Annotated in this window: 51 protein-coding genes, 1 pseudogene and 1 riboswitch (1 of these 53 running past the window's edge); of the genes and pseudogenes, 30 read left to right on the forward strand and 22 right to left on the reverse strand. The window is 71.5% G+C overall.

Translation table 11 applies throughout. The features are described 5' to 3' along the window. A protein-coding gene (locus tag ABZ806_RS16530; RefSeq protein WP_500218139.1) for a dihydrolipoamide acetyltransferase family protein crosses the window boundary here: on the forward strand, nt 1–471 show its 3' portion. The gene continues 942 nt to the left of window position 1, outside the view; 471 of the gene's 1,413 nt are visible here — the last part of the coding sequence; its start codon lies beyond the left edge, outside the window; its stop codon occupies nt 469–471. Nucleotides 472–526: 55 nt separating this feature from the next. Here ABZ806_RS16530 and ABZ806_RS16535 read toward each other — a convergent pair whose 3' ends face one another. From ABZ806_RS16535 to ABZ806_RS16550, 4 genes are all read right to left on the reverse strand, one after another. Next, nucleotides 527–838, reverse strand: a complete 312-nt coding sequence (locus ABZ806_RS16535; RefSeq protein ID WP_500218140.1) for a DUF6458 family protein — start codon at nt 836–838, stop codon at nt 527–529. Between the two features lie 12 nt (nt 839–850). Beyond that, nucleotides 851–2,377: an OmpA family protein gene (locus tag ABZ806_RS16540; RefSeq protein ID WP_500218141.1), complete on the reverse strand. Its 1,527-nt coding sequence runs from the start codon at nt 2,375–2,377 to the stop codon at nt 851–853. 183 nt (nt 2,378–2,560) lie between these two features. Beyond that, nucleotides 2,561–2,752 carry a DUF397 domain-containing protein gene (locus tag ABZ806_RS16545; RefSeq protein WP_500218142.1) on the reverse strand — a complete coding sequence of 64 codons (192 nt, stop codon included), beginning with the start codon at nt 2,750–2,752 and terminating at the stop codon, nt 2,561–2,563. Next, nucleotides 2,749–3,561 carry a helix-turn-helix domain-containing protein gene (locus tag ABZ806_RS16550; RefSeq protein ID WP_500218143.1) on the reverse strand — a complete coding sequence of 271 codons (813 nt, stop codon included), beginning with the start codon at nt 3,559–3,561 and terminating at the stop codon, nt 2,749–2,751. The genes ABZ806_RS16545 and ABZ806_RS16550 overlap by 4 nt, the downstream gene beginning before the upstream one ends. A 106-nt stretch (nt 3,562–3,667) precedes the next feature. On the opposite strand from ABZ806_RS16550, the gene ABZ806_RS16555 reads away from it, so the two are divergent. The 4 genes from ABZ806_RS16555 to ABZ806_RS16570 all read left to right on the forward strand — a co-directional run bounded on the left by ABZ806_RS16555 (nt 3,668) and on the right by ABZ806_RS16570 (nt 5,973). Beyond that, nucleotides 3,668–4,057, forward strand: coding sequence for an ATP-binding protein (locus tag ABZ806_RS16555; RefSeq protein WP_500218144.1), 390 nt, complete (start codon nt 3,668–3,670; stop codon nt 4,055–4,057). After that, on the forward strand, nt 4,054–4,413 hold the full coding sequence (locus ABZ806_RS16560; RefSeq protein WP_500218145.1) for a hypothetical protein: 360 nt from the start codon (nt 4,054–4,056) through the stop codon (nt 4,411–4,413). The genes ABZ806_RS16555 and ABZ806_RS16560 overlap by 4 nt, the downstream gene beginning before the upstream one ends. A 619-nt stretch (nt 4,414–5,032) precedes the next feature. After that, nucleotides 5,033–5,158, forward strand: a complete 126-nt coding sequence (locus tag ABZ806_RS16565; protein WP_500218146.1) for a hypothetical protein — start codon at nt 5,033–5,035, stop codon at nt 5,156–5,158. After that, nucleotides 5,155–5,973, forward strand: a complete 819-nt coding sequence (locus tag ABZ806_RS16570; protein WP_500218147.1) for a methyltransferase domain-containing protein — start codon at nt 5,155–5,157, stop codon at nt 5,971–5,973. The genes ABZ806_RS16565 and ABZ806_RS16570 overlap by 4 nt, the downstream gene beginning before the upstream one ends. Before the next feature lie 204 nt (nt 5,974–6,177). Here ABZ806_RS16570 and ABZ806_RS16575 read toward each other — a convergent pair whose 3' ends face one another. Further along, nucleotides 6,178–8,013, reverse strand: a complete 1,836-nt coding sequence (locus ABZ806_RS16575) for an acyl-CoA dehydrogenase (protein ID WP_500218148.1) — start codon at nt 8,011–8,013, stop codon at nt 6,178–6,180. A 280-nt stretch (nt 8,014–8,293) separates the two neighbouring features. Between ABZ806_RS16575 and ABZ806_RS16580 the strand changes: the two genes are divergently transcribed. From ABZ806_RS16580 to ABZ806_RS16600, 5 genes are all read left to right on the forward strand, one after another. Continuing rightward, nucleotides 8,294–9,649 (forward strand): UDP-glucose dehydrogenase family protein, encoded by a 1,356-nt coding sequence (locus ABZ806_RS16580; RefSeq protein ID WP_500218149.1) that lies wholly within the window; start codon nt 8,294–8,296, stop codon nt 9,647–9,649. 56 nt (nt 9,650–9,705) lie between these two features. After that, nucleotides 9,706–9,767, forward strand: a riboswitch (guanidine-III (ykkC-III) riboswitch). A 31-nt stretch (nt 9,768–9,798) separates the two neighbouring features. Then, nucleotides 9,799–10,125 carry a DMT family transporter gene (locus ABZ806_RS16585; RefSeq protein ID WP_500218150.1) on the forward strand — a complete coding sequence of 109 codons (327 nt, stop codon included), beginning with the start codon at nt 9,799–9,801 and terminating at the stop codon, nt 10,123–10,125. A 219-nt stretch (nt 10,126–10,344) separates the two neighbouring features. Beyond that, nucleotides 10,345–11,130, forward strand: a complete 786-nt coding sequence (locus ABZ806_RS16590) for a sporulation protein (RefSeq protein ID WP_500218151.1) — start codon at nt 10,345–10,347, stop codon at nt 11,128–11,130. Nucleotides 11,131–11,215: 85 nt separating this feature from the next. Continuing rightward, complete coding sequence (locus ABZ806_RS16595) at nt 11,216–12,673, forward strand: hypothetical protein (RefSeq protein ID WP_500218152.1); 1,458 nt, start codon at nt 11,216–11,218, stop codon at nt 12,671–12,673. A gap of 51 nt (nt 12,674–12,724) precedes the next feature. Continuing rightward, complete coding sequence (locus ABZ806_RS16600; protein WP_500218153.1) at nt 12,725–13,471, forward strand: SDR family oxidoreductase; 747 nt, start codon at nt 12,725–12,727, stop codon at nt 13,469–13,471. Nucleotides 13,472–13,532: 61 nt separating this feature from the next. Here the strand turns inward: ABZ806_RS16600 and ABZ806_RS16605 are convergent, their stop codons facing one another. Then, complete coding sequence (locus ABZ806_RS16605; RefSeq protein ID WP_500218154.1) at nt 13,533–14,120, reverse strand: rhomboid family intramembrane serine protease; 588 nt, start codon at nt 14,118–14,120, stop codon at nt 13,533–13,535. 89 nt (nt 14,121–14,209) lie between these two features. On the opposite strand from ABZ806_RS16605, the gene ABZ806_RS16610 reads away from it, so the two are divergent. Further along, nucleotides 14,210–15,139 (forward strand): NADPH:quinone oxidoreductase family protein, encoded by a 930-nt coding sequence (locus ABZ806_RS16610; protein ID WP_500218155.1) that lies wholly within the window; start codon nt 14,210–14,212, stop codon nt 15,137–15,139. Nucleotides 15,140–15,156: 17 nt separating this feature from the next. Here the strand turns inward: ABZ806_RS16610 and ABZ806_RS16615 are convergent, their stop codons facing one another. Then, nucleotides 15,157–15,558 (reverse strand): WhiB family transcriptional regulator, encoded by a 402-nt coding sequence (locus ABZ806_RS16615; RefSeq protein ID WP_500218156.1) that lies wholly within the window; start codon nt 15,556–15,558, stop codon nt 15,157–15,159. A 78-nt stretch (nt 15,559–15,636) separates the two neighbouring features. On the opposite strand from ABZ806_RS16615, the gene ABZ806_RS16620 reads away from it, so the two are divergent. Then, nucleotides 15,637–16,113, forward strand: a complete 477-nt coding sequence (locus tag ABZ806_RS16620; protein ID WP_500218157.1) for a GNAT family N-acetyltransferase — start codon at nt 15,637–15,639, stop codon at nt 16,111–16,113. Nucleotides 16,114–16,151: 38 nt separating this feature from the next. Here ABZ806_RS16620 and ABZ806_RS16625 read toward each other — a convergent pair whose 3' ends face one another. From ABZ806_RS16625 to ABZ806_RS16635, 3 genes are read right to left on the reverse strand one after another with little or no spacing between them, the layout of a single operon-like run. Further along, a complete protein-coding gene (locus ABZ806_RS16625; RefSeq protein WP_500218158.1) occupies nt 16,152–17,465 on the reverse strand; it encodes a phosphotransferase in 1,314 nt (437 codons plus the stop codon). Continuing rightward, the gene (locus ABZ806_RS16630; RefSeq protein WP_500218159.1) at nt 17,462–17,860 is read right to left on the reverse strand and encodes a nuclear transport factor 2 family protein; all 399 of its coding nucleotides are present in this window, start codon (nt 17,858–17,860) and stop codon (nt 17,462–17,464) included. Before ABZ806_RS16630 ends, ABZ806_RS16625 begins: the two co-directional genes overlap by 4 nt. A 12-nt stretch (nt 17,861–17,872) precedes the next feature. Then, the gene (locus tag ABZ806_RS16635; RefSeq protein ID WP_500218160.1) at nt 17,873–18,487 is read right to left on the reverse strand and encodes a TetR/AcrR family transcriptional regulator; all 615 of its coding nucleotides are present in this window, start codon (nt 18,485–18,487) and stop codon (nt 17,873–17,875) included. Nucleotides 18,488–18,610: 123 nt separating this feature from the next. On the opposite strand from ABZ806_RS16635, the gene ABZ806_RS16640 reads away from it, so the two are divergent. The 6 genes from ABZ806_RS16640 (at nt 18,611) to ABZ806_RS16665 (ending at nt 24,051) form a co-directional block, all read left to right on the forward strand. Next, the gene (locus ABZ806_RS16640; RefSeq protein WP_500218161.1) at nt 18,611–20,116 is read left to right on the forward strand and encodes an AMP-binding protein; all 1,506 of its coding nucleotides are present in this window, start codon (nt 18,611–18,613) and stop codon (nt 20,114–20,116) included. Then, complete coding sequence (locus ABZ806_RS16645) at nt 20,113–20,685, forward strand: VOC family protein (RefSeq protein WP_500218162.1); 573 nt, start codon at nt 20,113–20,115, stop codon at nt 20,683–20,685. Before ABZ806_RS16640 ends, ABZ806_RS16645 begins: the two co-directional genes overlap by 4 nt. Next, nucleotides 20,669–21,310 (forward strand): carboxymuconolactone decarboxylase family protein, encoded by a 642-nt coding sequence (locus ABZ806_RS16650; RefSeq protein WP_500218163.1) that lies wholly within the window; start codon nt 20,669–20,671, stop codon nt 21,308–21,310. Before ABZ806_RS16645 ends, ABZ806_RS16650 begins: the two co-directional genes overlap by 17 nt. After that, complete coding sequence (locus tag ABZ806_RS16655; protein ID WP_500218164.1) at nt 21,310–22,464, forward strand: acyl-CoA dehydrogenase family protein; 1,155 nt, start codon at nt 21,310–21,312, stop codon at nt 22,462–22,464. The genes ABZ806_RS16650 and ABZ806_RS16655 overlap by 1 nt, the downstream gene beginning before the upstream one ends. Continuing rightward, nucleotides 22,461–23,480 (forward strand): SMP-30/gluconolactonase/LRE family protein, encoded by a 1,020-nt coding sequence (locus tag ABZ806_RS16660; protein ID WP_500218165.1) that lies wholly within the window; start codon nt 22,461–22,463, stop codon nt 23,478–23,480. The genes ABZ806_RS16655 and ABZ806_RS16660 overlap by 4 nt, the downstream gene beginning before the upstream one ends. A 154-nt stretch (nt 23,481–23,634) precedes the next feature. Beyond that, the gene (locus tag ABZ806_RS16665) at nt 23,635–24,051 is read left to right on the forward strand and encodes an ATP-binding protein (protein WP_500218166.1); all 417 of its coding nucleotides are present in this window, start codon (nt 23,635–23,637) and stop codon (nt 24,049–24,051) included. 60 nt (nt 24,052–24,111) lie between these two features. On the opposite strand, the gene ABZ806_RS16670 is transcribed toward ABZ806_RS16665, so the two are convergent. The 3 genes from ABZ806_RS16670 to ABZ806_RS16680 form a co-directional block, all read right to left on the reverse strand. Then, nucleotides 24,112–24,756 carry a choice-of-anchor P family protein gene (locus tag ABZ806_RS16670; protein WP_500218167.1) on the reverse strand — a complete coding sequence of 215 codons (645 nt, stop codon included), beginning with the start codon at nt 24,754–24,756 and terminating at the stop codon, nt 24,112–24,114. Between the two features lie 30 nt (nt 24,757–24,786). Continuing rightward, nucleotides 24,787–25,611, reverse strand: coding sequence for a L,D-transpeptidase (locus ABZ806_RS16675; RefSeq protein WP_500218168.1), 825 nt, complete (start codon nt 25,609–25,611; stop codon nt 24,787–24,789). Between the two features lie 143 nt (nt 25,612–25,754). Next, on the reverse strand, nt 25,755–26,228 hold the full coding sequence (locus ABZ806_RS16680) for a MarR family winged helix-turn-helix transcriptional regulator (RefSeq protein ID WP_500218169.1): 474 nt from the start codon (nt 26,226–26,228) through the stop codon (nt 25,755–25,757). Nucleotides 26,229–26,328: 100 nt separating this feature from the next. Here ABZ806_RS16680 and ABZ806_RS16685 point away from each other — a divergent pair, with 100 nt between their 5' ends. Then, a complete protein-coding gene (locus tag ABZ806_RS16685) occupies nt 26,329–27,480 on the forward strand; it encodes a PP2C family protein-serine/threonine phosphatase (RefSeq protein WP_500218170.1) in 1,152 nt (383 codons plus the stop codon). Between the two features lie 16 nt (nt 27,481–27,496). On the opposite strand, the gene ABZ806_RS16690 is transcribed toward ABZ806_RS16685, so the two are convergent. The 4 genes from ABZ806_RS16690 to ABZ806_RS16705 form a co-directional block, all read right to left on the reverse strand. After that, complete coding sequence (locus tag ABZ806_RS16690) at nt 27,497–27,934, reverse strand: response regulator (protein ID WP_500218171.1); 438 nt, start codon at nt 27,932–27,934, stop codon at nt 27,497–27,499. Beyond that, complete coding sequence (locus ABZ806_RS16695) at nt 27,931–29,634, reverse strand: sensor histidine kinase (RefSeq protein WP_500218172.1); 1,704 nt, start codon at nt 29,632–29,634, stop codon at nt 27,931–27,933. The genes ABZ806_RS16690 and ABZ806_RS16695 overlap by 4 nt, the downstream gene beginning before the upstream one ends. Beyond that, on the reverse strand, nt 29,634–30,827 hold the full coding sequence (locus ABZ806_RS16700; protein WP_500218173.1) for a PP2C family protein-serine/threonine phosphatase: 1,194 nt from the start codon (nt 30,825–30,827) through the stop codon (nt 29,634–29,636). Before ABZ806_RS16700 ends, ABZ806_RS16695 begins: the two co-directional genes overlap by 1 nt. 133 nt (nt 30,828–30,960) lie before the next feature. Next, the gene (locus ABZ806_RS16705) at nt 30,961–31,506 is read right to left on the reverse strand and encodes a CGNR zinc finger domain-containing protein (protein WP_500218174.1); all 546 of its coding nucleotides are present in this window, start codon (nt 31,504–31,506) and stop codon (nt 30,961–30,963) included. Between the two features lie 85 nt (nt 31,507–31,591). On the opposite strand from ABZ806_RS16705, the gene ABZ806_RS16710 reads away from it, so the two are divergent. The 3 genes from ABZ806_RS16710 to ABZ806_RS16720 all read left to right on the forward strand — a co-directional run bounded on the left by ABZ806_RS16710 (nt 31,592) and on the right by ABZ806_RS16720 (nt 34,364). Next, entirely contained in the window at nt 31,592–32,479 is an 888-nt protein-coding gene (locus ABZ806_RS16710; RefSeq protein ID WP_500218175.1) for an alpha/beta fold hydrolase, read from the forward strand. Between the two features lie 119 nt (nt 32,480–32,598). Then, entirely contained in the window at nt 32,599–33,156 is a 558-nt protein-coding gene (locus tag ABZ806_RS16715) for an RNA polymerase sigma factor (protein WP_500218176.1), read from the forward strand. Further along, the gene (locus ABZ806_RS16720; protein WP_500218177.1) at nt 33,153–34,364 is read left to right on the forward strand and encodes a CU044_5270 family protein; all 1,212 of its coding nucleotides are present in this window, start codon (nt 33,153–33,155) and stop codon (nt 34,362–34,364) included. Before ABZ806_RS16715 ends, ABZ806_RS16720 begins: the two co-directional genes overlap by 4 nt. A 68-nt stretch (nt 34,365–34,432) precedes the next feature. On the opposite strand, the gene ABZ806_RS16725 is transcribed toward ABZ806_RS16720, so the two are convergent. After that, nucleotides 34,433–34,750, reverse strand: a complete 318-nt coding sequence (locus tag ABZ806_RS16725) for a hypothetical protein (RefSeq protein ID WP_500218178.1) — start codon at nt 34,748–34,750, stop codon at nt 34,433–34,435. Nucleotides 34,751–34,895: 145 nt separating this feature from the next. Here ABZ806_RS16725 and ABZ806_RS16730 point away from each other — a divergent pair, with 145 nt between their 5' ends. The 3 genes from ABZ806_RS16730 to ABZ806_RS16740 all read left to right on the forward strand — a co-directional run bounded on the left by ABZ806_RS16730 (nt 34,896) and on the right by ABZ806_RS16740 (nt 39,499). After that, on the forward strand, nt 34,896–36,362 hold the full coding sequence (locus ABZ806_RS16730; protein WP_500218179.1) for a pentapeptide repeat-containing protein: 1,467 nt from the start codon (nt 34,896–34,898) through the stop codon (nt 36,360–36,362). 184 nt (nt 36,363–36,546) lie between these two features. Beyond that, a complete protein-coding gene (locus ABZ806_RS16735) occupies nt 36,547–38,631 on the forward strand; it encodes an RNA degradosome polyphosphate kinase (protein ID WP_500218180.1) in 2,085 nt (694 codons plus the stop codon). Next, complete coding sequence (locus ABZ806_RS16740) at nt 38,624–39,499, forward strand: NUDIX domain-containing protein (RefSeq protein WP_500218181.1); 876 nt, start codon at nt 38,624–38,626, stop codon at nt 39,497–39,499. Before ABZ806_RS16735 ends, ABZ806_RS16740 begins: the two co-directional genes overlap by 8 nt. Here ABZ806_RS16740 and ABZ806_RS16745 read toward each other — a convergent pair. Next, a complete protein-coding gene (locus ABZ806_RS16745; protein ID WP_500218182.1) occupies nt 39,496–40,989 on the reverse strand; it encodes a CYTH and CHAD domain-containing protein in 1,494 nt (497 codons plus the stop codon). The genes ABZ806_RS16740 and ABZ806_RS16745 overlap by 4 nt on opposite strands. Between ABZ806_RS16745 and ABZ806_RS16750 the strand changes: the two are divergent. Beyond that, nucleotides 40,975–41,562: pseudogene (locus ABZ806_RS16750) on the forward strand (HAD family hydrolase); the annotation flags it as partial. The gene ABZ806_RS16745 and the pseudogene ABZ806_RS16750 overlap by 15 nt on opposite strands. Before the next feature lie 182 nt (nt 41,563–41,744). Here the strand turns inward: ABZ806_RS16750 and ABZ806_RS16755 are convergent. Both ABZ806_RS16755 and ABZ806_RS16760 read right to left on the reverse strand, forming a co-directional pair. Continuing rightward, nucleotides 41,745–42,905 (reverse strand): RNA-guided endonuclease InsQ/TnpB family protein, encoded by a 1,161-nt coding sequence (locus ABZ806_RS16755; RefSeq protein WP_500218183.1) that lies wholly within the window; start codon nt 42,903–42,905, stop codon nt 41,745–41,747. Nucleotides 42,906–43,067: 162 nt separating this feature from the next. Further along, entirely contained in the window at nt 43,068–43,616 is a 549-nt protein-coding gene (locus ABZ806_RS16760) for a TetR/AcrR family transcriptional regulator (RefSeq protein WP_500218184.1), read from the reverse strand. A 64-nt stretch (nt 43,617–43,680) separates the two neighbouring features. Between ABZ806_RS16760 and ABZ806_RS16765 the strand changes: the two genes are divergently transcribed. The 4 genes from ABZ806_RS16765 (at nt 43,681) to ABZ806_RS16780 (ending at nt 46,429) form a co-directional block, all read left to right on the forward strand. Beyond that, nucleotides 43,681–44,082, forward strand: a complete 402-nt coding sequence (locus ABZ806_RS16765; protein ID WP_500218185.1) for a nuclear transport factor 2 family protein — start codon at nt 43,681–43,683, stop codon at nt 44,080–44,082. A gap of 169 nt (nt 44,083–44,251) precedes the next feature. Then, the gene (locus tag ABZ806_RS16770; protein WP_500218186.1) at nt 44,252–44,560 is read left to right on the forward strand and encodes a hypothetical protein; all 309 of its coding nucleotides are present in this window, start codon (nt 44,252–44,254) and stop codon (nt 44,558–44,560) included. 64 nt (nt 44,561–44,624) lie between these two features. Next, the gene (locus ABZ806_RS16775) at nt 44,625–45,578 is read left to right on the forward strand and encodes an ATP-binding cassette domain-containing protein (protein WP_500218187.1); all 954 of its coding nucleotides are present in this window, start codon (nt 44,625–44,627) and stop codon (nt 45,576–45,578) included. Further along, complete coding sequence (locus ABZ806_RS16780; protein ID WP_500218188.1) at nt 45,575–46,429, forward strand: ABC transporter permease; 855 nt, start codon at nt 45,575–45,577, stop codon at nt 46,427–46,429. The genes ABZ806_RS16775 and ABZ806_RS16780 overlap by 4 nt, the downstream gene beginning before the upstream one ends. On the opposite strand, the gene ABZ806_RS16785 is transcribed toward ABZ806_RS16780, so the two are convergent. Continuing rightward, nucleotides 46,411–49,485: an ATP-binding protein gene (locus tag ABZ806_RS16785; protein ID WP_500218189.1), complete on the reverse strand. Its 3,075-nt coding sequence runs from the start codon at nt 49,483–49,485 to the stop codon at nt 46,411–46,413. The genes ABZ806_RS16780 and ABZ806_RS16785 overlap by 19 nt on opposite strands. Nucleotides 49,486–49,602: the final 117 nt, after the last annotated feature.

Genomic DNA, 49,602 nt, shown 5'->3' on the forward strand with positions numbered 1-49,602 from the left:
TCCACGTGGGCGGACGGTCCGAACGGCGCGGAAATCGTCGTGAAGCGCTACGTGAACCTGGGCATAGCCGCGGCCACCGAACGTGGCCTCATCGTGCCCAAGGTGAAGGACGCGCAGGACCTCGACCTGCCCGGCCTCGCGCGCGCGCTGAACGAACTGGCGACAAAGGCGCGGGCGGGGAAGGCGTCCCCGGCCGACCTCTCCGACGGGACGATTTCCATCACGAACGTCGGAGTGTTCGGCGTGGACACCGGGACACCGATCCTCACCCCCGGTGAGGCCGCGATCCTCGCGTTCGGCCAGATCCGGGACATGCCGTGGGTCCACGAGGGCGAACTGGCGATCCGCAAGGTCACGACGCTCGCCCTGTCGTTCGACCACCGGATCGTGGACGGCGAACTGGGGTCGCGCGTCCTGCGCGACGTCGGCGACATGCTGGAAGACCCCATCCGCATGCTCGCCTGGGGCTGACGTTCGGGGGCCGGCGCCGTGAACGCGGCGCCGGCCCTCCGTTCATTGTCAGTTGTCAGCGCGGCGGGTTGTCGCCGTCGTACATGCGCTCGTCCCGCCGTGGGCCGCCGGGGCCCCGACCTGGGCCGCGCTGCCCGCGAGCCATCATCAGCATCTGCAGGACGAACGTCGCTCCGCCGACGACGATGAGGATGACGCCGACGACGTGGATGTCCACGGGGTCGGTCATCGCGTCGGGCTGGATGGCGAACTTGAGGATCAGTCCGATCGTGATCAGGAAAACACTGACGCCGAAACCCATTGCCATGACCTCCGCCGGACGATCCAATGCCGTGCCCTTTACCTTTCCGCCCGGCTCGTCCGCCACACGTCGCGGCATCTATGAGACGGGGACCTTCTCGACCTTCCCGAAGGGTCCGGCGTTGAAGGTCACCGATGTGACGTTGCCGGACGGGGCGGGCAGGTAGACGAACCCACGGTCGGGCTTGCCCACGGCGGTCAGGAAGGTTGCGCGTCCAGGGTCGACGTAGATGCTCGTACCGCCCACCCTTGCCGGGCCGACACGGACGGCGCGGTAGACGTCCTTGCCGCCGGGTGTCTGGATGGAGAACGAGCCGAACACCCCTCCCGGATAGTTGGGGTCCGGGTAGGACGCGTCGGGCGGAGTGGTGCCCGGCCCCTGGTTCACGATGTCGAAGACGGCGACGATGTAGGCGCCGTCCCGGTAGAAGGGTTTGACGTCCAGGCGCCTCTTGTCCGCACCGAAGCCGACCGTGCGGGTGGCCACCGTCTTGCCGTCCTCCGGCCGGAAGGCGGCCGGTGCGGTCGTCCCGCGCGCGCTTGCCTTCAGCTTGTAGGAGATCTCGACACGGTTGTTGCGGGCGGCATCCTTGGCGACGGGCTCGGTGTTCCCCTTGCCGCTCGCCGTGTAGGTGAAGCCGTCCCCCAGGCGCGTCTTCATCTCCTTCAGGACGGCGTCGGCCCGGTCCTTGGACAGCTTCGAGTCGTTCTCGCCCGTGTGCCCCTCGAATGTCAGCGCACCTGTGGCCTTGGTCTTCATCTGCTGCGCCGCGTCGTCCAGAACGGTTTTCGCACGGCTCGACAGCTTCGCCGAGGCACCGTCGAACAGCGCATCGGCGCGCAGGCTGACGGTGACCTCCGATGGGCTGGAGGTGACGTCCCTGGTCTCGCCCTCAACGATGTCGTACAACTCCACGGGGTTGCCTCCCGTGCCAACTGGGGGAGACGTCGACGGTGAGGACGAAGGCGTCGTAGGTGCGGCGAACGGCCTGACCCGGCCGAGGGGCTCGGCACCCACCGACGGCTGGCCACCGACCGGCGGCCTGGCGGAAGGCGTCGTGGACGGCATGGTCGGCATCCCCGACCCGCTCGGGGCCACCGACGCACTCGGGCTCCCCGAGGGCGCGGAATTGGTCACCGGGATACCGGTGAACTCCCCGGCCGTCCCCGTAGTGAGCGCGGTGACCTTTTGCACGTCCGCCGGTATCGCCGGGTACTCGGCGGCCATCTCTCGTGTCGTGCCCGGAGCGAAGTCGGAGCCGCTCGTCGTCCCGGTCGGCTTGTAGAGCCTGCGTCCCACCGGATCGATCAGCGCGATCTCGAACGGCACCGACTTAGCGGACGAGTCGAGCGACGTCACGCTGTACCGCAGCACCGCCTTGCCCGCCTGCCGCTGGACGCCCCGGATGTCGACCCGCGCGTGCAGCCCGTCCGCGCCCCCGAACCAGCCCTCCTTGGAGAACGCCCCACCGCTCTGCGCCGCAGGGCTCGGAGCACCGCCCGCGGTAACGGTCGGCGGAGCGACCTTCTCGGCCCGGCTGCTGTCAGCACAACCAGCGGCAAGGAGAAGGCCGACAAGGGAGACGGCGAGGGGCGAAGCACGCATCGGCCATCCGGTCGGGGGGAAACGGGCGAGGGACGCGGCCGATCTTAGTGAACGCCACCAGCCCCCGCCATACGCGCCGGCCGACACGAAGCTAGTGGAGACGGCCGTGGGGCGGAAGTGCTTCAAGACATGCCGGAGGACGTCACCCCGGTGTCGGGAGCGGCCACCTTCGCCGGCCTGTTGTCAGGGCAGGTCGTACGCTCCGCGCTTGATATCGGCGGCCAGTCGGCGGAAGCACTCGACCGGAAGCGTGATGCGGGGGCCAGTCGGGTCCTTACTGTCACGCACGCCGACTGCCCGGGGGGAGCGTCCTAGCTCGACACAATCGGAAGTCGCGCTGCCGCCGCTGTAGCTCGACTTCTGCCAGTTCGTCATCGATAGTTCTCCAGTTCGGCCGCCAACAGTGCCCGGGACGGGCCGACCGGGGCGGCTATGTCGCTAATGCGGTCATACCTTATGGCCACCTCTTCCACATCATGAGGGTCCGTCAGGAAACGTCCCCTCGTTACCGCTTCGGTGTATGCCAGGTCGCGACCGTCGGCGCTGACGATCTTGAATGGCCCGTCCAGCCCCGGGTGTGCCCTGTCCTGTCGTTCCACGACCCGGATGCTCACGAACGATTGCTCGCTCAACTCGACGAGGCGGGCGACCTGTTCGCGCATGAGTTCCGGCGGCCCGATGGGTTGCGCCAGGACCGTCCAGTTCAGAATCGCCGTGAGATGCGGCGGGTTGGGCTTGTCTAACACGGCGGCCTGACGACTGAGCCGCCGGGTCAGGGCGGCCTGCGGGTCCGCCACCGCATTGGCAGTAAACGTGGCGAGTGCATATTCCGGCGTCTGAAACAGGCCGGGAACGTACAGCGTCTCCCACATGCGGATTCGACTCGCACGCCCCTCATACTCCGTGAGCCCGGTGAACCAGTCTCCTTCGTCGCTTGCTCCCGCGAGTGTGATCAGGGAGGTGAACATGCCCCGCGTCCGCCACTCTCGATCGATGATCTCTGCGTGCTTACGAGTGAGCTTGAGCTGTGCGGACTCATATCTGGAAACAGTGGAACGATCACAGTCCAAAATGTCCGCAAGTGCCTGTCCAGTGAGGCTGTTGGCCTCACGATATCGGCGCAGGTGGACGGCGATGAAGTGCCAGAGCGAGCGATCAGGGTTAAGTGCGTCCCGCAGGGACATTCATGATCCCTTTCGTTGCGGTTGCTTCCGGAACGTAGCGAGAGTAGCTCAATGCGAGCACGCTTACACCCGAAGTAACCGGCAACATTCCGAAGGTCGTAGCGATATGTCCGTACCTGCACCAGAAATTCCGACTCTTCTTCTCGACTCCAACAAACAAGCGCCGGCGCTGGCACGGGACTTCCTCTCCGCGCAGTTCCGTGCCCTGGGCTCCACAGACGACTTCATGGCGCGCCTGGTGGTGAGTGAGCTGGCGACCAATGCCTGGCGGCACGGCGACGGACAGATCATCCTGCGCGTCTTCCGCGACACCCGTGCCGGCTTCGCGGTGCTCGAGGTGTGGGACCAGGGGGACGGGCTGCCGGTGGTCGGCCCGGAGGACTCCGAGGCGGTCTCGGGGCGGGGCCTGCTGCTGGTGTCGCAACTCGCGCACGATTGGGGAACCCGACCGATCACGGAAGGCGGAAAGATCGTATGGGCCAGGTGCGCCCTGTGAGCGTCCAGGTTGAGCGATACGCCCTGCGGTGGCGGACGTTCCGGGGCCGCGCCACGACGATCCGGCATCTGGACCTGCTCGCTGTCGCCGTCCAGGCCAAGAGCTACCGCTTCGTCAAGCTCTACCAGGCCGACGAGTTCCCCGCCCATCCGCCTGTGCTGTGGGTGTTCGCGTTCAGCCCGGACGACCACGTCCGCGTGGCCGTGACCGTCCACGCCACACGCGGGTGCGGCTGGGCCTACTACGAGGCCGGACGCGGGCGGCACGGTTACCTCTCCCCCTGCGGCGACACCAAGCATGCCGCCGATCAGGTGGACGCCCTCCTCAAGCACCGCATGTTCCCGTCCACCTGGTGACACGGCCGGAAGTATCCCGATGACTCACGCACGCGAGACGTGGCACGGTCGGTCGGCGCGGGCCCGCTCAGTGCCCGCGCCATCGCTGTCCGCACGTCCAGCCGGACGTCTGGAATTGGATCTCGACATCGACCAAGCCCTCGATGACCTGCACCGCGCCTTTCCCGGCATCTGCGTCTGGCACGGCGAGTTCAGCGGTTCGTTCTGGGCGCTCCTCCCGGACCGGCTGGTCGAAGCCAGGACTGCCGCCGATCTGGCCCGGCAACTCCGCGCCGCTCTGCCCCTGCCCCACCCGCGTCCCCACGCCGGGCCCGATCCCCATGCACGCCGCCCTCGGCCGTCCACCCGCCGCGCGGACGGCACCTGGACGTCCGCGAGGTCCGCCCCCCGGCGACCGGTGCGACGCGGCAGGCATGGCCGTCGTGTCGTCCGCTGGCTCCTGACCACCTGCCTCCACCTGACGCCGGTGGGTCCATGCCCGTGACCGCCGACCCACGAAAAGCCCGCGCGCCGTGAAGGTCCGAGACGGTCGGGCGAGTCATTCCAGTCCGAGCTGAACGAGCCCCGAGCGGAGCCGGCACTCCGTAAAGTCACAACGTCACCCGGAAGGATCAGCCTCATGGGCAAGCACGAGAATCCGTCGAACTGCGGCATGTGCGGCGGAAGCGGAAAGGTCACGGTCAACAACGACAACAAGGAACAGGACGTTGAATGCCCCTGCTGCAAGGGTTCGGGGAAGGCGTGAGCATCGACGCCGCATTCGAGGCCGTTCCACGCGAACCGTTCATTCCCGAACTGGTCTGGGTCCGTCGTCCTGACGGCTGGGCCGTCCCGCTCCGCCGTCAGGACGACCCAGACCGCTGGCGCGCCTTGGTCCACTCTGACGACGCCATCACGACGCAGATAGATGACGGAGCGGCTGACAAAGGCGTTTGGCCCACGAGCTCGTGCTCGGCCCCGCACGTCGTCCGGCAAATGCTGGAGCTTCTGGACCTCGAGCCCGGTCACCGGGTCATGGAGATCGGCACGGGCACGGGCTGGAACGCCGCATTGATGGCGGAAATCGTCGGGCCGGAGAACGTCACCACGATCGAGATCGACCCGGCGGTGGCGGAGCAGGCAAGGGCGAACCTGGCGGAGGTCGGCTGCCCGGTCCAGGTCATCACCGGGGACGGCGAAGCCGGGAGTCCGGCGGACGGCCCGTTCGACCGGGTGATCGCCACGGCCGCGGCGGCGGAACTGCCTCATGCCTGGGTGCAACAGACGCGGCCTGGCGGGCTCATCCTCGTCCCGTGGGCTCCGACATTCCACCCCGACGGCCCGTTCGCACGTCTTACCGTGAGCGCCGCAGGGCTGGCAGAGGGCCGGTTCGTCGCTCCCTCCTGGTTCATGCCGCTGCGCGGTCAACGGATCTCCCAGCCCGTCCGGAACTCCTACAGGGAGAGGTGGGCCGACGCGGGCAGACCCGCGATCGACCGGTTCGGCATCACCGTGACGCCGGCGGGGCAGACGATCTGGCTCGACTCCCCGGACAACCCGGTCGCCCCGTCCTCAACGTGAAACGGGCCACCGCGTTGTTGATCTGCGGCGTGTTGTTGTTTTCCGGCGGCTCATAGCAACAACACGCCGCAGGTCAACGGGGCTGGTGAGGGTTGCGGCGCGCTTGGCGGGGTGATGGGAGAGTTGTTTGCCGTCTGGTGCGTGTGGTTTCGGCCTAGGCGGCAGGCCCCCGCCGGGTGTCCGGCGGGGGCCTGTCGCAGGCGCCTAGAACGCTTCTTCGGGGAGGTCCATGACGTCCAGGGTGGTCGCCTCGGTGATGGCTCGGTCGGAGGCCAGGCGCGGGAGCACCGTCTGGCAGAAGAACTGCGCGGCCGCGACCTTGCCGTTGTAGAACGCCGTGTCGGAGTCGGAGACGTCGCCGTCGCCGAGGGCGGTCAGGGCGACCTCGGCCTGGCGGAGCAGCAGCCAGCCGACGATGAGGTCGCCGAGGCCGAGCAGCAGCCGGGACGAGTTGAGCCCGATCCGGTACAGCTCCTTCGGGTTCTCCATCGAGCCGAGCGCCCACCCGACCATCGGGGTGATGATGCCCTGGACGTCCTCCAGCGCGCGGCCGAGCAGCGCCCGCTCGTTCTTCAGCCGGCCGTTCCCGGCCTCGGACTGCGCGAACGCCTGGATCTCGTCGGCGAGCACCTTCAGCGCCGCGCCGTTGTCCCGCAGGATCTTGCGGAAGAACAGGTCCTGGCCCTGGATCGCGGTGGTGCCCTCGTACAGAGTGTCGATCTTGGAGTCGCGGATGTACTGCTCGATCGGGTAGTCCTGCAGGAACCCGGACCCGCCGAGGGTCTGCAGCGACTCGGCGCCGAGCAGCGCGTACGCGCGCTCCGAGCCGAAGCCCTTCACGATCGGCAGCAGCAGGTCGTTGATCTTCTCGGCCTGCTCGTCCTTGCGGCCCTCGTACTCGGCGATCTGCACGGTGTCCTGGTAGGACGCGGTGAGCAGCACGAGCGCGCGCATGCCCTCGGCGTACGCCTTCTGGGTCATGAGGCTGCGCCGGACGTCCGGGTGGTGGGTGATCGTGACGCGCGGGGCGGTCTTGTCCGTCATCTGCGTCATGTCCGCACCCTGGACGCGCTCCTTGGCGTACTCCAGCGCGTTCAGGTAGCCGGTCGACAGGGTCGCGATGGCCTTGGTGCCGACCATCATCCGGGCGTACTCGATGACGAGGAACATCTGCTTGATGCCCTGGTGCACGTCGCCGACCAGGTAGCCGATGGCGGGGTGCTTCTCGCCGAAGGTCAGCTCGCAGGTCGTGGAGACCTTGAGGCCCATCTTCTTCTCGACGCCCGTGACGTAGGCGCCGTTGCGCTCGCCCAGCTCACCGGTCTCGACGTCCACCAGGTACTTGGGGACGAGGAACATCGACAGGCCCTTGGTGCCGGGGCCGGCGCCCTCGGGGCGGGCCAGCACCAGGTGGAAGATGTTCTCGGACATGTCGTGCTCGGCCGAGGTGATGAACCGCTTGACGCCCTCGATGTGCCAGGTGCCGTCCGGCTGCTGGACGGCCTTGGCGCGCCCGGCGCCGACGTCGGAGCCCGCGTCCGGCTCGGTCAGCACCATCGTGGCGCCCCACTGCCGCTCAAGGGCCAGCTCGGCGAACTTCTTCTGCTCGGGCGTGCCGATGTGCCACAGGATCTGGGAGAAACCGGGGCCGGAGGAGAACATGTAGACGGCCGGGTTGGCGCCCAGTACCTGCTCGGAGACCGCCCAGGTCAGGGAGCGGGGCGCGCCGGTGCCGCCCAGCTCGGGGATGAGGTCGAGCCGGAACCACTCGGCGTCCATCCACGCCTTGTAGGACTTCTTGAAGCTCTCCGGCATCTCGACGGTGCCGGCGGCGGGGTCGAACTTCGGCGGGTTGCGGTCGGCGTCCTCGAAGGACTCGGCGATCGGGCCCTCGGCCAGCCGGTTCACCTCGTCGAGGATGCTGCGCGCGGTGTCCTCGTCCAGTTCCGCGTACGGGCCGCTGCCGAGGAGGTCCTGGCGCCTGAACACCTCGAAGAGGTTGAACTCCAGGTCCCGGAGGTTGCTCTTGTAGTGCCCCATTCGAGACTCCGTCTGATCCGGCGGCGGCCGGGGGCCCCGCAGCGTACTGGTCAGTAACTCAACATCATGCTACCCGTTGGTAACCAGTGGCAACCACCTAAAGCGCCGGGATTCCGGGGACGCCGGCCACATCGGCAGCACGCCCGCGCGACCCGCGTGACGCAACTCACAAGGTAGGACAGGGTACGCGAATCGGGCGGCGGCCCCTACCGCGCGGCGGCGGAGCGTGGTGGGAAGATCGACCGGGGGCGCGAACATCGTGAGGCACGAGGAGGTGCGCATGAACCAGGAGGAGCCCCCGGCCCCGAGGCTGACCGTCATCGGGACCGGGTACCTCGGCGCCACGCACGCCATCTGCATGGCGGTGCTGGGCTTCGAGGTCCTCGGCGTGGACGTCGACCGGCACAAGATCGACCGGCTGGCGTCCGGCGAGGTCCCGATCTTCGAGCCAGGGCTGCCGGAGCTGCTCACCAAGGCGCTCGACTCCGGCCGGCTCCGGTTCACCACCTCCTTCGCGGAGGCGGGGGCGTTCGGCGATGTCCACTTCATCTGCGTGGGGACACCACAGAAGCCCGATTCGGACGCCGCCGACCTGACCTACGTCGACGAGGCCGTCCGCTCCCTCGCCCCGCACCTGCGCCGCCGCGCCCTCGTCGTCGGCAAGTCCACGGTGCCGGTCGGGACGGCCGCGCGGCTCACCGGGATCGTCCAGGAGCTGGCGCCCGCCGGCAAAGAGGTCGAGCTGGCCTGGAACCCCGAGTTCCTGCGCGAGGGCTTCGCCGTCGACGACACCCTGCGCCCGGACCGGCTGGTCTTCGGCGTCACCTCCGACTGGGCGGACGAGCGGCTGCGCGCGGCGTTCAAGCCCGTCCTCGACCTCGGGACCCCGGTCGTCCGCACCGACCTCGCCACCGCCGAGCTGGTCAAAGTCGCCGCCAACTCCTTCCTCGCCACCAAGATCTCCTACATCAACGCGATGGCGGAGGTCTGCGAGGCGGTCGGCGCCGACGTCAAAGACCTCGCCGACTCGCTCGCGCTGGACGACCGCATCGGCGGCAAGTTCCTGAAACCCGGGCTCGGCTTCGGCGGCGGCTGCCTGCCGAAGGACATCCGGGCGTTCGCGCACCGCGCCGAGGAGATCGGCGTCGGGCAGGCCGTGTCGTTCCTGCGCCAGGTGGACGACATCAACCGGCGGCGGCGTGCGCGGACGGTCGACCTCGTCCGGGAACTGCTCGGCGGCGACTTCACCGGCAAGCGCATCGCCGCGTGGGGCGCGGCGTTCAAGCCCAACTCCGACGACATCCGGGACGCGCCCGCGCTGGACGTGGCCCGCACGATGCACGGCCTCGGCGGGGACGTCCGCGTCTACGACCCGGCCGCGCTCGGCAACGCCCGCGCCGCGTTCCCCGAGCTGCGCTACGGCGAGAACGCGCTCGACGTCGCCCGGGACGCCGACGTCGTCGTCCTGCTGACCGAGTGGTCGGACTTCCGGGAGGTCGACCCGGCGGCGCTCGCCGAGGTCGTCCGGCACCGGCGGATCGTGGACGGACGGCACGCCCTCGACGCCGCGCAATGGCGCGCGGCCGGCTGGGAGTACCGCGCGCTGGGCCGCTCCTACGCACCCGGCCGCACGTAAGCCGCACGTGAGCCGCTTGTAACGGGAACATCCCGCGCGGCGGGGCCGTTGGCGGTGGTGAGGGCCCTGGTCCTCCCGGACGAGGTGCGCCGTACCCGGATTGCGAAGACGACGCGTGACCACCGTCGTCTCACTCCGGGAGTACAGCCATGGCCTGGATCCTCGTCATCGTCGCCGGCCTCGTCGAGGTCGCGATGGCCCTGTGCCTGAAGGCCAGCAAGGGCTTCACCGAGCCGCTGCCCGCCGCGGGCTTCCTCGTGTTCGCCGTGACCAGCTTCGGGCTGCTCAGCCTGGCGCTGAAGAACCTCGACGTCGGCACCGCCTACGCCGTCTGGGTCGGGATCGGCGCGGTCGGCACGGCCGCGCTCGGCATGCTCGTCATGGGCGACCAGGTCTCCACCGTCAAGATCGTCGCGCTGGCGTTCATCATCCTCGGCGTCATCGGCCTGAACCTCGCCGGAAGCGGCGGGCACTGATCGAGCGGAAACCGAGCGCGTGACCACTCACCGTGCGCGCACCTCAGAAATGCGCACGCATTGAATGCGGCCGTCCGCAAGGCCTGCGGGCGGCCGCTCACGGCCACGGAACCGGGTGGATCGCAGGTCAAAGCAGTTTCCCGGAACGTAATCTCCCGTAACAGCGTCTATGGGACGAGAAGAGCGCGGGGAGTGCTCGTACACGGGAGGGACCGAACCTTGGTCTTCAAGAAGCTGCGGCAGGCGATGGGCATCGGCGGCCCGTCCATCGAAACGATCCTGCACGACCCGAACACGACGCCCGGCGGCGTCGTCACCGGTGAGGTCACCGTCATCGGCGGCCAGTACAACTCCGACATCAAGTCGGTGAACCTCGCCCTCCGCACCAAGGTCGAGGTCGAGTCCGGCGACAACGAGTACCACTCCAACCTGGAATACGCGAAGATGCCCGTCGCGGGCGGGTTCAGCCTGCAGGAGGGCATGCGGCACAGCATCCCGTTCCAGTTCGCCATCCCGTGGGAGGCGCCGCTCACCCACATGTACGGGCACCCCCTGCACGGCACGACCGTCGGCATCGCGACCGAACTGGAGGTCGCGGGGGCGCTCGACCCGGGCGACCTCGACCCGATCGCCGTCCACCCGCTGCCCGCGCAGGAGCGCATCCTCGCCGCCTTCTCCAACCTCGGCTTCCAGTTCCGCAACGCCGACTGCGAGAAGGGACGCATCTGGGGCGTCCACCAGGAGCTGCCGTTCTACCAGGAGATCGAGTTCTATCCGCCGAGCCAGTACGCGCGCGGCGTCAAGCAGCTCGAAGTGACGTTCGTGTCGTACCCGCAGTCGATGGAGGTCGTGCTGGAGCTGGACAAGCGCGGCGGGGTCTTCACCGAGGGGCACGACGCGTTCAGCCGGTTCACGGTCGACTACGCGTCCGTCGAGCACACCGACTGGGAGCGTCAGCTCGACGGCTTCCTGCAGGACGCCGGCCGCCGCCGGGGCTTCTTCTAGGCGTTCACCCCACGATCCCCTCCGCGATGTTGATCGTGGAGGGGATCGCCGCGTAAGAAGGGTTTCCCGTGTAGAAAGAGGTTCCGTGCCCCAGCCCCCCGGACTGACCGACGCGGAACGGCGCCTCTGGGCCGCGTTCCCCACCGGCGCGACCGTCGTCCTCGGCGACGACCTCCCCGCCGGACCCGACCCCGACCGGATCGTCCGCGCCGAGATCATCACCAGACTGCTCCTCGGCGCCTGCGAGACCCGGGCGGGCGCGGTCGCGGCCGTCCGGCTGCGCGGCGCGTACGTCACCGGGCAGCTGGACGTCACCGGCGGCACCGTCGAGCACGAGCTGCGGCTGGAGCACTGCCGCCTCGTCGCGGAGCCGGACTTCTCCAACGCCGAGACCAGGCAGCTGCGGCTGTCCGGCTGCCGGATGCCGGGCTTCGACGGCGGCGGGCTCCGCGCGGACGGCTACCTCAGCCTGTCCGGGTCGCGGATCGAGGGCTCGGTGCGGCTGCCGCGGGCGCAGCTCAGCGGCGGCCTCCGGATGAACGGCACGCGCATCACGGTGTCCGATCCCGGCCAGTGGGCGGTCTTCAGCGGCGGGCTCGTCGTGGACGTCGGCGCGTTCATCCGGGACGCCGAGATCACCGGCGGTGTCCGGCTCGTCGGCGCGCGGATGAACGGCGGCCTGTTCATGGAGCGGACCGTCCTCGCCAACCCCGGCCGGATCGCCCTGGACGGGCAGAACATGGTGGTCGAGGACGCCGCCGAGCTGAGCAACGGGTTCACCGCCCTCGGCACCGTCCGGCTGCGCAGCGCCCGCTTCAACGGGATCCTGTCGTTCAGCAAGGCGCGGCTCGACTCGACCGACCCGGCGCGGATGGCGCTGCACGCCAGCCACATCCAGGCCGACGAGGTGCTGCTGTGGCCGGAGGGGAAGATCAAGGGCCGGGTGTCGCTGTCGTACTCCCGGATCGACCTGCTCATGGACCATCCGTCGGTGTGGCCGGACGAGCTGTACCTCAACGGCATGACGTACCAGACGCTGCGCGGCGCCGAGTTCAAGGACCGGCTCAGCTGGGTGTCGCGGGACAAGGAGTTCCATCTCCAGCCGTACGAGCAGCTCGCCGCCTGGTACCACAGCATCGGCTCCGACGACGTCGCACGGAAGGTGCAGCTCGCCAAGTTGCGGGCCCGCCGCCGGCGGCTGAACCCGGTCGGCAAGGCGTGGAACCACCTCCTGGACTGGACGGTCGGGTTCGGCTACCGGCCGTGGCTCGCGTTCGCGTGGTTCGCGGCGCTGCTGGCGCTCGGAACGACGGTGTTCTCGATCGAGCACCCCCGTCCGGTCAAGCCGGGCGACGAGCTGCCCGCGTTCCACTCGCTGATCTACACGCTCGACCTGCTGATCCCGCTGGACACGTTCGGGCAGCAGCTGTCGTACGACGCGGTGAACTGGTCGCGATGGGTCGCCTACACGCTCGTCACGACGGGCTGGGTGCTGGCCACGGCGCTGATCGCCGGGGTGACGCGCGTACTGCGACCGAACTAACGCACCGCCCCGGGCGTCCACCCGGGTAGGGATCGACCAGAATGGGACTTCATGGGCACGTATCTGATCACGGGGGCGACGGGCGGCATCGGCACGGCGGTCGCCGAACTACTGCGCGAGCGCGGGCACGACCTGGTCCTCACCGGCCGCTCCGCCGAACGCCTCGAACGGCTGGCGAAGGAGCTGGCGACCGGCGCGCACGCCGCGACCCAGGTCATCGACCCGGGCGCGGTGAGGTCGCCGTCGCGGAACGCGTCCGTCACGACGATCCCGCTCGACCTGACGGAGCCGCGCCGCATCGAGGCGTCCCTCGCGGCGGCCGGGCTGCCCGAGCGGCTGGACGGCGTGATCCACGCCGCCGGCATGGTGCACCTGTCGCCGGTCGCCGAACTGGAGGCCGACGAGTGGATGGAGCACCTGTCGGTCAACCTCGTCTCGGCGGCGGAGATGACGCGGCTGCTGCTGCCCGCGCTGCGCGCCGCCGAAGGCCACGTCGTCTTCGTGAACTCCACGGCCGGTCTGCGCGCGAACCCCGAATGGTCGGCGTACGCGGCGAGCAAGTTCGGGCTGCGCGCGCTGGCCGACTCGCTGCGCGCCGAGGAGGCGTCCCTGCGCGTCACGACCGTCTACCCGGGCCGGACGGCCACGGAGATGCAGCGCAGGGTCCGCGCCCAGGAGGGCAACTCCTACGCCGAGGACGACTTCGCCGCGCCCGCGACGGTCGCCCGCGTCCTGGTGGCGGCCCTGGAGACCCCGCGCGACGCGGTCGTCTCCGACGTCACCGTCCGCCCGAACTAGCCCATGGGGCCGGGAGTACCCGCATCGTCCCGGGGCACGTGCGCCCCGGGGCGGTCGCGGTTCAGCGCCGGCGCAGGAACCAGGAGGCGAGGACGCCGCCGAGCAGCCCGAACAGGTGCCCCTGCCAGGAGATGCCGGGATCACCCGGGATGATGCCGAAGATCATCGTCCCGTAGACGGCGACGACGGCGACCGCGATGCCGATGTCGGGCAGCCGCCGCTCGAAGATGCCCCGCCCGACCAGGTAGCCGAAGAACCCGAAGATCAGGATGCTGGACCCGAGCGTGTTCGCCGAGCTGAGGAACCACACCCCGAGCCCGCCGACCACGATGATGATCAGGCTGGCGACGAGGAACTTGGCGATGCCGCGCGCCGCCGCGATGAACCCGAGGATGAGGAACGGCAGCGTGTTGGCCATGAGGTGGCCGAAACCGGCGTGCATGAACGGGGCGGTGAAGATGTCCGGCAGGTCGTTCACGTCGCGCGGCTGGATCCCGAACCGGTCGAGCCACCCGTTGGTCGTGTAGTCGAACGCCTCCAGGACCCACATCACCGCGGTGATCGAACCGATCAGGATCAGCGAGGACAGCGCACGGACACCGTGCTTCGCCAGCTCGTCGGACCGCTGCCGGTCGGGGGTATAGCTCATGTCCTCCACCGTAAGTCCGAAGGTCCTTGACTCGTCAACGAGCGGACCGTCCGGAAGGTGCCACCGGGCCTTTCCGGCATAGTGGACGGATGCGCGCAGCGATCTGTGAAGAACTCGGCTCGGTCGTCGTCACCGGCACCGAGACTCCGGCCGCCGGTCCCGGCCAGGTGCTCATCACCGTGGAGGCGGCCGGGGTCAACTACGTGGACGCCCTCTTCGTCCAGGGCCGGTACCAGATCAAGCCGCCGCTCCCGTTCGTCCCGGGCAGCGAGGTCGCGGGGACGCTGCCGTCCGGGGAACGCGTCCTGGCGATGTGCGGCCTGGGCGGCTTCGCGACGCACGTGGCGGTTCCCGCGGCCTCCGCCGTCCCGATCCCGGACGAACTGGACTTCCCGCGCGCCGCGACGTTCACCCAGAGCTATTGCACGGCCCTGTTCGCCCTGCGCGACCGCGCGAACCTGCAACCGGGCGAAACCGTGCTGATCCTGGGCGCCGGCGGCGGCGTGGGCCTGGCGGCGGTCCAGATCGCGAAGGCGATGGGCGCCCGCGTCCTGGCCGCGGCGTCGACATCGTCCAAACAGGAAGCCGCCCGCAACGCAGGCGCCGACGAGACGGTGCCCACCACCGAGGACATCAAATCGGCGGCCCGTGCCTGGTCGGACGGCGGCGTCGACCTCGTCTACGACCCGGTCGGAGGGGCACTGGCCGACCCCGCCCTGCGCGCACTGCGCGAGCGGGGCCGCTACGTCGTGATCGGGTTCGCGTCCGGGGACATCCCGTCCCTCCCGCTGAACCAGGTCCTGCTGCGCAACCGCACCATCGTGGGGGTCGACTGGGGCGCCTGGTCGATGCGCAACCCGCTCGACCAGCGCGCCCTCCTGGACGAACTCCTCGCCATGGTCGCCAAGGGCGGCCTCACTCCGGTGCCGCCCCGCACGGCGCCGCTCGCCTCGGCGGCCGAGGTCCTGGACGACCTGCTGAACCGCCGCGTCGTGGGCAAGGTGGCCCTACTCCCCTAGGGCCCCCGAGCGCTCCCCTAGGCGGCCGAGGCGTGTTCCGACTCGGACGCGTCGCCGCGCACCACGATGACCGGCAGCGGCTTGCGGGCGGGGGCGTCGGCCGTCCGGCGGAGGTAGCGGCGCTCCTCCGGGGTCGTCCCGCCCCAGATGCCGTCGGGCTCACCGACCTTCAGCGCCCACGTGAGGCACTCGGCGATCACGGGGCAGTTCGCGCAGATGGCCTTGGCGGCGTCCTGCTGCTCCTGCAGCAGCTCCGCCGAGTAGCCGATCGGGAAGAAGAGGTCCGGGTCGGCCCCACGGCAGATGGCGTGGTCGGTCCAGTGCTCTTCGTTCTCGTTGTTCTCGTTGACGTGCATTGGCTTCTCCCTGCGCCGCGACGAGACCACCGTGCGGTTCTCCTCGGCGGGGGTGGTCTCCACTCAACGTAGTACTACAACCCGTAGTACTACAAGACATACGTGAACGTTGCAACTTAGCGTCCGGATAACCTGTGAGGTGTGCAGCGTGATCAAGAAGTGACCTTCCGCGAGGCAACGGTGGCCGATCTTCCGCAGATCGTCCGGCTCCTCGCCGACGATCCCCTCGGATCGACCCGCGAAACACCCGGGGAAGAGATCCCGGAGGCCTACTTCACCGCCTTCGCCGCGATCGAGAAGGACCCCAACAACGCCGTGATCGTCGCGGAGTCCGCGGGCGAGCTCGCCGGCACCCTCCAGCTCACCTACATCCCCGGCCTCACCTACACCGGCGGCGAGCGCGCCCAGATCGAGGGCGTCCGCATCGCCGCCGAGCAGCGCGGCCGCGGCGTGGGCCAGCTGATGATCACCTGGGCCATCGACCAGGCCCGCGCCCGCGGCTGCCGGGTGGTGCAACTCACCACCGACCGCCAGCGCCCCGACGCGATCCGCTTCTACCAGAAGATCGGCTTCCGCCCCTCCCACATGGGCATGAAGTACCACCTCACCGACCAGTAGCGCCCCCGCCTCCCGACCACCGGCGCGGGTGGGGGTGGTCAGGTGGTGGGGGTGGAGAGGTGGCGGGGGTTGGCGACTGTGAGTTTGTCGATGATGGAGGCTCTTACTGCTTCGGTCACCTCGTCCATGCGGGCGTCTAGGGTGCCTTCGCGGATGGCCTTGGCCAGGTCTGTGTCGGTCTCGCAGTTCAGGTTGCGGAGGCGCTTCTCGTGGGCCCGCTTGTGAGTGTCGCCTAGGAGGAGTTCTCTGCGGGCTATCGCCAGGGCCGCGGCGGCTACTCGGGCGTGGAAGCGTAGGCGGTCGTCCGGTTGGTCTGCCTGGAGGAGGAAGGCGCCTACCGCGTCCATGAGGGCTTGCGCGTTGGGGCGGTCGTGTGGGGGTGTGTCGGTCGGCTGGGCCGTCTCCAGCGGGTCTTGGACGGTGGTGGGTTCGGTCAGGCCGAGGGCTAGGAGCAGGTCGTGTTCTTGCTCGCAGACCCTGCGGCCCAGGACGGCGTACTCGATGGACGTGTCCGAACCGTTCAGATAGCGCTCGGCCTGGTGGCGGCACAGGATCGTCCAGCGGAGGGTGCCGTAGACCTCCCACCAGTGGAGTTCGTCCAGGGTGGGCGGGGTACCGCCGGCGGAGGCGTAGCCCTCCAGGAGGTCTTCGCGTGAGCCGAAGCCTCCCACGGGGTGCGGGGAGTTGAAGCGCCAGGCTTTGGTGCAGAGCCAGCCCAGGTCTTCGGCCGGGTCGCCCAGATGGGTCAGCTCCCAGTCGAGGACGCCGCGCACGCCCGTTTCGTCGATCATCAGGTTGCCGTTGCGGAAGTCGCCGTGGACGACCGTCCGGCGGGCGGAGGCAGGTGGGCGGTTGTCGTCCAGCCAGCGGAGCGCCAGTTCGACGGCGGGGCGCGGCTCGAAGTTCGCGTAGTGCTCGGTGAGGGCGTCCAGGGGGTCGAGGTCGGGGAGGTCCGGGACGGGGGCCATCGTGTGCAGGCGGGCCAGGATCGCGCCGAGGTCACGGGCCAGTCGCGGGCGGACGTCCGCGAAGCGGTCATCGCGGAGGAGGCGGCGGGGGATCGTCTCGCCGGGGAGGCGCTCCATGATCAGGAAGGGGGCGCCGGCCAGGTCGTCGCCGTGGTCGGCGAGGGCGGGGACGGGGACGCCGGCCGCGGCGGCCGAGGCGAGGAGGGCCGCCTCGCGGCCCATCGCGGTGGGGTCGGGGAAGCCGGGCGGGTCGCGGCGCAGGATCAGGGCGCGGTCGTCGGCGTCGAACGACCAGGTCTCGCGGCTGGCGCCGCCGGACAGGCGGCGCAGGCCGGTGATCTTCGCGCCCAGCCGGGCCGCGAGGGCGGCCTCCACGGCGGTCACGCGCGGGCCGCGCGCTGGGCGGCGGCGAGGTCGCGGAGCGGGTCGCTGCCCCGGGTGTCGGCGTACTCCTCGATGCGGACGATCCGGTCATCGCAGACGGTGGCGAACAGGCACGCGGCCATCTCGACCGGTGTGCCGTCGGGGAGGCTGCCGCGCAGGACGTGCCGCTGGACGTAGCCGTCCGGGAGCGGGTCGCGGCGGATCTCCTCGTAGCGGAAGTCGCGCAGGTTGCGCGACAGCCAGCGGAGCGTGCGGAGGTTGTCGTCCACGGCCTGCTCGGAGCCTCCTCCCGGGCCCCCGTTGTGCCAGATCCGCGCGTCCGGCGCGTAGATCGCGCGGAGGGCGTCGACGTCTCCGGAGGTGATGGCGGTGATGAAGCGGTCGGCGATCTCCACGGGTCTCCTTCGTCAGGACGGCAGGCCGAGGGCGCGCACGGTGAGCGCGTCGAGGGTGTCGAGCAGGCGCTCGGTGCCCTGTGGATCATCGCCCTGAACGAGCCACAGGTACAGGGAGTGGTCGACCATCGCGGCGAGCGCGCGGGCCGTCATCTCGGGGTCGAGGTCGGCGGGGACGAGCCCCTCGCGCTGCCAGCGCCCGATCGCCTTCGCCGAGCGGGCGACGGACGCGGCGCGGTGCTTGCGCCGCAGCTCCTGGAACTCCTCGTTGAACGTGGCGACCTGCTCGACGATCGCCATCATCCGCGCGTTGCGCCGGTAGCCCTCGTAGTAGGCGCGGTTGGCGCGGCGGATGCGCGCGGCCGGGGTCGGGCCGGCCAGCGGGACGAGGTTGTGGCCCGTCATGTCCCCGAACAGCCGGTCGGCGACCTCCAGGAACACCGCTTCCTTGGACGGGAAGTAGGTGTAGAAGGACCCGTAGGCCACGCCGGCGTGCCGGGTGATGTGGGCGACGCGGGTCTCGGGGAAGCCGCGCTCCTCGAACACCTCGCGGGCGGCCGTGAGCAGACGCTCCCTGGTCCGGGCGCCGCGTTCGGTGAGCGGCTGGCCGCCGGGATCGTCCCGCATCTGCGTGGTTCCCTTCGCCTCGGGGTGTTGACAACCCGATGTCAGCTGGAACAGTATCCGAGCATCGAGCAACTTGATATGACTGTCAAGTCAACTCCCGGGAGGCCGCATGGCGAGGCGTTCATGCTGATCAACGACGTCGTCGAGTACGCGGCGCGCAAGCATCCGGAGCGCGCGGCGGTCCTGTTCGAGGACCGCGAGATCACGTACGCGCAGCTCAGGGACAACGTCCGGCGGACGGCGAACGCGCTGCTGGCGATCGCCGAGCCGGGCGACCGGGTGGCCGTCCTGTCCGGGAACCGGCCCGAGTACTTCGACCTGTACTACGGCGTCCCGGCCGCCGGGATGGCGCTGACCTTCCTCAACCACCGGCTCCACGCGTCCGAGATCGCGGGGCTCGTCGACCACGCGCAGGCGTCGGTGCTCATCGTGAGCAGCGAGTACGTCGAGGCCATGGCCGCGCTCCGCGACGCGATGCCGTCCGTGAAGGTCGTCCTGAACCTGGACGACGACTACGTCGACCTGGTCGCGAAGGCGCCCGCCACCGAGCCGCCGCGCCCCGACGAGGACTCCGTCGCCTGGCTCGTCTACACCAGCGGGACGACCGGCAGGCCCAAGGGCGTCATGCTCAGCCACCGCAACCTGGTCACCGGCGTGATCAGCTCGGTCGCGCACTGGGGCATTCCGGACGCGACGCGGTTCCTGTTCTGCTTCCCGCTGTGCCATGTCGGCGGCTACACGGCCGTCGTGTTCCACATGCGCGCGGCCACGGTCGGGATCGTCGGGTCCTACGACAACGACACGTTCCTGCGGCTCGTCGCCGACTGGAGGATCACGCAGACCGGGCTCGCGCCGACGATGATCGCGTTCCTGCTGTCGCATCCGGGTATCGAGGACCACGACCTCGGCACGCTGGAGGCGATCGGGTACGGCGCGTCCGCGATCCCGGCCGAGGTGCTGCGCCGGGGGATGGACGTCCTCGGCTGCGACTTCTACCAGGGCATGGGCATGAGCGAGCTGGGCGGCAACATCCTGCACTTCGGGACCGGCGAGCACCGCCGCGCCGCCGCCGGCGAGACGCACCTGCTCGCCGCCGCCGGCCGCGTCATGGACCTCGCCGACGTCCGGATCGTGGACGAGGACTTCCGCGACGTCCCGGACGGCGAGCCCGGCGAGATGGTCGTCCGCTGCGACCAGGTGATGCGCGGGTACTGGCGCGAGCCGGAGCTGACGGCGGCCGCGTTCCGGGACGGCTGGTTCCGCACCGGCGACGTCGTCCGGCGGGACGCCGAGGGCATGGTCTACATCGTCGACCGCATCAAGGACATGATCATCACGGGCGGGGAGAACGTGGCGTCCCGCGAGGTCGAGCAGGTGCTGTACCGGCATCCGGCGATCGCGGACGCCGCCGTGTTCGGCGTCCCCGACCCGCGCTGGGGCGAGTCCGTCTGCGCGGCGGTCGTGGCGCGCGAGGAGATCGCGGCGGAGGACGTCATCGCGTTCGCCCGCGAGCACCTCGGCGGCTACAAGGTCCCGCGCCGCATCGAGTTCGTCGGCGAGCTCCCCCGCAATGTCGCCGGCAAGGTCCTGAAACGCGACCTGCGATCCCGATTCAAGGAGGTCTCATGAACACCGAGTTCGAACTGGGCGGAATCAACCACCTGGCGCTCGTGTCGTCGGACATGAAGCGCACCATCGACTTCTACTCCGGCGTCCTCGGGATGCCGCTCATCAAGACGCTGGACCTGCCCGGCGACATGGGCCAGCACTTCTTCTTCGACTGCGGCGGCGGAGACTGCGTGGCGTTCTTCTGGTTCCCGAACTCGCCGGACGGCGTCCCCGGGATCTCCGCTCCGGCCGGACGCCCGGAGGAAGGCGAACTCGTCAGCGCGGTCGGGTCGATGAACCATGTCGCGTTCCACGTCCCGCCGGAGAAGTTCGAGGAGTACCGCAAGCGGCTCAAGGAGAAGGGCGTCACGGTCAGCCCCATCCTGAACCACGACGACAGCCCGTCCACCGTCGCCCTCGAACTGCACGACGGGGTGTTCGTCCGCTCCTTCTACTTCCAGGACCCGGACGGGATCCTCCTCGAATTCGCCTGCTGGACCCGCACGTTCGACGCATCCGACGTCTCCCACGAGCCCAAGACCAACGCCGACCGCACCGCCCCGAAGGAGCACCATGCCGCGACTGCGTGAGGTACCCCGCGCCGAAGTCACCGACGAGCGCATCCTCTTCTTCTACGACCGCCTTTTCGGGCCCGACCGCGACCCTGCCGTCGACCACGGCACCGCGACCGGCTCGCCCGGCGACTGGTGGACGGTCTTCGCCCAGTCCCCCGATGTCTTCCGGCACGCGGTCAAGGGCTTCGCGCTCTACCGGAACGCCGACCTCGACCCCGTCCTGCGGGAACTGGGCCAGTGCCGGGCCGGCTGGGCGCGCGGCAGCCAGTTCGTGTTCTCCCAGCACTGCAAGCAGATGCGGGCCCTCGGAATGGACGAGGCGAAGATCGAATCCATTCCGCACTGGCAGACCGCCGACTGCTACTCGCCGGTGGAGCGGGCCGTCCTCGCCTACACCGACTGCCTCGTCCTGGACGGCGGCCGGACGCCCGACGCGGTCTTCGAGAAACTGTACGACCACCTCTCCGACAAGGAGATCCTGCAACTCACCTACATCACCTGCATGTACGACATGCACGCGACGATGTCCCGCGCCCTGCGCCTGGAATTCGACGACCGCCCCGAGCCGATCGTCGAGGTCGCGGCGCCCGAGGGCTACGGCGACCGCGACATCTCCGCCGACCTGTCCGGAGGGGCCTGATGCTGTTCCCCGTGCCCGACCGGGTCCGGGACGTCCGGGACGCCGTGCACGCCTTCATGACCGAGCGCGTCGAACCGGCCGAGCCCGCGCTCAACGCCGGCGACCGGGACACGCTCCGGCAACTCCGCGAGGAGGCGAAGGCGGCGGGCCTCTGGGCGCTCGGCCATCCCACCGAGCTGGGCGGCGGCGGCCTGCCGTTCCTCGACTACGTCTACGTCAACGAGGTGCAGGGACGCAGCGAATGGGGCCAGCTCGCCCTGGGCACGTTCACCCTCCAGGACTCGCTCATGCTGCACAAGTACGCGAGCCCCGGCTGGCGTGAGCGCTACCTGGCCCCGATGGTCGCCGGCGAGGTCTCCCCGAGCTTCGCGATGACCGAGCCCGGCATCGCCAGCTCCGACCCGACCCAGCTCCAGACCAGAGCCGTCCTGGACGGCGACCACTGGGTCATCAACGGCCGCAAGTGGTTCACCACGGGTGCCGCCGACGCCGCCTACACCACGGTCATGTGCCGCACCGAACCCGAGGGGACGGCCCCGCACCGCTCCTTCAGCATGATCGTCGTCCCGACCGACACGCCCGGATACCGGATCGTCCGGGAGACGCCCGTCCTCGGCATCGACGGCGGCCACTACGAGGTCGACTACGACAACGTCCGCGTCCCCGCCGACAACCTGCTCGGCCCGCGCGGGCACGGCTTCGTCATCGCCCAGGACCGCCTCGGCCCCGGCCGCATCTTCCACTGCATGCGCTGGCTCGGCCAGGCCCAGCGCGCGTTCGAGCTGATGTGCGCCCGCCTCGGCACCCGCGTCGCCTTCGGCGAGCCGCTGTCCGCCAAGCAGCTGATGCAGCAGCACGTCTTCGACTCCTACACCGAGATCCAGGCGTCCCGCCTGCTGACCCTGCAGGCCGCCGAGCAGATCGACGCGGGCAGCCAGGCGCGCATCGAGATCGGCGCGATCAAGGTCGTCGGAGCCCGCATGGTGCACAACGTCATCGACCGGGCCATCCAGGTGCACGGCGCCGCCGGGCTCACCGACGACACGCCCCTGTCCCGCATGTACCGGCACGCCCGCGAGGCCCGCATCTACGACGGCCCCGACGAGGTCCACATCCAGAGCACCGCGCGCCGCATCCTCAGGAAGCTCGAATGAGCCTCACCCGGAGGTCCCTGCTCGGCGGCCTCGGCGTGGCCGCCGCACTCGGCACCACCGCCGCAGGCCGCCCGCGTCCGCGAAAGGGAAGAAAGTTGAAGATCACCAAGCTGGCCGACGGCCTGATGTTCCCCGAAGGCCCGACCGTCCTGCCCAACGGGGACGTCCTGGTCGTCGAACTGCACCGCGGCACCCTCACCCGCGTCAGGCCGGACGGCACCACGTCCATCGCCGCGAAGACGGGCGGCGGCCCCAACGGCTCGGCGCTCGGCCCGGACGGACGCGTCTACATCGCCAACTCCGGCGGCCTCAACCGCTTCGAGGTCGGCGGCTTCGTGTTCGCCGGCGGCATCCCCGACGACTACGAGAGCGGCAGCATCCAGGCCGTCGACCTGTCGGACGGCTCGGTCGAGACCCTCTACTCCGACGGTCTGCGCGGCCCCAACGACCTCGTCATCGACGCCCAGGGCGGCATCTACTTCACCGACTACGGCAAGAGCGACGGTGTCACCGGCGACAAGGGCCGCCTCTTCTACGCCAAGGCGGACGGCTCGTCCATCGAGATGATCGCCGCCGGCATGGAGGGCCCGAACGGCATCGGCCTGTCCCCCGACGGCAAGCGCCTCTACGTCAGCGAGACCTACACGGCCCGCGTCTGGTGGTGGGACGTCACCGGCCCCGGCGAGATCAAGGGCGGCAAGTCGCTCGGCGGCTCGGGCGGCGGCAACTTCCTCTACACCGCCGCGGACTACACCAACTTCGACTCCCTGGGCGTCGACGGCCACGGCAACGTCTGCGTCGCGTCCATGGTCCACGCGGGCATCTCGATCATCAGCCCGAGGGGCGACCTGGTCCGCTTCGTGGACATCAACGTCGACAACGACCCGGGCATCACCAACATCACCTGGGGCGGCGAGGACATGCGCACCGCCTATGTGACCGCCTCCAGCACCGGCCACCTCCTGAAAATCGAGGACTGGCCCCACCCCGGCCTACACCTCAACCACGCCACCTGACCCGACGGGCGGCGGGCTCGCGGGGGTGGGGACGAATCGCGTGGCGTCGCCGGAGTCGGAGTGAATATGCGGGTGTCGCGGTTTTCGGGTGGTCGGAGTTTCCCGCTGTGGTGATGGGGAAATCTGGCTGCTAGAGGGAACGGAGGCGATTGGCATGGAGGTCGTTCTCGAAATGACCCTGCCGAGGAACGCCGAGAGCGCTCCGCTGGTGCGGCACACGCTCGACGCCTCTCTCCGCGGCCTCGGGGTGGGCTCCGAGGTCCGTGCCGATATCGCGCTCGCTCTGGGGGAGGCGTGCGCGAACGTCATCCAGCACGCCGCCGCCGGAATGGAGTACGAGGTCCGGGCGCGGATGGACGGGGCGAGATGTGTCGTGGAGGTCATCGACGGGGGCACGGACGACGACGCGGCGCAGGAGGGCACCGGGTGGGAGTCCCTGCAGGTGCCGCCGCTCGCCGAGCACGGCCGGGGGCTCCAGTTGATGCGGGCGTTCACGGAAGAACTTCATATCGCCGACCGGGTGCACCGGAACGGCGCGGTCGTGCATTTCGAAAAGTCGCTGGCGGGCTGACCGGGCCCGGCGGGCAAGGGCGCCCGCCGGGCCGGTGACGCGGGTCAGCCGGTGACGCGGTCAGCCGGTGACCGGAAGGTCGTGCTTCACCGGGCTCGGCGCGGGCGCCTCGGCCGGGGTGCGCACGGGGGCGCCCTTCCCGCAGGTGGCGGAGGCGACCCGGACCGCGCCCTTGCCGCCGGGCAGCGCCAGCTCCATCGCGGTGACGGCGAGCCGGCCGTCGGCGGTGCGCTGCTGCTTGTTGAGGATGAGCGAGGTGCGGCCGAGACCGTCCACGTCTACCGGGATGGTGGTGTTCGGCGGCGGGGTGGAGTCGAGCCGCTTCCCCGCGAGGACGGCGTCCGCGAGGCTCGCGCTGCCCCGGCCGTTCACGCACTTCGCGGAGACGGCGTCGGCGGCCAGCTTCGCGGTGGGGACGGCGAGCCGCGCGACCGACGAGCGCGCCCGGTCGGCGGAGGCGCTGACGTCCAGCGCGGACGCCCTGACCAGCTTGGTGTGGTTCTCCCGCAGCAGGCGCTTGCTGACCTCGCCGGTGGTGGAGGAGACGGCGGGCACCGGCGGGACGGCGATCGGCCCGGTGACCGTCAGCCCGTACGCGGAGCCCTCGCCCCCGGTGGCGAGCGCGGGGCCGGCGGCGGTGGCGACGAGGCCGCCGGCGAGCAGGCCGGCCGCGGCGAGACGTGCGAAGGCATGGCTGTGACGCATGGTCGTACTCCAGTTCGTTGAGATCGTGGGTCAGGCCGAGATGAACACCAGCGAGCCGAGCGGCACGCGCGACAGCGCCTTCAGCGCGTCCGTGGGCACCCGCACGCAGCCGTGCGTGACGGCCTTGCCGAACACGGAGGCGTCGGGCCAGCCGTGCAGGGCGACGGTGCCGGGACCGCCGCCGAAGGTGTCCAGGGTCGCCGAGTGGGCGCCGAGCGGCAGGACGATCGGGCTCTGCTTCGTGTCCGGCGGCAGGATCGAGGCCATGACGAACGTCCGGCCGGACGGCGTCGGGGTCTTCGCGCCGCCGACCGCGACCCGCCACCGGCCGGCGGCCCGCCCCGACTTGAGCAGCGTGAGCCGCCGCTTCCCGAGTTCGACCTGGACGGTGTAGGGCGTGTGCGCGGTCCGCAGCCCGGTACCGGAGATCCAGCCGCTCGCCCGGTTGGGGCGGCTCGGCAGCAGCACCCGCCGCCACTCGCCGGAGCTCTCCACCACGGGCACCCAGGTGGGGCCGCCCAGTTCGGTGGTGGGGAGCGTGGCGACGCGGCGGCCGCCCGGACGGTCCAGCACCGGCGCCGCGCTGGTCGGGTGCACGACCAGGCCGTCGGTGGCGCCGTCCGGCGCGGCGTCCTTCGGGGCGCCGGAGACGGTGCTGAACGTGGTGGCCTCGGGGACCTCGGCGGCGCCGGCCTCCGCGGCGGTCCGTCCGGCACCGCCGTGCTGCGCGGTGGAGGCCGTGCCGTGCGCGGACGAGCCGCCGCACCCGCCGAGCAGCAGCGCGGCGACGGCCGGGAGCAGCCCGGCCGCGGTGACGGCGCGGCGGGATCGCCGCGGGGCATTCGTGGTCGCCATGAGGCGCGATGTTAGTAGTGGTGAAGGCGCTCGTACGGGGAATGGCGAAAACGTGCCGCGAGTCGCCATTGCAAAGAATGATGAACGCCAATTTGGTAGGCGTTTTGCGGAGCGTCGCGATTTATCTGAATAAAGCGGGCGAGTCAGGCGAGCATGGAGAGGGAGCCGCCCTCGTCGTCCGGTTTGGAGGCCGCATCGTGGAACTCCGTGAGCCCCCACAGCAGCGCGGCGCGCGCGGACGCCGGCATCAGCGCCAGCACGCGGGTGAGGTCCTCCAGCCGCCGCACCCGGAGCCGGTCGAGCAGCGCCCGGCCGTCCTCGCTCAGCCGGACGGTGACCTCGCGGCGGTCCCGGCCGGGGTCGCGGGTGAGCAGCCCGGCGGCCTCCAGCCGGTCGCACAGCCGGCTCGCCGAGGACACCAGCGCGCCCAGCTCGCCCGCCAGGTTGCTGATGTTGACGGCGCCGCGCTCCAGCACGAACAGCGCGCGCAGCTGCGTGGACGGGACGGGCACATCGGGTGCATTGTGGGCCCGCGACCAGATGTTCATCAGGGTGGAGGCCGCGTCGTCCAGGGCCGCCGCGGAGTCCGCGGCTCCCTCACCCGACGTGTCCACCATGCCCTCCACTGTTACACACCATGTCGCCGACGGCATCCCTGGACCTGCGGTTCCACCCGGCCCCGGGATCGCTCCGGCGCCTTTCCCGGCGAGGACGGCGATGCACGGCGAACCCGCGGACGATGACGGCCCCGGCGCGCTGGAGGAGGCGCTCTGGGCCGCGCCGCCGCACGAGCTGATCGAGTCCGTGACCGGCCTGCTCGAACGGCACGCGGGCGCCACCGCCGCCGAGGTCCTCCTCATCGACTACCGGCAGGCGCACCTCGTCCGCACGGCCGGGGGCGTGCGGGACGGCGACGTGTCCGTCGACAACACCTCCCAGGGCCACGCGTTCGCCGCGCAGCGGACCGTCCCGGAGAAGGACGCCGTCCACCTGCCGCTGACCGTGAAGGGCGAGCGGCTCGGCGTGCTGACCGTGCGCGTCCCCGGCGGCGGGCCGGGCTGGCTGGAGGAGTTCGCCGCCGTCCTCGCCCGCGCCCTGAAGATCGCCGACCAGGGCACCGACCTGTACCGGCGGCTCCGCCGGCGGACGCGGCTGACGCTCGCCGCCGAGATGCAGTGGGACCTGCTGCCGGCGCCCGCCTACGACGCCGCCGAGTTCCGCTTCGCGGGCCAGCTCGAACCCGCCTACGCGGTGTGGGGCGACAACTTCGACTGGTCGGTGTCCGCCGAGACGCTCACGCTGACCGTCAGCAACGGGATGGGCTCGGGCACGGACGCCGCCGCGCTCACCCACCTCGGGATCAGCGCGCTGCGCAACGCGCGGCGGTCCGGCGCCGGCATCGCCGAGCAGGCCGCGCTCGCCGACCAGACGCTGTACGCGCGGCACCGCGGCGAGCGGCACGTGGCCACGCTGCTGATGGAGTTCGGGCTCGGCACCGGGCGGGTCCGGGTGGTGGACGCGGGCTCGCCGCGGGTCTACCGGATGCGCGGCGGCGCCACCGACGGGATCGGGTTCGACGCGCAGATGCCGCTCGGGATGTTCGGCGACACCCGCTACACGACCGAGGAGTTCACGGTCGGGCGGGGCGAGCGGCTGGTCGTCGTCAGCGACGGGGTACACGCGGCCGAGTCCCCGTCCGGCGTCCCCTACGGGCGGTCCGCGCTGGGCCAGGCGCTGCGCGCGACCCGGCTGCAGGACCCGCCGGAGGCCGTCCGCACGATGACCCGCCATTTCGTCGAGTACCACGAGGGGACGAGCCCGGTCGACGACGCCGTGATCGTCTGCATCGACTGGACCGGACGCGGCTGACCAGTGGGCCGACGGGTCAGCGGGGCAGCTTCACCACGGTGACGAAGAAGTTGTCGATCTGCCGGACGACGGAGATGAACTGCTCGAAGTCGACCGGCTTGGTGACGTAGGCGTTGGCGTGCAGGTGGTAGCTGCGCAGGATGTCCTCGTCGGCCTCGGACGTCGTCAGCACTACGACGGGGATCGGGCGCAGGTCGTCGTCCGCCTTGATCTCGCCGAGGACCTCGCGGCCGTCCTTGCGCGGCAGGTTGAGGTCGAGCAGCACCAGGTCGGGGCGGGGCGCGTTCGCGTACTCGCCCTCCCGGCGCAGGAACGCCATCGCCTGCTCGCCGTCGTTGACGACGTTCAGGGTGTTGTTGACCTTGTTGTGCTCGAACGCCTCGACGGTCAGCAGGACGTCGCCCGGGTCGTCCTCGACGAGCAGGACCTCGATGGGGCGCGGGCCTTCGTTCACGTGTCGTCTCCGTTGTCTGGGTGCGGCCGGACCGGCAGGGTCCAGTGGAAGGTGGTGCCGGGCGCGTCGCCGCGGTCGCCGGTGTCGAGCCAGATGCGGCCGCCGTGGAACTCGACGATCTTCTTGCAGAGCGCGAGCCCGATGCCCGTGCCGGTGTACTCGTCCCGCGGATGCAGCCGCTGGAAGATCAGGAAGATGCGGTCGGCGTACCGGGGCTCGACGCCGATGCCGTTGTCGGCGCAGCCGAACACCCACTCGTCGCCGTCGCGGCGGGCGTCGATGACGACCCGGGGCGGCACGCCGTCGCGGCGGAACTTGATCGCGTTGCCGATGAGGTTCTGGAAGAGCCGGATGAGCTGCGCGCGGTCGCCGGGCACGTCCGGCAGGTCGCGCAGCTCGACCTCGGCGCCGGTCTCCTCGGTCAGCGCCGCCAGGTTGTCCAGGGCCTGCCGGGCGACGGCCGCGAGGTCGATGGACTCCTCGTGCTGCGTCATCCGCCCGACCCTGGAGAAGGTCAGCAGGTCGTTGATGAGGGCCTGCATGCGCTTGGCGCCGTCGACGGCGAACGCGATGTACTGCTTCCCCCGGTCGTCGAGCTGGTCGCCGTAGCGGCGCTCGAGCATCTGGCAGAAGCTCGCGACCTTGCGCAGCGGCTCCTGCAGGTCGTGGCTGGCGACGTAGGCGAACTGCTCCAGCTCGGCGTTGGACCGGCGCAGCTCCTCGGTCTGCTCGTTGAGCTGCCGGGTCTTCTCCTCGCTGTAGCGCCACTGCCGGATGATCCGGTCGCGCATCGCGTCGATGATGACCGCCAGCTCGTTGATCTCGGCCGGTCCCGGGACGTCCAGCGGGGCCCCGAAGTCGCCCTGCGACACGGCGCGGACGCGTCCGGTCAGCGAGGACACCGGGGTCAGCACGGTCCGGCGGAGCAGGATGGCGAGGGCCAGCGCGGCCACGACGACCATGATGAGCGCGGCGATGGTCGACCACTGCGCGGCGCTCGCGCGTGACCGCAGCTTCGCGGCGGCCCGGTCGTGCAGCTCGGTGATGCCGATCTGGAGCGGCGTCATGTCGCCGCGCGCCTGGTTGAGCAGCCGCCGCGCCTCCCGGCTCTCGTCGGGGTCGACGCCCGCGCCGCCGGGACCGGCCGCGATCCTGTCGGCGAAGCCGGCCCGCCACGCCCGGGAGTCGGCGGTCGCCTTGTCGAGGAGGCGCTCGACGTCCCCGCTGCCCGCGACGTCCGACAGGAGCCGGCGCATCCGGTCCGCGCTGTCGGCCTCCTGGCGGACGGCCTGGCGGTACTGGTCGATGTGCTCGGCCCGGCCGTCCTGCGCGTAGTCGCGGATGGCCGTGTCCTGGTTGGTGACGGCGGTGGAGAGGCGGAACTGCTCCAGGGTCGCCGGGTCGACCTTGTTGATCAGGACGTCCCGCGCCTCGTTGTCCCCGTGCAGCGCGGTCCCGGCCTGCGCGAAGGCGAGCAGGAGCAGCAGGCCGAGGACGAGCGCGCCGATCTGGTAGATCCGGACGAGCCGGACGCGGCCCAGCCCGTGCCCCTCGGGAATGTCCGCCGCGGGCAGCACGACGGCCGGCCCGCTGAGCCGAAACTGCCGACCGAGCTCAGCACCACGCTCCGCCGCCTCCTCCGTGCCGTCGGCGTTCGGGGCGTTGTCGGGGGGCTGCGGGGCGGGGTGGTCCGCGGGCATCAGGCGTCGCCCCGGCTCAGCAGCAGGACGGCGAGGTCGTCGGACAGGACGTCCCCGTTCAGCCGTTCCGCCTCCGCGATGAGGCCGTCGATGAGCACGTCGCCGCGCTGCCCCTCGCCGTGCGCCCGCTTCGCCAGCTCGACCAGCCCGGACAGGTCGAGGTACCCGTCGCCGTCATGGCCCTCGATCAGCCCGTCGGTGTAGAGCAGCAGGGCCCACGACCCGCCGAGGTCGAGGTCGAGGGCGGGCCATTCGACGCCGGGGATCAGCCCGAGCGCCGGTCCGCACGGCTCGTCCGGGACGGCCGTGACGCCGCCGGGCGCGAAGAGCAGCGGCGGCGGGTGCCCGGCCCGGTACATCCGGGCGCCGCGCCGGTCCGGTGCGATCGTCAGCATGCACAGGGTCGTGAAGATCTCCTCGGCCCACCGCTCGTGCTGCAGGACGGCGTCGAGCGTGTCCAGCAGCCGCGGCCCGGTGTGCCCGGCGAGGACGAGCGTCCGCCACGCCATGCGGAGCCGCACCCCGAGGGACGCCTCGTCGGCGCCGTGCCCGCTGACGTCGCCGATCACGACGTGGACGGCGCCGTCGGCGGTCTCCACGGTGTCGTGGAAGTCGCCGCCGAGCAGCGCCCGGTCGCGGCCGGGCCGGTAGCGGGTGTGGTGCCGGAACGTGCCGTCGCGCAGGATCGGGACGGGCAGCAGGCCGCGTTCCAGCCGGGCGTTCTCCCGGCTCAGCGCGCGTGCCTCGACGAGCTGCCGCTCGGACTCGTCGGCGCGCTTGCGCTCGATGGCGTAGCTGATCGCGCGGGTGAGCAGCGCGCCGTCGACGTCCTGCTTGACGAGGTAGTCCTGGGCGCCGGCGGCGACGGCGGCGACGCCGACGTGGGCGTCGGCGAGGCCGGTCAGCACGAGGACGGCGGTGGCGGGCGCGTGGGTGCGCACCTGGTGGAGCGCGTCGAGGCCCTGCGCGTCCGGCAGCGACAGGTCGACGATGACGCACTGGATGTCGGGGCGCAGCGCGTCGAGGGCCTCCCGCAGCGTGGTCGCGACGGTGATCCGGAGGCCGGGCTGCGCCTCGGTGAGCAGCTCCTCGAACAGGAACGCGTCACCCGGATCGTCCTCGACGAGCAGGAGGTGCGGGGAGCCGGCCACGCCGAGGAGCCGCTCCGCACCGCGACTGTGCATCGCGGCCATGTCTCAGCTCCTTCGGTCCGGCGCAACCGGGTGATCAGGCGGAGGGTTTTGGTTGTCGTCGAGCAAATATTAGAGGCACGCGATCACACGAATGCACAGCAAACACCCGAAACGGCGACTCTGGCACCACAACCTACTTGCGCCGCGCGTAGTAGCGCGCGACCCGTGCCCGATTTCCGCAGCGGGCCGCGGAGCACCAGCGGCGGCGGGGGTGCGCGGGCAGGAACAGCATGACGCAGCCCGCCGCCTCGCACTCCCGGACGCGGCCGACCGCCGGGTCGGCGAGCAGGTCGGCGGCCGCCTCGGCGAGGTGCGCGGCGAGCCGGGCGCCGTAGCCGCCGCGGCGTTCGGCGAGCAGGGCGACGGCCGCGCCGTCCCAGACCGGCCGCCTGATCGCGGGGGCCCGGCGCTGCGCCTCGGCGAGACCGTCGAGGGCCTCGCCGGGCGGGCGGACGGCGCGGCGCGCGTGCCCGATCGCGACCGCCGCGTGCTCCCGGACGGCGTGCACCGGCGCGAGGTCGGCCGCGGTGAGCGGCTCGGGCGCCGGCACCCGGTCGCCTTCGAGGCCGAGCCAGGCGGCGAGCCCGTCCACGGTCGAGATGAGGTCGGCGCCGGCCGGACGGGTGTTGACGAGGTCCAGCGCCAGCGGCTCACCGGTCAGCGGCACGGGGTCGGTCATGGGCCTAATGCTACATCGGGCCGTTGACACGTTAGATCATCGTGAGCTAGGACTAATGCATCCTTGATGCCAGGAGGCATGTGAAATGACGATCCCATCCCTTGCCCGCACCGCGCACCGCCATGTCGACGTGGACGGGATCCGCGTCTTCTACCGCGAGTCGCTGCCCGCCGACGCCGATGCGCCGGTGCTGCTCCTGCTGCACGGGTTCCCGTCGGCGTCCCACCAGTTCCGGCGCCTGATCGACGTGCTCGGCGGCCGCTACCGGCTGATCGCCCCGGACTATCCGGGGTTCGGGCACAGCGACGTCCCGGAGCCCGCGTCGGCCGGCGGGACGTTCCGCTACACCTTCGACGGCCTCGCCGACGTGATGGAGGGCTTCGTCGAACGCCTCGGCCTGGACCGCTTCGCCATGTACGTCTTCGACTTCGGCGCGCCGGTCGGCTTCCGGCTGGCGCAGCGGCATCCCGAATGGATCGCGGGCCTGGTCGTCCAGAACGGCAACGCCTACGAGGAGGGCCTGTCGCCGGGCGCGCGGGACTTCATCGCGCTGCGGCCCGGCACGGCGGGTGCGGAGCAGACCGTCCGGGACCTGCTGACCCTGCCGGCCACGCGCGGCCAGTACGAGGGCGGGACGGGCGACCCCGCGCTCATCGCCCCCGACGGTTGGACGCTCGACCAGCACTTCCTCGACCTGCCCGGACGGACGAGGCCGCAGCTCGACCTCGCCTTCGACTACCACACGAACGTCGAGCGGTACCCGGCCTGGCAGGCTTGGCTGCGCGAGCACACCCCGCCCACGCTCATCGTGTGGGGACGCAACGACATGTTCTTCCCCGAACCGGGCGCCCGCGCCTACCTGCGCGACCTGCCGGACGCCGAACTCCACGTCTTCGACACCGGCCACTTCGCGCTGGAGGACCACCTCGCCGAGATCGCCCCGCTCATCGCCCGCTTCCTCGACCGGGTGTAACGGTGTGATTCGGGTGTAACAAGGTCGCTCGTCCGGCCACTACCTCGTGACATGAACACCTGGACGGACGGAGATGCGGTGTCGGACGACAGCGGCGAAGGGACGGGCGGTGACGCGGTGTGAATCCCGATGAGCAGCGCTTCACCGCGATCTACGACGCCTGCCGGCAGAACGTGTGGGCGTACGCCGCCGGCCGCGCCGGGCGGCAGGTCGCGGACGAGGTGGTCAGCGAGACGTTCGCGGTCGCGTGGCGGCGGCTCGCCGACGTCCCGGACCCGGCCCTGCCGTGGCTGCTCGGCGTCGCGCGGAACGTGCTGCGCGACGGCCACCGGGCGCGGGTGCGGCGCGAGTCGTTCACGGCGGAACTCGGGCGGTCGGCCGCCCGTCCCGCCGGCGACATCGCCGAGGACGTCGCGGAGCGGCTCGCCGTCCTGCGCGCGATGGCGACGCTGCCCGAGCAGGACCGGGAGGTCCTGATCCTGATCGCCTGGCAGGGGCTGACGCCCCGCGAGGCGGCGCAGGTCGTCCGCTGCTCACCCGCCGCGCTGCGGGTGCGGCTGCACCGCGCCCGCCGCCGCCTCCTCCGCGCCGCCGGACAGGAGCAGGAGAGGGCGGACGACCGCGAACCCGGCGGGGTGCGGCGGCAGGTGGGGATCATCAGCGAGGAGATGTCATGAGGGACGTACTGCACACCCTGCGGCAGGCCAGGCCCGCCGAACTGGACCCGGACGCCCCGGTCGACGAGGACGTCCGGCGCGCGGAACTGACCCGCGCCATGGCGAGCGCTCCGGCGGGCGCTTCGACGAGCAGTCTGGCGGGCGCTTCGGCGAGCACTCCGGCCGGCCCGCGGGTTGAGTCGGGGCGGCGGCGGGTGCGGCCGGTGTGGGGGCTGGGCCTGGCCGGGGTGGTGGCTGCGGGCGCGGTCGTCGCGGCGGCCGTCGTCACGACCGGCGGGAACCCGGCCGGACCGGCCACGCCTCCGCGGGCGGGCGGGGCCGAGCCGGTGCTGGACGCGAAGGCCGTGCTGCTCGCGGCGGCGGTCAAGGCGGACGGGCAGACCGAGACGGTGCGGGCGTACTGGCATCAGGCCACGGTCTCGTCCCACCTCTACATGGTCGGGACGGGCGCGGACCGCTACGGCGTCGTCGTCCGGGACAGGGCGGAGACCTGGACGCCGAGCCGGCCGGGCGTCCACAGCTGGACGCTCCAGCAGAACCTCGGCGCCAAGCCCGCCACCGCGGCGGACACGGCGGCGTGGCGGCGCGCCGGATCGCCGGCCGCGTTCGAGATCGAAGTGCCGAAGCCGCCCAACACCAAACCGCGCACGGGACGTTTGAAGTCGTTCACGGTGAAGACCGCTCCGGGCCGTCCCGACGTGAGCAGCGCAGCGCTGGTCGACGGGGACAAGGTGTTCTGGCTGGGCCGGAACGTGACCATGAAGGATCTGCGGTCGCTGCCGCCGGACGCGAAGCGCCTCAAGGCCGAGCTGATGCGCTGGTACGAGGGCCACGGCACCGAGTCGGACCAGCCCATGGCGTCGGACGAATGGCTCTACCAGGTGGCGCGCGGCCTGGTGATGGACATGCCGGTGAAGCCGGAGGTCCGGGCGGCCGCGTTCCGGATGCTGGCCGCACTCCCGGCGGTGAGATCGGTCGGAAAGGCCACGGACCCGCAGGGCCGGACGGGAAACGCGATCGCGGTGGACGAGAAGACGAGCCGCGGCGTCGTCCGCCACCAGATGATCATTGATCTGTCCTCGGGAACGGCGCTGGCCAGCGAGAACATCGTGCTGAAGCCGGCGGCCGGGACGGGAATCCCCGCCGGGCGGACGGTGGACTCCACCGTCATCGTCACCACGGAATGGACGGACGCCCCCCCGCGCTGACACGACTGGGCAAGGGACGGCGCCGGCCGCGGTGCCGTCCCTTCCCGGCGTTAGTGGCCGAGATGTGATCAGGCGCTTTTGGGCGTCCTGCGGGCCGCTTTCTGCGCGGCCTGGCGCTGCGCGGCGGCGGCCTTCGCGCGGTTGAGGCTTTCCCTTACCTTGGCGGCGCCGCGGGTCGCGGTCACCGTGTCCTTGGCGCGGCCGGCGTAAACGGCGAGCACCTCGGCGACGGGCGGCGGCTGCCATTCCTCCTTGGCGGCGATCGGCAGGACGGGGACGGTCACGGGCGCGGTGACGGGGTGCACGGAGTTTCCGACCACGGGGACGAGCGCGAGATGCGATTGGCAGTGCGGGCACTGCACCCCCGGATGGGTGTCTCTGCTCATAACACAAATCATTACGCAAGGGTCTGACAAAACAAGCCCCGCCTTTAAAACGCGTTCCGGCGGGCGGCCGGGTGGCGCCGGGGTCGCACGTACCTGGCCACGGGGAGACCTTCACTCGGCGCGGCGGCGTGGGTAGAACGAGACCGTGACCTCTCACGAGCCTTCCCCTCCGGCGGTGTTCTGGCCCCGATGTTCGGCCGTCCGCGGATGCAGTGGACGCGCGGCCGGGCGGTACGGCGGCTGCCCCGCCCATCTGCGGCCCCGCGAGTTCGCGGAGTTCACGGGCGCGCTGCGTCCGGGCGGTGACCTCGACCTGCGCGGCGTCACCGTCCCGGCGTGGCTGCTGGACGCCGTGCTGGACGCCGTCACCGGTCCGGACGGCCGCCCCCACCTGGGCCGGGCGCGGTTCGACGGCGCCGTGCTCCTGTCCGACGCGGTGCTGCGCGGCGTCTGCGTGGAGGGCGACAGCTCGTTCGACGGGGCCTGCTTCCTCGGCGGCGTCTCGTTCTACGACGCGCGGTTCTTCGGCAACGCCTCGTTCCGGGGCGCGCGGTTCGGCCGGAACGTGTCGTTCCACGAGGCGCGCTTCCACCGGTACGCCTCGTTCGAGGAGGCCGTGTTCACCGGCGACGCGCTGTACGGGGAGGTGCGCTGGCACGCCGACGCCTCGTTCCGCAACGCCGTGTTCATGGGCGCGGCCTGCTTCGACCGGGCTTCCTTCGGGCGGGACGCGGCGATGCAGGCGGCGTGCTTCCGCGGGCCCGTCTCGTTCAAGCGCGTCCAGGTGGCCCGGCACGCCCGGTTCGAGCGGACCCGCTTCCGGCAGGGCGCGGCGCTCGGCCCGCTGGTCGCGGGCGGCCGGATCGGGCTGTCGGACGCGACGGTGCACGGCCGGCTCCGGGTCCACGCGGCGGCCCCGCGGGTCACCGCGCGCGGCGTCGTCGTGCGCGGGGAGGCCGCGTTCCGGCTGCGGAACGCCGAACTCGACCTGGAGGACGCGGTGTTCGAGGGCCCGGCGTCCGTCCGGTCGCTGCCCCGCCCGATCCAGGGGCTCGCCCCGCCGGCCGGGCCCGCGGCCGTCCGGGTCGCGTCGCTGCGCCGGGTCGACGCGGCCGGCCTGCACCTCGCGGACGTCGACCTGAGCGGCTGCGGGTTCCTCGGCCTGCGCCGCCCGGACGCGCTGGTGATCGCGGGCGACTGCTCGTTCGCGACCGTCCCGAACCGGCGGACGCTGCGGCCCTGGGTCCGGGACGGCCGCGCGGTGCTCGCCGAGGACCTCGCCCGCGGCACCGGCGACGCCGCCGACGACGACCGGCTGCGGGCGCTCTACCTGGAGCTGGCCCGCGCGACCGCCGACTCCGGCCGGGGCGGGCTCGCCCGCGACTTCCGGTACGGCGCGCTGGAGGTGCGGCGGCACGGCGAGCGGGATCCGCTGCGCCGCCTCGGCCTGCACCTGCTGTGGATCACCTGCGGCTACGGGCTGCGCGCGGGACGCGTCGTCGCCTGGCTCGCGGTGATCGTCGCGCTGGCCTGCTTCGGCGCGTCCACCCTGCACCACGGCGACCGCGCGGACACCGCGCACATCGCGCATCTGGACGGCGGCGATACGTAGCGGCCGGGCGGGGGCGGCGCCGGGCGGCGCCGGGCCGTCCGGCGGGCCGTCCGCCGGGCCGTCCGGCGGGGCCCGGAAAATACCGCATGATCAGCGGGAACCCGGGGCATGATCGGAGTGTCTGATACTTCGGTGAATCCTCCGAGTTCGACCGCCGTTCATCTTGGTCAGGGAAAATTAGGGCATGACCGTCAATCCAGGACAGCTCCCCGTTCACTCCGAAGCGCTGCCGGACGACCGCTTCCTCGACCGGGAGGAGAGCTGGCTGAGATTCAACCAGCGTGTCCTGGAACTCGCCGAGGACCCCGGCCTGCCGCTGCTGGAGCGCGTCCGGTTCCTGGCGATCTTCGCCAGCAACCTGGACGAGTTCTTCATGGTCCGCGTCGCCGGCCTCGCGCGCCGGATGGCGACCGGGCTCGCCGTCCAGTCCGCGAGCGGCCGGCAGCCCCGCGAGGTGCTGGAACGCACCGGCGAGGTCGCGCACGAGCTGATGCTGCGGCACGCGTCCTGCTTCCGTGACGGCATCCGCCCCGCCCTCGGCGAGGAGGGCGTCGACATCCTGCGCTGGGACGAGCTGGCCGAGACCGAGCAGGAGCGGCTGCGGCGGCTGTTCCGCGACCGGATCTACCCCGTCCTCACCCCGCTCGTCGTCGACTCGGCGCACCCGTTCCCGTACATCTCGGGCCTGTCGCTGAACCTCGCGGTGATCGTCCGCGACCCGGAGACCGACGCGACGATGTTCGCCCGCGTCAAGGTGCCGCCGCTGCTGCCGCGCTTCATCGAGGCGTCCCCGGACCGGTTCACGCCGCTGGAGGACGTCATCGCCGCGCACCTCGGGCAGCTGTTCGTCGGGATGGAGGTCGTCGAGCACCACGCGTTCCGGGTCACCCGCAACCAGGACCTGGAGATCGACGACGACATCAGCGAGGGCCTGCTCCAGGCCCTCGAACGGGAGCTGCTGCGCCGCCGGTTCGGGCCGGTCGTCCGGCTGGAGGTCGAGGAGTCGATCTCGGCGGCCGTGCTGGAGCTGCTGACGTCGGAGCTGTCGGTGGACGAGGGGCAGATCTACCGCGTCGTCGGGCCGCTCGACCTCGGCGGGCTCGCGTCCATCGCCGACCTCGACCGCCCGGAGCTGAAGTACCCCCCTTTCGTGCCGTCGAAGGAGGCGCTGCCCGAGGATGCGAGCATCTTCAGCGCCATCCGTGAACGGGACGTGCTCGTCCACCACCCCTACGACTCGTTCACCACGACCGTCCAGCGGCTGATCGAGGACGCCGCCGCCGACCCGCGCGTCCTCGCGATCAAGCAGACGCTGTACCGGACGAGCGGCGACTCCCCGATCGTGGACGCGCTGATGAGCGCCGCCGAGGCGGGCAAGCAGGTCGTGGTCGTCGTCGAGCTGAAGGCCCGGTTCGACGAGCGCGCCAACATCGCGTGGGCGCGCAAGCTGGAGACGGCCGGCTGCCACGTCGTGTACGGGTTCGTCGGGCTGAAGACGCACTGCAAGCTCGCGCTGATCGTCCGGCAGGACGACGAGGGCCAGCTGCGCCGCTACTGCCACATCGGCACCGGCAACTACCACCCGAAGACCGCCCGCCTCTACGAGGACTTCGGGCTCCTCACCGCCGACCCCGAGGTCGGCGAGGACGTCAGCGCCCTGTTCAACCACCTGACCGGCTACTCGCGGCAGAACTCCTACCACCGGCTGCTCGTCGCGCCGAACAGCCTGCGGTCCGGGCTCGTCCAGCGGATCGAGCACGAGATCGACAACCGGCGGTCCGGGCATTCCGCGCGGGTCCGGGTCAAGTGCAACTCGCTGGTCGACGAGGTCATCATCGACGCGCTGTACCGGGCGTCGCGGGCCGGGGTGCCGGTGGACGTCTGGGTGCGCGGCATCTGCGCGCTGCGTCCCGGCGTGCCCGGCCTGTCGGACATGATCCGGGTGCGCAGCGTCCTCGGCCGGTTCCTGGAGCACTCGCGGGTGTTCGCGTTCGAGAACGGCGGCGAGCCCGAGGTGTGGATCGGCAGCGCCGACCTCATGCACCGCAACCTGGACCGCCGCGTCGAGGCCCTCGTCACCGTCACCGACCGGGCGCAGCGCGACGACCTGCTCGCCCTGCTCGACCGCGCCATGGAGCCCGGCACCCACGCGTGGGCGCTCGCCGGCGACGGCACCTGGACCCGGGCGCGGCCGCGTCCGGGCGAGACGCTCCTCGACATCCAGACGCACCTGGTCAAGAGCCGCCGGTGGAGGACGGTCGATGGCTGAGGTCGTCCACGCGGCGGGCGCGGTGCTGTGGCGGGACGGGCCGGGGCCGCGGGACGGGCCGGAGTTCGCGGTGATCCACCGTCCGCGTTACGACGACTGGTCGTTCCCGAAGGGGAAGGTCGACCGGGGCGAGCACGTGCTGCGCGCCGCCGTCCGCGAGATCGAGGAGGAGACCGGCATCGTCGCCCGCCTCGGCCGCCGCCTCCCGACCAGCCGGTACCCGATCGGCGAGCGGACGAAGCAGGTCGACTACTGGGCCGCCCGGCCGGTCGCGTCGAGCGCGTTCACGCCGAACGAGGAGGTCGACGAGCTGGTCTGGCTGCCGGCCGGCGAGACGGAGGCCCGGCTCAGCTACCGGCACGACATCGACCTGCTCCACGAGTTCCTGCGCGGCCCCTCGCGGACGTCGCCGCTGGTCATCCTGCGGCACGCGTCCGCGGGCGAGAAGACCGCGTGGCGGGAGGCCGACTCGCTGCGCCCGCTGGACACCACGGGACGGCGCGAGGCCGCGGCCCTCGCCGGTCTGCTGCACGCCTACGGGCCGCTGCGGGTGATCAGCTCGGCGACGGCGCGGTGCCTGGAGACCGTCCTGCCCTACGCGCGCCTGACCCGGGCGTCCATCGGCACGGACGCGGCGTTCACCGTCGGCGACACCGGCCCGGAGGCGTCCGTGGCACGGCTGCTCGCGCTGGCGCGCACTCCGATGGTCGTGTGCACCCACGGCGAGATCGTCTCCGAACTCGTCACGGGCCTGTGCAAGGAACTCGGCGAGAAAGTCCCGGACGACCCGAGCCTCCGCAAGGCGGAATTCTGGGTCGCCCACCTCACCGATTCAGCACTGCCCGCCCTGGAGCGGCACAGCCCTTAGAACGACGGGCCGAGAGTGCGCGACCAGGTCGTCGCCAGCCGGTCGCGGGCCGTTGTCGCGTCGCATTCCTCCTTGCCGTACAGGACGCCGAGCGTGAACGCCTCCGCCGGAACCCTCGTGCGTTTCGCGGCGGCCGCGAGATGCTCCATGGCGATGACGCCGTCCTGGTACTCGCCGAGCACGCCCTGGATCCGCTTGGCGTCCTCGACCACCCGCTTCGCCGCGACGCCCAGCACCGGAACCGCCAGCTCGGCGGCGTACCGGACGCGCTTGGCCTCCTTGCGGGTCTCGTGGCGCGCCGTGTCGGGATCGCCGGCCGTCCTGATCGACGCGTACTCCCTGGCCATCCGGTCCCAGGCCCGCGTGACGAGGCCGGGCAGTTCCTTGCGGGCCTTCTTGCCCGCCTCGGCGGCCAGCGGCGGATCGGTGATCAGGCGGTCGAGTTCGTCGAGCAGCGCGAAATACCTGGGCTCCTTCAAGGCCGCGTTCAGCCGCCGGTACGCCGACCGCTCCTGCTTCTCCAGATCGTCCAGCAGGAAATCGGGCGCGCCCTGGAATCGCATGCGCAGCACTTCACGGTCGCGCACCTCCCCCAATTCCTGCGCCAGCCAGCGCAGTTCCGGCCCGAGCGGAACGGTCCTGCCCGCGTCCAGCACCGACCGGTAGCTGCGCAGCGCGCTCCGCGTCCGCCGCACACCGACCCGCATCTTGTGGACGGCGTCGTCCTCGCCCAGCCGCGCCTTCGGGTCGAAGTGCGCGATCGCCTCGACCTGCTCGGCGAGATACGCCAGCACGACCTCCCCGGTCGTGATCGCGGGCGCCTTCCCGTTGCTGGTGGCCGCGGTGATCCGCGACCGGGCCCCGGCCCGCGCGGCCGCCGCCGCGGACGGCACCACGGCCTCTCCGAGCAGCCGCCCCAGCTTCGACGACGACTTGGCCCGCTTCGCGCCGCCCTTGCGGAGCCGCTTCCCGGCGGCCTTCAGCAGGTCGGGCCCGCCCGTCCCCAGCTCGACCTCGATCTCCCGCCACCGCCGCGGCTCCGCGTCCTCGCCGCCCCGTCCGGTCACCAGGTCGTCGGCGACCTCCGCCAGCTCGGCACCGTCCGCGCCGAACAGCGTGACGACCGTCCGCCGCGTCTCCAGGGTCGCCACCGGACGCAGCTCGGCGCCCCGCGTGTACGCCGCGACCAGCCCCGCCAGCCGCGCCGGGACGACCAGCGGCCGGCCGAGCGGCGCCCGGAGCTCCTGCCTGCTGTCCGGCCCGGCGGGCATCTTCAGGTGCCAGCCCGCGTCCGTCCCGCCCCGGCGCCGCCGCAACGTGATCTTGCTGGCGGCGAGCCGCAGGTCGGCGGTATCGAAATAGGTGGCGTGCAGCTCGTGGACTTCGGGCTCCCCGAGCGCGGCGACGCCCGGCAGGCCGCTCAACTCCGGCAGGACGAAGTCGGCGGCGGCATCGTACTTCTGCTCGATCTCGAGATGCCTCTCGGCCACGCTCTGCTCCTTCAGGGACGTAGGTCGATCACCGCGCACACCCAGGTGACCAGCATTTCACGCCCGCGTGAACTGCGGCGGAATCCTTTCCCACGCCTTGCGCCCTACCATGCGTCCGTGCGGACACTGGTGCTCTGGGACATCGACCACACCCTCATCGACGCCGGCGGCGTCAGCGCGGGCATCTACGCGTCGGTGTTCGAACGCCTCACCGGCGGCCCGCCCGAGAAGGTCGCCGCGATGGCCGGCCGCACCGACCTCGCCATCACCACCGAAACCCTCCGCCACCACGGCATAGACCCGACGCCCGACCTCCTCACGTCCTTCACGACGGCCCTGGCCGAGACCTTCGCGACCCGCGCCCACGAGATCGCCGCGCGGGGCCGCGTCCTGCCGGGCGCCCACACCGCCCTGAAGGCGCTGGCCGCCCGTCCCGATGTGGTCCAGTCGGCCCTGACCGGCAACATGGAGCAGATCGCCGCCGTCAAGCTGGCCGCCTTCGGCCTCACCGACCTCTTCGACCTGGACGTGGGCGCCTACGGCATGGACGGCGTCGAACGCCCGCCCTTGGTCCGCCTCGCGCAGCAGCGCGCCTCGGCCAAGTACGGCGACGCCTTCACCGCGTCCAACACGGTCGTCAACTACTCGGCCCTGAAGGGACCGGGCTTGCTCGTTCGGTCCTTGGGGGCGTCGTTTACGCTCCCGACTGCCCGCTACGGCGGGGCGGTCACGGGTCGCATCCACCCGCCTCCACGCTATGTGGGGGCGGGTTGGGGCATGTTGACGAATACCCACGCCGAGCGTGCGCGGTCGCGTACGTTGACCCCGGCGACGACGTCGGCGGGCCCAGCGAGACCGCACCGGCGACATTCAAAGTGGTCCCGCGTGGGACGGTTGGTCCTGGCGGTGTGTCCGCAGCGCGGGCAGCGCTGCGAGGTGTAGGCCGCATCCACCTCGATGAACGGCACCCCGGCGCGGCGTGCCTTATAGGCGATGAAGGCGCCGAGTTGGTGGAAGGGCCAGGACGACAGGCGTGCCCGCTGGTCGCGTGGAACCGTGACCCGTCCGCGGATCCCACTCAGGTCTTCGAGTGCGATGCCGCGTCCGGTGCGTGCCGCGACGGCGACGACCTGCTTGGAAATCGTGTGGTTGACGTGGGTGGCGTGCCGCGCCTCGCGGCGGGCCCGCTTCTTCAGCCGCCGGGCGGCCGATCGGGTGCGGGTGGCCTGGAGTTCGGCGCGTTTGCGGGCCTGCCACCGCCGGTACCGGGAAAGGCGGCGGCCCTGGTGGTTGTCGCCGTCTGAGGTGGTGGCCAGGTTGACGATGCCGCGATCCACCCCCACCCAGTCGACCGGCTCGAACACGCCCGGTTCGGGGACGTCGCAGGTGGCGAGCAGAAACCACTTCCCGTCCCGGTACATCAGGTCCGATTCGCCCTTGCGGTGGTCGGTCAGCATCTTGGCCTGGTCGGGAGAGCAGGCGAACCGCAGGTTCCTGCACCGTCCCCCCGTGGTCCAGATGCTGACCGTGCCCGCGTCCAACTGCCACGACAAATTGCGGTCGTCGAAGGTGTGGGCGGCGTCGGTGCGGAAGGCGATGGGTTTGGACTCGGCTTTGCGGCGGCGCTTGGATGCCGGGCCGCCGAGGTTGCCGTTGCGGATGTTGGCCCGCAGGGTGGTGTAGGCGTCCACGACCCGCTTGATCACGTGCTGGGCGGCCTGGGCGCCCAGCCCGGCCGCTTTGAGGTCGCCGTAGCACAGCCTCCGCAGGGGCAGTTCACGGCAGCGCAGCCCGAACTCCTCGAACGCCACGGCCGAGACCTGGTTGGCGGCGGTGTTGACGTGGTGCAGTGTGTCAGCCAGTGCCGACGCCTGCTCGGGCGTCGGCAGCAGCTTGACCTGCACCACCAGTTTCACAGTCCGTGACTATAGCATTACAAACTCTAGGTTGTCTGGGGCCCAGACGGAGCGGCGCCGGGGCGCCGCGTACGACAGAAGCGATTCCTCCCGGCCCTGAAGGACCGGGATTCCTCGCTACAAGCCCGCTGAAACCAGCAGCGGTGGGTGTGGGAGCGCCGCTCAGGGGGTGAGGACGGTGCGGCAGGTGGTGGTTATCCAGGGGTCGATGGTGGATGGGGGTGGGGTGCCGTTCAGGAGGTGGCGGCGGACGGCGCCGTAGGGGACGTCGACCGTGGCGAAGAGGAGGCGTTCGCGGTCGAGGTCCGGGTGGCGCTCGATGAAGGCGTCGAGGGCGGCGTCCGCCTCGCGGTTCACCGAGGCGAACTCGGCGGGCCATTCGGCGACCAGGTCCTGGCGCCGGTAGAGCAGCAGGACGGCGGCCTCGTCGAGGTGGGAGCGGCACCAGCGGGGCGTGTGGAGCGCGGCCGACTCGGCGTCGTCCGAGGCCAGGGCCGCGATGAAGCCCTGCTGGAAGCGATGCGCGCAGCGCGTCCAGAGAGTGGCGAGCAGCAGGTCGCGAGAGCCGAACCGGTGGTAGATCGAGCCGGACGGGGCGCCGAGCCGGGCGGCGATGGCACCGATCGTGGCGGCGCCGGGCCCGTTCTCGGCGATCACTGCCAGCGCGGCATCCAGGACCTGGTCCTCGCTGAACTTGGCCGGTCTTCCCAAGGGGCGTCTCCCGTGTTAGTAGTGGTGTCATTCTAGAACACCATCTCTAAAAGGAGCGTGCCACATGGCCGCCGACTCGGACGTCGTCGCCGGGTTCTACACCGCCGCTCAGGCGCGGGACGCCGCCGCGATCCTCGCTCTGCTGCATCCCGGGTTCGAGGCCCATACCGCGCCTGGCCTGCCATGTGGCGCCGGCGGGGCATTCCACGGGCCCGAGGAGACACTCGCCCGTGTATGGGGCGCCGTTTTCGCGGAGTACGACACCGCGCCCTACGCCGAGACCTGGCATGAGACGGAGGACGGGCTCGTGGTGGTGACCGGCCGCTACCGGGGCACGGCCCGCGCGACGGGACGTCCTTACGAGGCCGAGTTCGTCCACCTGTGGCGCGTTGCCGACGGGCGGATCGCGTGGCTTCACCAGTACACCGACACCGCCCGGTGGCACGAGGCCCTGCTCCCCGCCTGACCGCCGCTGGACCCGCGGACGGGGCGCCTGCCGGACACGCGGACGGGACGCCGCCATCCGGGGGCGAGTTCGGGATGTCGGGTGTCCGGTTCGTGCCAGTTCGGCGTGGAACCGGGCGGGCGGGCGGCGCATCGATATCTGCGAGTTCGGTTCGATATGGGGGGTTCTTGTGAAGCGTGCAGTGCCGGTCATCTCCGTCCTCGCGGTCGGTGGCGCCCTGCTGCTCAGTGGGTGCCAGAGCACCTCGCACCGGTGCGTCAACGGCAAGTGCCACGTGACCGTGAGCGGCGCCGGGCAGACCGTGGAGGTCAACGACGTCGACGTCACCGTCTCGCAGATCTCCACGGAGGGGATGACGGTGTCGGCGGGCGGGTCCGCGCCGGCCGTGATCGCGAACGGGGAGAGCGCGCAGGTCGGGCCGGTGTCGATCCGGGTGACCTCGATCGATGGGCAGAAGGTCAAGTTCGACCTGGAATAGGGGTCCGGGGGCCGGGCGCCGGCGTGTGAGCGGTTTGTGAGCGGCGCCCGGCAGCCTCCGGGGCATGGATTACGCGTTTCAGGCCGAGGGCCTGGTCAAACGGTTCGGCAAGACGACCGCGCTGGCGGGGGTGGAGCTCGCGGCGCGGCCGGGAACGGTGCTGGGCGTCCTCGGCCCCAACGGCGCGGGGAAGACGACCGCGGTACGGATCCTCGCGACGCTGCTGCGTCCCGACGCGGGGCGGGCGGAGGTCTGCGGGCTGGACGTCGTCCGCGACGCGGCGAAGGTGCGGGAGCTGGTCGGCCTCACCGGGCAGTACGCGTCCGTGGACGAGGACCTCACCGCGACCGAGAACCTCGTCCTCATCGGGCGGCTGCTCGACATGCGGAAGGCGGAGGCGCAGGCGCGGGCGGCCGAACTGCTGGAGCGGTTCGAGCTCACCGACGACGCCGGGCGCCGGGTCTCCACGTACTCGGGCGGGATGCGGCGCCGCCTCGACCTCGCCGCCAGCATGATCGGACGGCCCGCCGTGATCTTCCTGGACGAGCCGACGACCGGCCTCGATCCGGGACGGCGGGAGGAGGCGTGGCGGCTGATCCGGTCGATGACCGGCGGCGGCGGGACGGTCCTGCTGACCACCCAGTACCTGGAGGAGGCCGACGCCCTCGCCGACGAGATCACCGTCATCGACCGCGGGGCCGCGATCGCGTCCGGCACGCCCGCCGAGCTGAAGCGGATCGCGGGCGGGCAGACGATCATCGTCCGGCCGCGCGACCCGGGGCGGCTGGACGAGGTCGCCGCGATCCTGCGCGCGGTGTCGGGACGCGAGGTCGAGCCGCCGCACCGGGACGTCGTCTCGGTGCCGGTCGACGGGGACGGCGACTTCACCGAGACCGTCCGCCGCCTGGACGCCGCCGGGATCGGCGTCACCGAACTGTCGCTGCGGCTGCCCAGCCTGGACGAGGTCTTCTTCACCCTGACCGGCCACCGCACGGACGAGAAGGAGGCCGCGGCATGAGCGACGTCGACCAGGAGGCCGCCCTTCCCCAGGGAGCACGCATGACGGACATCGTTCTCGAATCCGGCGCCCGGCGGGTCGCGCGGCCGCGTTTCCGGCTCGCCCGGCACAGCCTGCTGCTCGCGGGGCGGAGCCTGACCAAGACGCGGCGCAGCCCGGGGGTGCTGAGCGACGCGCTGTTCATGCCGATCCTCTTCCTGCTGCTGTTCGTGTACCTGTTCGGCGGCGCGGTGTCCGGCTCGACGCGCGCGTACCTGCAGTACGTGTTCCCCGGCGTGCTGGTCATGACGATGCTGCTCGCCGGGATGCTCGCGACCGGGCTCAGCATCAACACCGACATCAAGAAGGGGGTCTTCGACCGGTTCCGCAGCCTGCCGATCGGACGTTCCGCACCGCTCGTCGGGATCGTCCTCGGCGACATGGTCCGGTACGTGGTCGCGGCCGTGGTGCTGTTCGCGACCGGTTACCTGATGGGCTTCCGCGTCCAGACGGACGTGGTGTCGGCGCTGGCGGCAACGGGCCTGGCGACCGCGCTGGGCTTCGCGCTGGGCTGGGCCAACGTGCTCATCGGCGTCCTGATCAGGGAGGAGGTCATCGTGCAGACGGTGGCGTTCCTCGGCATCTTCCCGCTGGCGTTCGGCACCAACATGGTCGTCCCGGCGGACACGATGCCCGGCTGGCTCCAGGCGTGGGTCAAGGTCAACCCGGTCAGCGACGCGGTGGACGCCTCGCGGGGCCTGCTGATCGGCGGGCCGGTGGCGGAACCGGCGACGGCGACGCTGCTGTGGTCGGCGGGGTTCCTGGTCGTGTTCGGGCCGCTCGCCGTCGCCGTCTACCGGCGCCGCAGCTGATCGTCCAGCAGGGCGAGCGCGCCGTTCACGTCCCGCCCGCGGCCCCGGTCGTAGGCGGCGCGGTAGGCGCGTCCGCCCAGGTCGCGGCGGAGGCGGCGGGTGAGGCCGGCGACGTCGGGGTTGAACGCGTCGGGCGCGCCCCGCAGGACGGACGCGGCACCGAGCACCTCGGCCGCCGCGCCCGGATCGGCGGCGGCGCGCAGTCGGGCGATCGCATATCCGGCGACGGCGGCGATCGGCATGTCGGGGCCGTCGACGGCGAGGGCGAGTGCCCTGCGCAGGTGCCGGCGCGCCGCCGCCGGGTCGTCCCGTCCGATCGCCATCTGGCCGTGCGCCGCCTCCAGCAGCGAGCCGAACTGCGGGTAGGACGGGACGCGGTCGAGGTCGCGCCGGGCGGCGGCATAGTGCTCGGCGGCCCCGTCCGCGTCACCGGCGTGCCGGGCGAGGTCGCCGAGCGCGATCCGGACGTGCACCAGGTAGCGGGACGGGGTCGCGGCGCCCGGCGCCACCATCGCGGCCAACTCCTCGCGCGCCGTGCGGACGTCGCCGGAGTAGGCCCGCGCGACGGCGAGCATCACCCGCTGCATGGACGTGTCGGCGTCCTGGTCCAGTTCGCGCAGCAGCCCGATGGACTCCTCCAGCGCTTCGACCGCATCGTCGAAGTGCCCGTCGACGGTCTGCGCCCCGGCCGCGAAGGTGAGCGCTAGCGCCAGCCCGGCCCGCTCCCCGGCCTCGCGGAACCCCCGCTGGGCCACGGCGATGTCGGCGCGCATCTGCCCCATCTCACCCTGGTTGCCGTTGAGCATGGCGCGCATCAGGTGCAGCGCCGCGCGCGTCCACGGATCGTCCTCGGGCAGCCGCCGGTCGATGGCCGCGACACCACCGGCCGGGTCGTCGTTCAGCAGCGCCGCCGCCGGCTCGATCAGCGCACCCAGCGGATGCCCGGTCGGCGCGGAGAGGGGCTGCCCCGTCGGCGCGGCGACGGGCTGCCCGGTCGGCGTGTACTCGCCGATCAGTGGGTCGTCGCGCGCGTCGCCCCCGGCCATGACGGTGTTGAACACGTAGCCGCCGAGCGCCGCCGCCTCGCCCGGCACCGGGCGCGGGCGCGGAACCGTGAGCGCGAGCCGCAGCCGCCGCGCCGCCTCCGCGTGGTCGCCCTGGATCATCCAGAACGTGGCGAGCGCGGCACCCATCCGGACGGCCGCCTCCGCGTCGCCCTCGTCGACGGCGTGCTGCAGAGCGGCGAGCAGGTTGTCGCGCTCCGCCGTGAGCAGCCGGATCCAGGCCAGCTGCTCGGGACGCCGCAGGTGCGGCTCGGCCTGTTCGGCCAGCTCAAGGAAGCACTGGACATGCGCGTCCCGCGTCTTGCCGATCTCCACCGCGCCCGCCAGCTGCTCCAGCCCGTACTCACGGATCGTCTCCAGCATGCGGAAGCGCGGCTCGGGCCCGTCGACGCCCTGCAGAAGCGAGCGGTCGACGAGCGAATCGAGGAGTTCCAGGGAATCGCGGGCGCCGGTCACCTTGGCCGCGCTCTCGGGCGTGATCGTGCCGGAGAACACCGACAGCCGCTCGGCGAAACGGCGTTCCGGCTCGTCCAGGAGGTCCCAGCTCCAGGCGACGACGGCGCGCAGCGTGCGATGCCGGGGCAGCGCCGTTCTGCTCCCGCCGGTCAGCAGCCGGAAGCGGTCGTCCAGCCGAGCCGCGAGCTGCTCCAGGGACATCGAGCGCAGCCGGGCGGCGGCCAGCTCGATCGCGAGCGGCAGCCCGTCCAGGCGGCGGCAGATCTCCTCGACGGCTTGCTCGTCCGCCGCGAATCCCGGCCGGACGACCGCCGCCCGCTCGGCGAACAGCTCGGCGGACGAGCGGGCTTCGAGCGGCGGAACCGGGCAGAGCGCCTCGCCGCCGACGCCGAGCCGCTCCCGGCTCGTCGCGAGGACGCGCAGGCTGGGGCAGGCGCCGAGCAGCTCGTCCGCCAGCCGGGCCGCCGCGTCCACGACGTGCTCGCAGTTGTCCAGGACGATCAGCGTCTCGTCGGCGGACAGCGCCTCGACCAGCCGATGCGTGCCGTCCCGGAGCCCGAGGACGCCCGCGACCGCCCCGGGCACGTCGGCCGGATCATGGACCGCGGCCAGCTCGACCAGCCAGACCCCGCCGGGGAACCGCCCCGCCAGATCGTCCCCGACCTTCGTCGCGAGCCGCGTCTTGCCCGCCCCGCCGGGCCCGACGAGGGTGACGAGCCGCCCGTCCCAAAGCGCCCGCGCGACCCACGCGCACTCACTCTCCCGGCCGACGAAGCTGGTCGGCGGCACCCGCAGATTCCCGCGCGCCCGCTCCCTGGGGGCGGCCCGCAGGACGGTCAGGTAGGCGTCCTGCAGTTCCTCGCCGGGATCGGCGCCCAACTCGTCCGCCAGCACGCCCCGGAACTGCTCGAAGGCCGCCAGTGCCTCGGCCGACCGGCCGCCCCGGTGGAGCGCCTCGACGAGCAGTGCCCGGGGCCGCTCCCGCAGCGGATGCAGCGCCGCCAGCTCCTCCAGCTCAGCGACCAGCGGCGCGGGATCTCCCCCGGCGGCCAGCTCGGCGGCCACCCGATCCTCGACCGCCGAGACCCGGAGCGCCTCCAACCGGACGGCCGCCGCGTCCGCGAAGGGAAGCCCGGCCGCATCGACCAGCGCGTCCCCGCGCCACAGCCGAAGCGCCTCCCGCAACCGCTTCGCCGCGGCCTCGGCGTCCCCGTCCCGGAGCGCCCGCTTGCCCTCCCCGGCCAACCGCTCGAACTCCGGAGCATCGACGGACTCGGCGTCCAGGACGTAACCACCGGGCACCGACCGCAGCCGCCCGTCCGGCAGGCACCGCCGCAACCGCGAGACCAGCGCCTGCAACGCATGCACGCCAGGACCGCCCTCGGGCCACAACGCCTGGACGAGCGCCTCGGCTCCGACCGTCCGCCCGGGTTCCAGCGCCAACCGGACCAGCAACGCCCGCAACCGGGCCCCGCCGACGACGACATCACGCCCCTGGTCCGTCACGACCAACGGCCCGAGGATCAGAACCCGCACCCCTCAACTCTGCCATTCGGCGCTAGTACGGCAGTCCGAGATCGTGATTTGAGCTGGTAGCGGCCGGTTCGTAACGCAGGACAGCCGCCCGATGATCTTCGAGTTGTGACGCAAGAA

Origin of the sequence: Spirillospora sp. NPDC047418 (assembly GCF_040643275.1) — a bacterium.
GTDB lineage: Bacteria > Actinomycetota > Actinomycetes > Streptosporangiales > Streptosporangiaceae > Spirillospora.

Excerpts from the sequence above, each read along its gene's own strand:
- ABZ806_RS16575 (WP_500218148.1), bottom strand. The coding sequence starts at position 8,013 with ATGGGGCACTACAAGAGCAACCTCCGGGACCTGGAGTTCAACCTCTTC.
- ABZ806_RS16720 (WP_500218177.1), top strand. The coding sequence starts at position 33,153 with ATGAGGGACGTACTGCACACCCTGCGGCAGGCCAGGCCCGCCGAACTG.
- ABZ806_RS16665 (WP_500218166.1), top strand. The coding sequence starts at position 23,635 with ATGGAGGTCGTTCTCGAAATGACCCTGCCGAGGAACGCCGAGAGCGCT.
- ABZ806_RS16550 (WP_500218143.1), bottom strand. The coding sequence starts at position 3,561 with ATGTCCCTGCGGGACGCACTTAACCCTGATCGCTCGCTCTGGCACTTC.
- ABZ806_RS16740 (WP_500218181.1), top strand. The coding sequence starts at position 38,624 with ATGGCTGAGGTCGTCCACGCGGCGGGCGCGGTGCTGTGGCGGGACGGG.
- ABZ806_RS16585 (WP_500218150.1), top strand. The coding sequence starts at position 9,799 with ATGGCCTGGATCCTCGTCATCGTCGCCGGCCTCGTCGAGGTCGCGATG.
- ABZ806_RS16700 (WP_500218173.1), bottom strand. The coding sequence starts at position 30,827 with ATGGCCGCGATGCACAGTCGCGGTGCGGAGCGGCTCCTCGGCGTGGCC.
- ABZ806_RS16780 (WP_500218188.1), top strand. The coding sequence starts at position 45,575 with ATGAGCGACGTCGACCAGGAGGCCGCCCTTCCCCAGGGAGCACGCATG.
- ABZ806_RS16600 (WP_500218153.1), top strand. The coding sequence starts at position 12,725 with ATGGGCACGTATCTGATCACGGGGGCGACGGGCGGCATCGGCACGGCG.
- ABZ806_RS16555 (WP_500218144.1), top strand. The coding sequence starts at position 3,668 with ATGTCCGTACCTGCACCAGAAATTCCGACTCTTCTTCTCGACTCCAAC.
- ABZ806_RS16660 (WP_500218165.1), top strand. The coding sequence starts at position 22,461 with ATGAGCCTCACCCGGAGGTCCCTGCTCGGCGGCCTCGGCGTGGCCGCC.
- ABZ806_RS16705 (WP_500218174.1), bottom strand. The coding sequence starts at position 31,506 with ATGACCGACCCCGTGCCGCTGACCGGTGAGCCGCTGGCGCTGGACCTC.
- ABZ806_RS16775 (WP_500218187.1), top strand. The coding sequence starts at position 44,625 with ATGGATTACGCGTTTCAGGCCGAGGGCCTGGTCAAACGGTTCGGCAAG.
- ABZ806_RS16540 (WP_500218141.1), bottom strand. The coding sequence starts at position 2,377 with ATGCGTGCTTCGCCCCTCGCCGTCTCCCTTGTCGGCCTTCTCCTTGCC.
- ABZ806_RS16645 (WP_500218162.1), top strand. The coding sequence starts at position 20,113 with ATGAACACCGAGTTCGAACTGGGCGGAATCAACCACCTGGCGCTCGTG.
- ABZ806_RS16545 (WP_500218142.1), bottom strand. The coding sequence starts at position 2,752 with ATGACGAACTGGCAGAAGTCGAGCTACAGCGGCGGCAGCGCGACTTCC.
- ABZ806_RS16675 (WP_500218168.1), bottom strand. The coding sequence starts at position 25,611 with ATGGCGACCACGAATGCCCCGCGGCGATCCCGCCGCGCCGTCACCGCG.
- ABZ806_RS16635 (WP_500218160.1), bottom strand. The coding sequence starts at position 18,487 with ATGCGGGACGATCCCGGCGGCCAGCCGCTCACCGAACGCGGCGCCCGG.
- ABZ806_RS16605 (WP_500218154.1), bottom strand. The coding sequence starts at position 14,120 with ATGAGCTATACCCCCGACCGGCAGCGGTCCGACGAGCTGGCGAAGCAC.
- ABZ806_RS16735 (WP_500218180.1), top strand. The coding sequence starts at position 36,547 with ATGACCGTCAATCCAGGACAGCTCCCCGTTCACTCCGAAGCGCTGCCG.
- ABZ806_RS16640 (WP_500218161.1), top strand. The coding sequence starts at position 18,611 with ATGCTGATCAACGACGTCGTCGAGTACGCGGCGCGCAAGCATCCGGAG.
- ABZ806_RS16670 (WP_500218167.1), bottom strand. The coding sequence starts at position 24,756 with ATGCGTCACAGCCATGCCTTCGCACGTCTCGCCGCGGCCGGCCTGCTC.
- ABZ806_RS16565 (WP_500218146.1), top strand. The coding sequence starts at position 5,033 with ATGGGCAAGCACGAGAATCCGTCGAACTGCGGCATGTGCGGCGGAAGC.
- ABZ806_RS16655 (WP_500218164.1), top strand. The coding sequence starts at position 21,310 with ATGCTGTTCCCCGTGCCCGACCGGGTCCGGGACGTCCGGGACGCCGTG.
- ABZ806_RS16685 (WP_500218170.1), top strand. The coding sequence starts at position 26,329 with ATGCACGGCGAACCCGCGGACGATGACGGCCCCGGCGCGCTGGAGGAG.
- ABZ806_RS16680 (WP_500218169.1), bottom strand. The coding sequence starts at position 26,228 with ATGGTGGACACGTCGGGTGAGGGAGCCGCGGACTCCGCGGCGGCCCTG.
- ABZ806_RS16650 (WP_500218163.1), top strand. The coding sequence starts at position 20,669 with ATGCCGCGACTGCGTGAGGTACCCCGCGCCGAAGTCACCGACGAGCGC.
- ABZ806_RS16695 (WP_500218172.1), bottom strand. The coding sequence starts at position 29,634 with ATGCCCGCGGACCACCCCGCCCCGCAGCCCCCCGACAACGCCCCGAAC.
- ABZ806_RS16580 (WP_500218149.1), top strand. The coding sequence starts at position 8,294 with ATGAACCAGGAGGAGCCCCCGGCCCCGAGGCTGACCGTCATCGGGACC.
- ABZ806_RS16710 (WP_500218175.1), top strand. The coding sequence starts at position 31,592 with ATGACGATCCCATCCCTTGCCCGCACCGCGCACCGCCATGTCGACGTG.
- ABZ806_RS16610 (WP_500218155.1), top strand. The coding sequence starts at position 14,210 with ATGCGCGCAGCGATCTGTGAAGAACTCGGCTCGGTCGTCGTCACCGGC.
- ABZ806_RS16725 (WP_500218178.1), bottom strand. The coding sequence starts at position 34,750 with ATGAGCAGAGACACCCATCCGGGGGTGCAGTGCCCGCACTGCCAATCG.
- ABZ806_RS16765 (WP_500218185.1), top strand. The coding sequence starts at position 43,681 with ATGGCCGCCGACTCGGACGTCGTCGCCGGGTTCTACACCGCCGCTCAG.